Annotated in this window: 58 protein-coding genes (2 of these 58 cut by a window edge); 28 read left to right on the forward strand and 30 right to left on the reverse strand. The window is 65.0% G+C overall.

Annotated elements, in window-relative coordinates:
• The 3 genes in view from pgmG to sphantq_RS10135 are tightly spaced (each overlapping or abutting the next) and all read right to left on the reverse strand, a layout consistent with a single transcriptional unit that may run on beyond the window.
• Positions 1 to 992, reverse strand: partial view of a phosphoglucomutase/phosphomannomutase PgmG gene (pgmG, locus tag sphantq_RS10125; RefSeq protein ID WP_272798431.1) — the 5' portion only. 385 nt of this gene lie to the left of the window's left edge; only the first 992 of its 1,377 coding nucleotides appear in the window; the start codon lies at positions 990 to 992; its stop codon lies off the left edge, out of view.
• The gene (locus sphantq_RS10130; RefSeq protein ID WP_129925496.1) at positions 989 to 1,423 is read right to left on the reverse strand and encodes a J domain-containing protein; all 435 of its coding nucleotides are present in this window, start codon (positions 1,421 to 1,423) and stop codon (positions 989 to 991) included. The genes pgmG and sphantq_RS10130 overlap by 4 nt, the downstream gene beginning before the upstream one ends.
• Positions 1,423 to 2,229 (reverse strand): division plane positioning ATPase MipZ, encoded by an 807-nt coding sequence (locus sphantq_RS10135; RefSeq protein WP_066607202.1) that lies wholly within the window; start codon positions 2,227 to 2,229, stop codon positions 1,423 to 1,425. The genes sphantq_RS10130 and sphantq_RS10135 overlap by 1 nt, the downstream gene beginning before the upstream one ends.
• 106 nt (positions 2,230 to 2,335) lie before the next feature.
• On the opposite strand from sphantq_RS10135, the gene panC reads away from it, so the two are divergent.
• Positions 2,336 to 3,181, forward strand: a complete 846-nt coding sequence (gene panC, locus sphantq_RS10140; RefSeq protein WP_129925495.1) for a pantoate--beta-alanine ligase — start codon at positions 2,336 to 2,338, stop codon at positions 3,179 to 3,181.
• Positions 3,182 to 3,222: 41 nt separating this feature from the next.
• Here the strand turns inward: panC and sphantq_RS10145 are convergent, their stop codons facing one another.
• A complete protein-coding gene (locus sphantq_RS10145; RefSeq protein WP_066607210.1) occupies positions 3,223 to 3,663 on the reverse strand; it encodes a CopD family protein in 441 nt (146 codons plus the stop codon).
• Positions 3,664 to 3,688: 25 nt separating this feature from the next.
• Positions 3,689 to 4,735: a uroporphyrinogen decarboxylase gene (gene hemE, locus sphantq_RS10150; protein ID WP_272798432.1), complete on the reverse strand. Its 1,047-nt coding sequence runs from the start codon at positions 4,733 to 4,735 to the stop codon at positions 3,689 to 3,691.
• Between the two features lie 292 nt (positions 4,736 to 5,027).
• On the opposite strand from hemE, the gene sphantq_RS10155 reads away from it, so the two are divergent.
• The 11 genes from sphantq_RS10155 (at position 5,028) to sphantq_RS10205 (ending at position 12,141) form a co-directional block, all read left to right on the forward strand.
• The gene (locus tag sphantq_RS10155) at positions 5,028 to 5,855 is read left to right on the forward strand and encodes a pyruvate, water dikinase regulatory protein (RefSeq protein ID WP_066607558.1); all 828 of its coding nucleotides are present in this window, start codon (positions 5,028 to 5,030) and stop codon (positions 5,853 to 5,855) included.
• Entirely contained in the window at positions 5,852 to 6,457 is a 606-nt protein-coding gene (locus sphantq_RS10160) for a Maf family protein (protein WP_129925492.1), read from the forward strand. Before sphantq_RS10155 ends, sphantq_RS10160 begins: the two co-directional genes overlap by 4 nt.
• Entirely contained in the window at positions 6,454 to 7,281 is an 828-nt protein-coding gene (aroE, locus tag sphantq_RS10165) for a shikimate dehydrogenase (RefSeq protein ID WP_272798433.1), read from the forward strand. The genes sphantq_RS10160 and aroE overlap by 4 nt, the downstream gene beginning before the upstream one ends.
• Positions 7,282 to 7,293: 12 nt before the next feature.
• Complete coding sequence (coaE, locus tag sphantq_RS10170; RefSeq protein ID WP_066607220.1) at positions 7,294 to 7,887, forward strand: dephospho-CoA kinase; 594 nt, start codon at positions 7,294 to 7,296, stop codon at positions 7,885 to 7,887.
• A 33-nt stretch (positions 7,888 to 7,920) separates the two neighbouring features.
• Positions 7,921 to 8,613, forward strand: coding sequence for a DNA polymerase III subunit epsilon (gene dnaQ, locus sphantq_RS10175; protein ID WP_066607221.1), 693 nt, complete (start codon positions 7,921 to 7,923; stop codon positions 8,611 to 8,613).
• An 88-nt stretch (positions 8,614 to 8,701) separates the two neighbouring features.
• Positions 8,702 to 9,298: a ribosome hibernation-promoting factor, HPF/YfiA family gene (gene hpf / locus sphantq_RS10180; RefSeq protein ID WP_066607224.1), complete on the forward strand. Its 597-nt coding sequence runs from the start codon at positions 8,702 to 8,704 to the stop codon at positions 9,296 to 9,298.
• A 122-nt stretch (positions 9,299 to 9,420) separates the two neighbouring features.
• Entirely contained in the window at positions 9,421 to 9,888 is a 468-nt protein-coding gene (locus sphantq_RS10185) for a PTS sugar transporter subunit IIA (protein WP_066607226.1), read from the forward strand.
• Positions 9,875 to 10,351 carry a PaaI family thioesterase gene (locus tag sphantq_RS10190; RefSeq protein WP_066607228.1) on the forward strand — a complete coding sequence of 159 codons (477 nt, stop codon included), beginning with the start codon at positions 9,875 to 9,877 and terminating at the stop codon, positions 10,349 to 10,351. Before sphantq_RS10185 ends, sphantq_RS10190 begins: the two co-directional genes overlap by 14 nt.
• Positions 10,341 to 10,682 carry a DUF1491 family protein gene (locus tag sphantq_RS10195; protein WP_066607229.1) on the forward strand — a complete coding sequence of 114 codons (342 nt, stop codon included), beginning with the start codon at positions 10,341 to 10,343 and terminating at the stop codon, positions 10,680 to 10,682. Before sphantq_RS10190 ends, sphantq_RS10195 begins: the two co-directional genes overlap by 11 nt.
• Before the next feature lie 175 nt (positions 10,683 to 10,857).
• Complete coding sequence (locus sphantq_RS10200) at positions 10,858 to 11,523, forward strand: cell wall hydrolase (protein ID WP_066607231.1); 666 nt, start codon at positions 10,858 to 10,860, stop codon at positions 11,521 to 11,523.
• A 123-nt stretch (positions 11,524 to 11,646) separates the two neighbouring features.
• The gene (locus sphantq_RS10205) at positions 11,647 to 12,141 is read left to right on the forward strand and encodes an MmcB family DNA repair protein (RefSeq protein WP_066607233.1); all 495 of its coding nucleotides are present in this window, start codon (positions 11,647 to 11,649) and stop codon (positions 12,139 to 12,141) included.
• A 175-nt stretch (positions 12,142 to 12,316) separates the two neighbouring features.
• Here sphantq_RS10205 and sphantq_RS10210 read toward each other — a convergent pair whose 3' ends face one another.
• Positions 12,317 to 12,928, reverse strand: a complete 612-nt coding sequence (locus sphantq_RS10210) for an ankyrin repeat domain-containing protein (protein ID WP_443021474.1) — start codon at positions 12,926 to 12,928, stop codon at positions 12,317 to 12,319.
• A 42-nt stretch (positions 12,929 to 12,970) separates the two neighbouring features.
• Between sphantq_RS10210 and sphantq_RS10215 the strand changes: the two genes are divergently transcribed.
• From sphantq_RS10215 to sphantq_RS10230, 4 genes are read left to right on the forward strand one after another with little or no spacing between them, the layout of a single operon-like run.
• The gene (locus sphantq_RS10215; RefSeq protein WP_272798435.1) at positions 12,971 to 13,639 is read left to right on the forward strand and encodes an SCO family protein; all 669 of its coding nucleotides are present in this window, start codon (positions 12,971 to 12,973) and stop codon (positions 13,637 to 13,639) included.
• Complete coding sequence (locus sphantq_RS10220; protein ID WP_066607236.1) at positions 13,627 to 14,064, forward strand: YcgN family cysteine cluster protein; 438 nt, start codon at positions 13,627 to 13,629, stop codon at positions 14,062 to 14,064. The genes sphantq_RS10215 and sphantq_RS10220 overlap by 13 nt, the downstream gene beginning before the upstream one ends.
• Complete coding sequence (locus tag sphantq_RS10225) at positions 14,021 to 14,761, forward strand: M48 family metallopeptidase (protein WP_443021475.1); 741 nt, start codon at positions 14,021 to 14,023, stop codon at positions 14,759 to 14,761. The genes sphantq_RS10220 and sphantq_RS10225 overlap by 44 nt, the downstream gene beginning before the upstream one ends.
• 3 nt (positions 14,762 to 14,764) lie before the next feature.
• Positions 14,765 to 15,025, forward strand: coding sequence for a hypothetical protein (locus sphantq_RS10230; protein WP_272798437.1), 261 nt, complete (start codon positions 14,765 to 14,767; stop codon positions 15,023 to 15,025).
• Here the strand turns inward: sphantq_RS10230 and trhO are convergent.
• Positions 15,022 to 15,861 (reverse strand): oxygen-dependent tRNA uridine(34) hydroxylase TrhO, encoded by an 840-nt coding sequence (gene trhO / locus sphantq_RS10235; protein WP_272798438.1) that lies wholly within the window; start codon positions 15,859 to 15,861, stop codon positions 15,022 to 15,024. The genes sphantq_RS10230 and trhO overlap by 4 nt on opposite strands.
• A gap of 66 nt (positions 15,862 to 15,927) precedes the next feature.
• On the opposite strand from trhO, the gene pdeM reads away from it, so the two are divergent.
• Positions 15,928 to 16,587 (forward strand): ligase-associated DNA damage response endonuclease PdeM, encoded by a 660-nt coding sequence (pdeM, locus tag sphantq_RS10240; protein WP_272798439.1) that lies wholly within the window; start codon positions 15,928 to 15,930, stop codon positions 16,585 to 16,587.
• A gap of 189 nt (positions 16,588 to 16,776) precedes the next feature.
• Positions 16,777 to 19,599: a TonB-dependent receptor gene (locus sphantq_RS10245; RefSeq protein ID WP_272798440.1), complete on the forward strand. Its 2,823-nt coding sequence runs from the start codon at positions 16,777 to 16,779 to the stop codon at positions 19,597 to 19,599.
• A 12-nt stretch (positions 19,600 to 19,611) separates the two neighbouring features.
• Here the strand turns inward: sphantq_RS10245 and sphantq_RS10250 are convergent, their stop codons facing one another.
• The gene (locus sphantq_RS10250) at positions 19,612 to 20,346 is read right to left on the reverse strand and encodes a YggS family pyridoxal phosphate-dependent enzyme (protein ID WP_272798441.1); all 735 of its coding nucleotides are present in this window, start codon (positions 20,344 to 20,346) and stop codon (positions 19,612 to 19,614) included.
• Between the two features lie 23 nt (positions 20,347 to 20,369).
• On the opposite strand from sphantq_RS10250, the gene sphantq_RS10255 reads away from it, so the two are divergent.
• A complete protein-coding gene (locus sphantq_RS10255; RefSeq protein ID WP_272798442.1) occupies positions 20,370 to 20,927 on the forward strand; it encodes a thiamine phosphate synthase in 558 nt (185 codons plus the stop codon).
• A 9-nt stretch (positions 20,928 to 20,936) separates the two neighbouring features.
• On the opposite strand, the gene sphantq_RS10260 is transcribed toward sphantq_RS10255, so the two are convergent.
• Complete coding sequence (locus sphantq_RS10260) at positions 20,937 to 21,584, reverse strand: HAD family hydrolase (RefSeq protein ID WP_272800216.1); 648 nt, start codon at positions 21,582 to 21,584, stop codon at positions 20,937 to 20,939.
• A 128-nt stretch (positions 21,585 to 21,712) separates the two neighbouring features.
• On the opposite strand from sphantq_RS10260, the gene sphantq_RS10265 reads away from it, so the two are divergent.
• From sphantq_RS10265 to sphantq_RS10280, 4 genes are read left to right on the forward strand one after another with little or no spacing between them, the layout of a single operon-like run.
• Positions 21,713 to 22,822, forward strand: coding sequence for an ABC transporter permease (locus sphantq_RS10265; RefSeq protein WP_066607252.1), 1,110 nt, complete (start codon positions 21,713 to 21,715; stop codon positions 22,820 to 22,822).
• Positions 22,822 to 23,706 (forward strand): ABC transporter ATP-binding protein, encoded by an 885-nt coding sequence (locus sphantq_RS10270; RefSeq protein WP_272798443.1) that lies wholly within the window; start codon positions 22,822 to 22,824, stop codon positions 23,704 to 23,706. Before sphantq_RS10265 ends, sphantq_RS10270 begins: the two co-directional genes overlap by 1 nt.
• Positions 23,707 to 23,708: 2 nt before the next feature.
• The gene (locus tag sphantq_RS10275; RefSeq protein ID WP_066607258.1) at positions 23,709 to 24,671 is read left to right on the forward strand and encodes an MlaD family protein; all 963 of its coding nucleotides are present in this window, start codon (positions 23,709 to 23,711) and stop codon (positions 24,669 to 24,671) included.
• On the forward strand, positions 24,671 to 25,318 hold the full coding sequence (locus sphantq_RS10280) for an ABC-type transport auxiliary lipoprotein family protein (RefSeq protein WP_408021516.1): 648 nt from the start codon (positions 24,671 to 24,673) through the stop codon (positions 25,316 to 25,318). Before sphantq_RS10275 ends, sphantq_RS10280 begins: the two co-directional genes overlap by 1 nt.
• Positions 25,319 to 25,366: 48 nt before the next feature.
• On the opposite strand, the gene pepN is transcribed toward sphantq_RS10280, so the two are convergent.
• The 7 genes from pepN to sphantq_RS10315 form a co-directional block, all read right to left on the reverse strand.
• Complete coding sequence (pepN, locus tag sphantq_RS10285; RefSeq protein ID WP_272798444.1) at positions 25,367 to 27,967, reverse strand: aminopeptidase N; 2,601 nt, start codon at positions 27,965 to 27,967, stop codon at positions 25,367 to 25,369.
• Positions 27,968 to 28,083: 116 nt separating this feature from the next.
• Positions 28,084 to 29,010 (reverse strand): ParB/RepB/Spo0J family partition protein, encoded by a 927-nt coding sequence (locus sphantq_RS10290; protein ID WP_272798445.1) that lies wholly within the window; start codon positions 29,008 to 29,010, stop codon positions 28,084 to 28,086.
• Entirely contained in the window at positions 29,007 to 29,789 is a 783-nt protein-coding gene (locus sphantq_RS10295) for a ParA family protein (protein WP_066607266.1), read from the reverse strand. The genes sphantq_RS10290 and sphantq_RS10295 overlap by 4 nt, the downstream gene beginning before the upstream one ends.
• Complete coding sequence (gene rsmG, locus sphantq_RS10300) at positions 29,786 to 30,427, reverse strand: 16S rRNA (guanine(527)-N(7))-methyltransferase RsmG (RefSeq protein ID WP_272798446.1); 642 nt, start codon at positions 30,425 to 30,427, stop codon at positions 29,786 to 29,788. The genes sphantq_RS10295 and rsmG overlap by 4 nt, the downstream gene beginning before the upstream one ends.
• Positions 30,424 to 32,274, reverse strand: a complete 1,851-nt coding sequence (mnmG, locus tag sphantq_RS10305; protein ID WP_272798447.1) for a tRNA uridine-5-carboxymethylaminomethyl(34) synthesis enzyme MnmG — start codon at positions 32,272 to 32,274, stop codon at positions 30,424 to 30,426. The genes rsmG and mnmG overlap by 4 nt, the downstream gene beginning before the upstream one ends.
• A gap of 59 nt (positions 32,275 to 32,333) precedes the next feature.
• Entirely contained in the window at positions 32,334 to 33,626 is a 1,293-nt protein-coding gene (gene mnmE / locus sphantq_RS10310; RefSeq protein WP_272798448.1) for a tRNA uridine-5-carboxymethylaminomethyl(34) synthesis GTPase MnmE, read from the reverse strand.
• 4 nt (positions 33,627 to 33,630) lie between these two features.
• Positions 33,631 to 33,879 (reverse strand): DUF6489 family protein, encoded by a 249-nt coding sequence (locus sphantq_RS10315; protein ID WP_066607277.1) that lies wholly within the window; start codon positions 33,877 to 33,879, stop codon positions 33,631 to 33,633.
• A gap of 153 nt (positions 33,880 to 34,032) precedes the next feature.
• Between sphantq_RS10315 and sphantq_RS10320 the strand changes: the two genes are divergently transcribed.
• Positions 34,033 to 34,734 carry a dienelactone hydrolase family protein gene (locus sphantq_RS10320; RefSeq protein WP_066607570.1) on the forward strand — a complete coding sequence of 234 codons (702 nt, stop codon included), beginning with the start codon at positions 34,033 to 34,035 and terminating at the stop codon, positions 34,732 to 34,734.
• A 14-nt stretch (positions 34,735 to 34,748) separates the two neighbouring features.
• Positions 34,749 to 35,699, forward strand: a complete 951-nt coding sequence (locus sphantq_RS10325) for a quinone oxidoreductase family protein (protein ID WP_272798449.1) — start codon at positions 34,749 to 34,751, stop codon at positions 35,697 to 35,699.
• Between the two features lie 71 nt (positions 35,700 to 35,770).
• On the opposite strand, the gene sphantq_RS10330 is transcribed toward sphantq_RS10325, so the two are convergent.
• Both sphantq_RS10330 and rho read right to left on the reverse strand, forming a co-directional pair.
• Complete coding sequence (locus sphantq_RS10330) at positions 35,771 to 36,493, reverse strand: YjbE family putative metal transport protein (protein WP_066607279.1); 723 nt, start codon at positions 36,491 to 36,493, stop codon at positions 35,771 to 35,773.
• Between the two features lie 120 nt (positions 36,494 to 36,613).
• Positions 36,614 to 37,870, reverse strand: coding sequence for a transcription termination factor Rho (rho, locus tag sphantq_RS10335; protein WP_066607284.1), 1,257 nt, complete (start codon positions 37,868 to 37,870; stop codon positions 36,614 to 36,616).
• Positions 37,871 to 38,136: 266 nt separating this feature from the next.
• Between rho and sphantq_RS10340 the strand changes: the two genes are divergently transcribed.
• A complete protein-coding gene (locus tag sphantq_RS10340; RefSeq protein ID WP_272798450.1) occupies positions 38,137 to 39,129 on the forward strand; it encodes a retroviral-like aspartic protease family protein in 993 nt (330 codons plus the stop codon).
• A gap of 2 nt (positions 39,130 to 39,131) precedes the next feature.
• Here sphantq_RS10340 and sphantq_RS10345 read toward each other — a convergent pair whose 3' ends face one another.
• From sphantq_RS10345 to sphantq_RS10370, 6 genes are all read right to left on the reverse strand, one after another.
• Complete coding sequence (locus sphantq_RS10345; protein WP_272798451.1) at positions 39,132 to 41,255, reverse strand: transglycosylase domain-containing protein; 2,124 nt, start codon at positions 41,253 to 41,255, stop codon at positions 39,132 to 39,134.
• A 155-nt stretch (positions 41,256 to 41,410) separates the two neighbouring features.
• Positions 41,411 to 41,815 (reverse strand): peptide-methionine (R)-S-oxide reductase MsrB, encoded by a 405-nt coding sequence (gene msrB / locus sphantq_RS10350; protein WP_066607291.1) that lies wholly within the window; start codon positions 41,813 to 41,815, stop codon positions 41,411 to 41,413.
• Between the two features lie 45 nt (positions 41,816 to 41,860).
• Positions 41,861 to 42,901 carry a DNA polymerase III subunit delta gene (holA, locus tag sphantq_RS10355; RefSeq protein WP_066607294.1) on the reverse strand — a complete coding sequence of 347 codons (1,041 nt, stop codon included), beginning with the start codon at positions 42,899 to 42,901 and terminating at the stop codon, positions 41,861 to 41,863.
• A complete protein-coding gene (gene lptE / locus sphantq_RS10360; protein WP_272798452.1) occupies positions 42,898 to 43,398 on the reverse strand; it encodes an LPS assembly lipoprotein LptE in 501 nt (166 codons plus the stop codon). The genes holA and lptE overlap by 4 nt, the downstream gene beginning before the upstream one ends.
• Positions 43,399 to 43,498: 100 nt before the next feature.
• A complete protein-coding gene (leuS, locus tag sphantq_RS10365) occupies positions 43,499 to 46,027 on the reverse strand; it encodes a leucine--tRNA ligase (RefSeq protein WP_272798453.1) in 2,529 nt (842 codons plus the stop codon).
• A gap of 100 nt (positions 46,028 to 46,127) precedes the next feature.
• Positions 46,128 to 46,574: a DUF3576 domain-containing protein gene (locus sphantq_RS10370; RefSeq protein WP_066607301.1), complete on the reverse strand. Its 447-nt coding sequence runs from the start codon at positions 46,572 to 46,574 to the stop codon at positions 46,128 to 46,130.
• 256 nt (positions 46,575 to 46,830) lie between these two features.
• On the opposite strand from sphantq_RS10370, the gene sphantq_RS10375 reads away from it, so the two are divergent.
• A complete protein-coding gene (locus sphantq_RS10375; RefSeq protein WP_272798454.1) occupies positions 46,831 to 47,565 on the forward strand; it encodes a hypothetical protein in 735 nt (244 codons plus the stop codon).
• 95 nt (positions 47,566 to 47,660) lie between these two features.
• Here sphantq_RS10375 and sphantq_RS10380 read toward each other — a convergent pair whose 3' ends face one another.
• The 3 genes from sphantq_RS10380 to sphantq_RS10390 form a co-directional block, all read right to left on the reverse strand.
• On the reverse strand, positions 47,661 to 48,596 hold the full coding sequence (locus sphantq_RS10380) for a 2-hydroxyacid dehydrogenase (RefSeq protein WP_066607303.1): 936 nt from the start codon (positions 48,594 to 48,596) through the stop codon (positions 47,661 to 47,663).
• Positions 48,597 to 48,599: 3 nt separating this feature from the next.
• Entirely contained in the window at positions 48,600 to 49,940 is a 1,341-nt protein-coding gene (locus sphantq_RS10385) for a cystathionine gamma-synthase family protein (RefSeq protein ID WP_272798455.1), read from the reverse strand.
• Between the two features lie 141 nt (positions 49,941 to 50,081).
• Positions 50,082 to 50,279, reverse strand: a complete 198-nt coding sequence (locus sphantq_RS10390; RefSeq protein WP_066607309.1) for a hypothetical protein — start codon at positions 50,277 to 50,279, stop codon at positions 50,082 to 50,084.
• Positions 50,280 to 50,437: 158 nt separating this feature from the next.
• Here sphantq_RS10390 and sphantq_RS10395 point away from each other — a divergent pair, with 158 nt between their 5' ends.
• Positions 50,438 to 52,849: a ligase-associated DNA damage response DEXH box helicase gene (locus tag sphantq_RS10395; protein WP_272798456.1), complete on the forward strand. Its 2,412-nt coding sequence runs from the start codon at positions 50,438 to 50,440 to the stop codon at positions 52,847 to 52,849.
• 12 nt (positions 52,850 to 52,861) lie between these two features.
• Here sphantq_RS10395 and sphantq_RS10400 read toward each other — a convergent pair whose 3' ends face one another.
• The 3 genes in view from sphantq_RS10400 to gyrB are tightly spaced (each overlapping or abutting the next) and all read right to left on the reverse strand, a layout consistent with a single transcriptional unit that may run on beyond the window.
• The gene (locus tag sphantq_RS10400; RefSeq protein ID WP_272798457.1) at positions 52,862 to 53,371 is read right to left on the reverse strand and encodes a membrane-like protein; all 510 of its coding nucleotides are present in this window, start codon (positions 53,369 to 53,371) and stop codon (positions 52,862 to 52,864) included.
• On the reverse strand, positions 53,368 to 53,940 hold the full coding sequence (locus sphantq_RS10405) for a DNA-3-methyladenine glycosylase I (RefSeq protein WP_272798458.1): 573 nt from the start codon (positions 53,938 to 53,940) through the stop codon (positions 53,368 to 53,370). The genes sphantq_RS10400 and sphantq_RS10405 overlap by 4 nt, the downstream gene beginning before the upstream one ends.
• Positions 53,933 to 54,906, reverse strand: the 3' portion of a protein-coding gene (gene gyrB, locus sphantq_RS10410; protein ID WP_272798459.1) for a DNA topoisomerase (ATP-hydrolyzing) subunit B. It continues 1,543 nt past the right edge of the window; the window shows 974 of its 2,517 coding nt (coding positions 1,544–2,517); its start codon lies off the right edge, out of view — the gene reads right to left on this strand; it ends in the stop codon at positions 53,933 to 53,935. Before gyrB ends, sphantq_RS10405 begins: the two co-directional genes overlap by 8 nt.

Raw genomic sequence — 54,906 nt, forward strand, 5'->3', positions numbered from 1 at the left:
TACGCATCGGCGAAGAAGAGATGACCGGTGGTTTCGCCGCCCAGCGGGCTGCCAATCTGCTTCATTCTGGACTTGATATGGCTGTGGCCAGTCTTCCACATATCGGGTCGTCCGCCCAGCATCGCGATGCGGTCGAAAACGGTCTGGCTGGCCTTCACATCCGCCACGATCGGCGCGCCGGGCCGCTTTTCCAATATGATTTGCGCGAAGAGGCCGAGCAGCTGGTCGCCCGCGATCGTCCGACCCAGCCCGTCGATCACGCCGATCCGGTCGCCGTCGCCATCGAAAGCCACACCGAAATCGAGTTGCTTGGCAAGGACGAGCGCGCGCAGGTCGGCCAGATTCCGTTCCTGGGAAGGATCGGGATGATGGTTGGGGAAATGTCCGTCTATATCGGTGAAGAGCAGATGATGCTCACCGGGCAGCAATTGCGTCAGCTTCTCCACCACCGGACCAGCGGCGCCATTGCCCGCGTCCCAGCCGATGCGGCAGGCCGGGCCGTCGAAACCCTGCATCAAGCGCGCGACATAGCTATCCATGACGTCAATCGTTTCGACACGCCCCACGCCGCTGTTCCAGTCACCGGCCGCCGCCAGCGCGCCCAGACGCTGGATATCGTCCCCGAAAAAAGGGGCACGACGGTGGACCAGCTTGAAGCCGTTCTGGTCGCCGGGATTATGGCTGCCGGTTATCTGGATGCCGCCATCCAGATCGCGCGCCGTGTCGGCATGATATAGCATCGGCGTTGGACCAAGGCCGATGCGCAGCACGTCGATGCCGGTTGCGGTCAATCCCTCGACCAGCGCGCTTTCCAGCATCGGCGAACTCAGTCGCCCGTCATAGCCCACCGCAATCCGTCGTCCTTCGGCGCGGGCGACGATCGTGCCGAAACTGCGCCCCAGCGCCCAGGCGTCGGCGGCGCGCAGCGTATCGCCCACCCTGCCGCGCAGATCATAATCGCGCAGCAACGTGGGATCGAAAAGGTGCGTCAACGCTGCGTCTGATCGTCGAGCAGCAGGTCGCGCGCGGCGTTGATCTGGGCGGCGAGCGCCTCGGTCCCGCCCTTATCGGGGTGGACCGAGGCGATGAGGCGGCGATGGGCGGCCCGGATCGTCCCGGCATCCGCATCGGGTGCGACCCCCAGCAGCGCTCGCGCCTTCGCCACGTCATCGGCAGGCGGCGGCGCGACGGGCGCGGCGGGGCGCGTGCGGGCTTTCGCCTTGATATTGCCCTGCTTGGCGAAAAACAGCGCCGCGCCGATCAGCAGCGGCGCGCCGATGACGGGTTTGCCTTTGGCCGCGAGCACCGCGCCGACCAGCGCCGCGCCCAACGCCATGCCATCTTTTGCCGTCATGCGTTGCAACTTTCCCGTCCAGATCAGCCAGATCGCAAGCGCTGCGATGAAGAGCGTCAGCACGCCCATCAGGCCGCGCCGAGCAGGTCCATCGACGTCACGCCATCGCGCGTCGGCAGAGCCAGGCCGGACACCATTTCGCGCAATTCCTGGCGCGCGGCGATATGGCTGACCCCCAATTCGCCCAGATGCCCCTTGTCAAGCAGGGTGAGGCCGGAAGGGAAGAGTTCGCGGAAGATCACGCGCTCCGACAGGCCGGGTATGACGCGGAAGCCGACCCGGCGGGAGAGTTCCATCAGCGCGTCGCCGACCCGTTTTTTGTTGCGCGCGTCATGATGCTGAACGCGGTTGCGCAGCACCACCCAATCGATCGCCACGCCATCGACCTTCGCCCGCGTCTTGCGCGCTTCGAAGATGAGTTCGGAATAAAAGGACAGGCGGCGGACCTTGAAGGTTTCCGGGTCGACTTGGCCGATCAGGTCGAAATCGACGAAACTGTCGTTCATCGGCGTGACCAGCGTGTTGGCGTGCGGCGCCAGATGCCGGGCGAAGACGTCGTCGCGGCCGGGCGTATCGACCACCAGGAAATCCTTGTCAGCCGCCAGGGTCACGACCTGGTCGTCCAGCGCGGCGATGCTGTCGCCGGTGAAGACGGCGAAATCGGGCGTGGGCAATTCGATGCTGCGGCGGCGTGCGGTGTCGAGGCGATTTTCCATATAGCGGGTGACGGTCCGCTGGCGCGGATCGAGGTCGATCATGCCGACGCGATGACCCAACGCGCTCAAGGCGATAGCGGTGTGGACCGCCGTGGTCGACTTGCCGGTGCCGCCCTTTTCATTGGCGAAGACGATGAGATGCGGCTGTGGATTGCCCATTTGCCCCGGTTAACCCCGTTGATTGTCGCAATGTTTGTTGACGGTCGCGCCGGCGCGAGCCTAGCAGGACAGCTATAGTAAAGCCCTTATCGGAGCCGTTCCTTCCGTGCAAACGCTGCGTGACCTGCCCGCCCTTCGTGCCGCCGTCGATGCGCTGAAAAGCGATGGAAAGCCGCTGACATTGGTGCCCACAATGGGCGCGCTGCATGACGGTCATATGGCGTTGGTGGAGGAAGCGCGGCGGCGCGGGCGGCATGTCGTCGTGTCGATCTTCGTCAATCCCCGCCAATTTGGTCCCAACGAGGATCTGGACGCCTATCCCCGGCGCGAGGCGAAGGATGCACAGATGCTGGTCGCGGCAGGCGTGGACATCCTCTGGATTCCGCCCGTCAATGTCATGTATCCGGCCGGTTACGCCACGAACATCAGCGTGTCCGGGATCAGCGACGGGCTGGACGGCGCAGCCCGGCCGGGCCATTTCGACGGGGTGTCGACGGTTGTTACCAAATTATTCAACCAGGTGCGGCCCGATGTTGCGATTTTTGGCGAGAAGGATTATCAGCAGCTCGCCGTGATCCGCCGTTTCGTGGCGGACCTCGACCTATCCGTCGAGATTATCGGGATGCCGACCCAGCGGGCCGAGGACGGCCTCGCCCTCTCCTCCCGCAACGCTTATCTGAGCGAAGAAGAGCGCAAGGCGGCGCTGGCCCTGCCCCGCGCGCTGGGCGAGGCTAAACGGCAGATCGAGAAGGGCGAACCCGTCGAGGGCGCGCTGGCCAAGGCGATCGCTACGCTGGCGGCGCATGGCTTCGACCCGGTCGATTATGTGAGCCTGTGCGATGCGGCGACGCTGGCGCCGATGACGGTGCTGGATCGACCCGCGCGGCTGCTGGGCGCGGCAAGGCTGGGCAAGACCCGGCTGATCGACAATATCGCGGTCGATCCGGCCTGATCGATCGATCACGTCGAGAGGGCGTTACCCCATTATGATACCTAAAAAGGCTTCACGATCACCGCGATGACGATGACCGCGGCGGCGATGCCGGGGATTTCGTTCATCATCCGCAATTGCTTGTCGCTGAGCGGGCGCTGACCCCGCGCAAGCTTCTTCGTATAGCCCGCGATCCAGCCATGATAGCCCGACAGGCCGAGGACGAAGAGCAGTTTGAGGTGAAACCAGCCAAAGCTCCACGCGCCGATCTCCACCATCAGCATCAGCCCGAACAGCCAGACCAGGACCAGCGAGGGATTGAGGATGATCTTGAGCAGTCGTCCTTCCCGCTCGATCCATTTCTGGTCTTCGGGCGATCCGGGTACGGTTTCCTGATGATAGACGAAGAAGCGCGGCATCATGAACAGCCCCGCCATCAGGAAGATGACGAAGATGACATGGGCGGCCTTCACCCAGAGATAGGCGGCGCCAAGATAGGCCATCAGGCGGAAACTCCCTTCAGCGACATCATGATCCGCGCACATAGCTAATGAGCGCTTCGACATGCGCAATGGGCGTGTCGGGCAAAATGCCATGGCCCAGATTCATGATATGCGGCCGGTCGGCGAAGGCGGCGCGGATTATATCCACCGCTTCCTCCACCGCGCGGCCGCCCGCGATCAGCGCCAGCGGATCAAGATTGCCCTGCACCGGCATCCCCTTTGGCAACGCCTGGTTCGCCCAGTGCGGATCGATGGTTTCATCGACGCCGACCGCATCGACGCCGGTCTGCGCGGCATAGTCGGCGAGCTTCGCGCCCGCGCCCTTGGGAAAGCCGATGATCGGGATATCGGGGTGCAGCGCCTTCAATCGCGCGACGATGTGCTTGTTGGGCTCGATCACCCAGCGCTGGAATTGCAGCGGCGACAGGCTGCCGGCCCAGCTATCGAACAATTGCACAGCTTCGACGCCCGCATCGATCTGGCCGCACAGATAGGTGACGGTCGCATCGACGATGGCGTCGATCAGCGCGGCGAAACGATCGGGTTCATTATAGGCCATGCGGCGGGCAAGGCCATGATCCTTGCTGCCCTGCCCCGCCACCATATAGGTTGCGACCGTCCAGGGACTGCCTGCAAAGCCCAGGAAGGTGACCGAAGGGTCCAGCGCCGCCTTCACCTGCCGCACCGTCTCGTAGACCGCCTCGAAGCGGCTGAAATCGGGTGTCAGTGCCGACAGGTCGGTTTCGGCAAGGATCGGGGCGAGACGCGGGCCTTCGCCAGCCTCGAACCACAGATCCTGCCCCATGGCGTAGGGTACGATCAAAATGTCGGAAAAGAGGATCGCGCCATCGAAGCCGAAGCGGCGCAAAGGCTGGAGCGTGACTTCGGCGGCGGCGGGGCTGTCATAGACCAGTTCCAGGAACCCGCCCTTGTCCGCCCGCAGCGCGCGATATTCGGGGAGATAGCGGCCGGCCTGGCGCATCAGCCACATGGGCGGAACAGCGGGACACTCGCCCCTGAGAACGGCCATGAGCGGTTTGGCGGGATGGTCGCTCGGCGCGGCGGGGCTCATCTATAGTCTCTCTTATTATTAAGATTCAAAAAGGATGATGGAGATAGTAGGGCGGTTGGCAGCGGGGTTTATGCGTTGCGCCCGGATTTGCCAACAGCTTGACTCAGGTGCGCCGCGCTTTGCCGTCCGAGTCACCATGGTCATCCACGCTATCCACAGGCTGTGGATGAAATTACGGGTCTGTTGGGGGCATGTGGATAAGATTCCCGGCTCCGGGGATAGCGGAAAGACGGGTTTTTATCCCCTATTTCATCCCTTGCTTTATCCACAGCCTGCCCACAGAGATATGCCCATGGCGCGCATCCATCTCCATCTCCTGTCTGACTCCACCGGCGAAACGCTGGAGAATATCGCCAAGGCGGCGATCGGCCTGTTCGAAAATGTCGAGGCGATCCGCCATTTCTGGCCGATGGTGCGGTCCGATGTCCATCTCGACCGGATCATGGAGGAGATCAGCGCCAATCCCGGCCTCGTCCTCTTCACCCTGACCAACCATCCGCTGCGCAAGCGGCTGGAGACGCGCTGCCGCGCGCTTGGCCTGCCCCATGTCGCGGCGCTCGACAGCGTGGCCGACGCCCTGTCCAACATATTGGGGCAGGAGACCCGCACCAGGCCGGGGCGCAAACATATATTGGATGAAGCCTATTTCGCCCGGATCGAGGCGATCCAGTTCACCATCGCCCATGACGATGGCGTGGGCCATGAAAATTGGGAGGAGGCCGACATCGTGCTGGCCGGGGTGTCGCGCGCGTCGAAGACGCCGACCTCCATCTACCTCGCCAATCGCGGCTACAAGACCGCCAACATCCCGCTGGTCCCGGAATCGCCGCCGCCGCATAATCTCTACAGCCTGAAGCATCCCATGGTGGTGGGGCTGACCGTCAGCCCCGAACGGCTGATCCAGATCCGCCGCAACCGTCTGCTCTCGCTCAACCAGGCGCCCGAAACCGCCTATGTCGATAATGAGAAGGTGCAGGAGGAACTGGCCTTCGCCCGGCGCATGTTCGCGGACAATGGCTGGCCGGTGATCGACATGACCCGGCGGTCGATCGAGGAGGCCGCGGCCGCCATCATCAACCTGTTCAACGACCGCGAACTGGCGGAAGGGGTAGAGGCATGATCGTCCTCGCCTCCCAGAGCGCGAGCCGCAAGGCGATGTTGACCGCGGCGCTGGTGCCGTTCGAAACCCTCTCGCCCGGCGTCGATGAGGAGGCCGCCAAGGACGCGCTGCGCGCCGACGGGCTGGACGCGCGCGCGCTGGCCGATGCGCTGGCGGAACTGAAGGCGCTCAAGGTGTCGCGCCGCGTGCCGGGCGCGCTGGTGCTGGGCTGCGACCAGACGCTGAGTATCGGCGATGGCGATGATCGCGGCGTAATGATCGACAAGGCGGTTGATCGCGCCGACGCGACACGGATATTGCAGCTCTTGTCCGGCCGGGTCCATCACCTCCACAGCGCGGCGGTCATCGTGCTGAACGGCGAGCCGATCTGGCGCCATGTCGAGCGGGTGCGGATGACGGTGCGGCCCTTGTCCGACGCCTTCATCGCTTCCTATCTCGACGCGGACTGGGACGCATTGCGCTGGTGCGTGGGCTGCTACCGGATCGAGGGTCCGGGCGCGCAACTGTTCAGCAAGGTCGAGGGCAGCCAGTTCGCGATTCAAGGACTGCCTTTGCTGCCTTTGCTTGACTTTCTGCGCGTGCGCGGCGTTTTGGCGGCATGACCGACAAGTTGCCCTATGCCGAAGTGATCGGTGATCCGATCGACCACAGCAAATCGCCCCTGATTCACAATTTCTGGCTGAACGCGCTGGATATCGAGGCGGAATATAAGAAAACCCATGTGACGCCGCAGGGGCTGGCCGCCTATTTCCTGATGCGGCGGAGCGATCCCGACTGGCTGGGTTGCAACGTCACCATTCCGCACAAGATCGCGGTGATGGACTATGTCGACGACCCGGGCGGGGTGCGCGAGCGGATCGGCGCGGTCAACACCATCGCCAGCGAAACCGGCGGGCCATTGATCGGCACCAATACCGATGCGGGCGGCTTCCTCCAGCCGCTGCTACGCGACAAGTGGAAGGGGCAGAGCGCGGTGATCGTCGGATCGGGCGGCGCCGCGCGCGCAATCCTGTTCGCGCTGTCCAGCCTGGGCGTGCCCGACATCACCATCATGGCGCGCGATAGGGCCAAGGCGCAGGCGCTGCTGAACCGCAGCGGCGCGCCGGGCCGGGCGATCGGGCTGGGCGACGCGCTGCCCGCGGCCGACCTGCTGGTCAATTCGACCTCGCTCGGCATGATCGGCCAGCCGGTGCTGGACCTGGACCTGGCCTCGTTGGCGGACAATGCGACGGTCTATGACATCGTCTATGCGCCGCTGGAGACGGGCCTGCTCAAGACCGCCAAAGCACGGGGCCTCAAGACGCTTGATGGCCTGGAGATGCTGATCGGCCAGGCGGCGCTCGCTTTCGACATCTTCTTCGACGCGCAGGCGCCGCGCGACCTGGACGCGGAATTGCGGGCGCTGCTGATCGCGGCGGACGATTAAGGGCTGGCGACGATGAAAGTCTATGGCCTGACCGGATCGATCGGCATGGGCAAGTCGGCGGTCGCGGCGATGCTGCGGCGCGAAGGCGTGCCCGTGTTCGACGCCGACGCGCAGGTGCATATTTTGCAGGGACCGGGCGGTGCGCTGCTCCCCGCGATAGAGGCGCGTTTTCCCGGCACGACCGGGCCAAGGGGCGTGGACCGGGCGAAGCTGGGCGCGGCGGTGTTCGGCCATCCGCAGGAACGCCGGGCGCTGGAAGCGATCGTCCATCCGGCGGTGCAGGCGGCGCGACGGCTGTTCCTGCGCCGACACCGGTCGCGGAAATTCGTGGTTCTCGATATTCCCTTATTGTTCGAAACCCATGGGCACCGGCGGTTGGACGGGGTTATCGTCGTCACCGCGCCGGCATGGAAGCAGCGCAAGCGGGTGCTGGCGCGACCTGGCATGACGGCGACGAAATTCCGACAGATCGTCCATCTGCAAACCCCCGACGCGCAAAAGCGGCGACGGGCGGACCATATCATCCGCACCGGCGCAACCTTTACCGACACCCGTGCGCAGGTGCGCCGTCTGGTCGCTTGCCTTGGCGCGCAGACAGGTCGATAAGGGTTGGCCCATAGAGTCGAAACGAAGAGGGCGATGCGCGAGATCATTTTCGACACCGAAACGACAGGATTCGATCCGGCATCCGGCGACAGGATGGTCGAGATCGGCTGCATCGAATTGATCAACCGGGTGCCATCGGGTCGCACCTTTCACGCTTATTATAATCCACAGCGCGACATGCCTGCCGCCGCCGAGGCGGTGCATGGCCTGTCGACCCATTTCCTGTCGGACAAGCCGCTGTTCCACAGTGGCGCGGCCGACCTGCTCGCCTTTCTGGAGGACAGCCCGCTGGTCGCGCATAATGCGCGGTTCGACTTCGGATTCCTGAACCATGAATTGCGCCGGTGCGGCCATGCCGACGTGTCGCTGGACCGGATGATCGACACGGTGGCGATCGCCCGCACGCTGCATCCCGGCGCCAAGCACAGCCTGGACGCGCTCTGCACCCGATACGGCATCGACCGCAGCCATCGCGTCAAGCATGGCGCGCTGCTCGATGCCGAATTGCTGGCGCAGCTGTATATCGAACTGACCGGCGGCCGTCAGATCGGCCTGGGTCTGGCACAGGAGGAGGATAAAGAGATCGTCGGGGTGGAACTGTCGGCTGGCGCCGTGGTTCGCCCTGTTCGTCCTGCGCGCGTCTTCACAGCCAGCGCGCAGGAGCTGGAGCGGCATGCGGCGTTCATCGCGACGCTCACCAAGCCGCTCTGGCTGGAGGAGGCCTGAGGCAAGCCGGTCGTTGACCGGTCCCCCCATGTCTCCAGACCAACCGGGTCGCCTTCCTGGCGGCCTGGCAAGAACAAGGAGAAGGCATATGGACATTCGCATTTCCGGGCATCAGGTCGAAACGGGTGAGGCGCTCAAAAGCCATGTCACCGACCGTTTGGAGGCGATGGCCGAGAAATATTTCTCCCGCACGATTTCGGCTCATGTCACTTTTCGCAAGGCGCCCCATGGCGCGTTCCACTGCGACATCGTGTGCCATGTCATGACCGGCCTGATCCTGAAAGGCGCCGGCGAAGCGCAGGAGGCGCATCCATCCTTCGATCAGGCGTGCGAGCGTATCGAGAAACAGCTGCGCCGCTACATGCGCCGCCTCAAGGACCGCAGCAGCCAGGCCGCCGCCGCAGAAGCGCAGCGGACCAACGGCTATAGCGTCGATGACATCGATGGCGCTGGCTACACCATCTTCGCGAGCACTATGGAGGATGAGGAAGACGCCGCCGATGCGCCGCTGATCGTGGCGGAAACCCGCGTCGACATCCCCGAAGCGAGCGTGTCGGACGCGGTGATGATGCTGGACCTGCGCAACACCAATGCGCTGCTGTTTCTCAACGCCGGCACATCGGCCTATAATATGGTCTATCGTCGGCATGACGGCACCATAGGTTGGGTCGAACCACGCGGTTGATCCTGCGCCCGGCCCCGGCCGCCTGTTGACCTGATGGTGCGGGCGGCTTATGGGGCCGGGCTTTCATTGTCCGAGGAAAGCGCGAAGACTGTGCCGCGCGGCTCGGCCGTTTCGGATTGACCATGGTTCACTTCAACGACATCGTTTCGGCCGACGCGCTCGCCACGGGCCTGTCGGCGAACGGCAAGAAGCAATTATTTCAGAAGATCGCGGGGCTTGCCGCCTGCGCCTATGATCTGGACGCGGACGAGGTGGGTGACGCCCTGTTCGAGCGCGAACGGCTGGGGTCCACGGGCTTTGGCGGCGGCGTCGCCATTCCCCATGCCAAGATCGCAGGCCTGTCCAAAATGTGCGGCGTGGTCGTGCTGCTCGACCCGGCGGTGCCGTTCGACGCGGTGGACGAAGCGCCGGTGGATGTCGTCTTCGCCCTGCTGTCGCCGGTCGATAGCGGCGCAGAACATCTGAAGACGCTGGCGCGCGTGTCGCGCTATCTGCGCGATGAGGGTCAGGTGACCCGGCTGCGCGGCGCACAGTCGACCGGCGCGCTCCACGCGCTGCTGGCGGGCGGCGAGGCGCGTGACGCTGCCTGAGACGACGCCCGGCGCCGGCGCGAGCGGCGAAACCGCGCATTTCCGCGCGTTGGAGAATCTCTACCGTTCCGCGCCGATCAACCGGCTGTTCCGGTCGGACCTGACGATCAGCGAGCCGGGCCGGTCGGTGATCGACTTCGACGTCGATGAAAGCCAGTTTCATGCTGCGGGAGCGGTGCATGGCACCGTCTATTTCAAGATGCTGGACGATGCGGCCTTCTACGCCGCCAACAGCCTGGTCAGCGACCGTTTCCTGCTGACCACCGCCTTCAACCTGCTCTTCACCCGTCCGATCGCGCCGGGCCGGATTCGCGCCGAGGGTCGCTGGATCAGCGGCAAGCGACGGGTCTATGTCGCCGAAGCAAGCCTGATCGATTCCGACGGCGAAGAGGTCGGGCGTGGCACCGGCACCTTCATGCGATCGCAATTTTCGCTCTCTTCGCTGCCGGGCTATGGCCGCTGACGCCCGGCTGACCAGCGCGATGCTGGTGGGCGCGCTGCGGCGGCGGGTCGCGGCCGCCGGCGGTTTCGCCACGATCCTGGTCAAGGGCGACGTGATCAGCGGTGTGATTCTGGTCCAGACGCTTGAAAAAGGGCGGGAAACGGGTCTTTTCGAAAGGGTGTCGAACTTTGCCGGGGGTTATGCGTTAATGCGTTGTGGTCCTTCGATCGAAGAGGGGCCAGAGGCGCTCGCTCAATATGTAGCGCGCCGGCGCAAGTCGGACCCCGACCTGTGGATAATCGAACTCGACATCCCGGAAGCGGAACGGTTTGCCGTGGAAACACTCGGCTGATCGTTGACTCATCGCAATGGTTTGGGCAGAGGCCGCCCACGCCAACGCGCAGGTTGCCGAATTCGCCCATTGGGGGGCGGGGCCGGTAAACACGCAGACGGGGGGCGGCCGAACGTCATAAGAATATCGGTTGAAACGACGTTTCCGGCCAATAACCGCATGTTTTTGAGTGATAATGAGTTTTCGTCTGAAAGCTGCCATCGCCGCAGCCTTCGCCCTGTCCGCCGCTGCTGCGGTCACGGCGTCCGATATGTCGATCGCGGGCGAATCGATCGCCACGACCACCTCTCTCCCCCAGACGTTTCCGCAAACGTCCCCGACTGGCGCGCAATCCGCCGTCATTTTCGCCGCGCCGCGTGAAATTACGCAGCCGCTGGCATCGGCCGACAAGGCCGACCCCGAATTTTCTACCGATTCCGACGCGCAGGCGACCAGCCTCGCTGCTCTGGTCGACGCCCAAGGCGCGCCTGAGGAGCTGGACGGCGACATGCATTGCCTGGCCGGCGCGGTCTATTTCGAATCCAAGGGCGAAAGCCTGGAAGGTCAGCTGGCCGTCGCGCGCGTGATCATCAACCGGGCCAAGTCCGGCCGCTTCGCCGACAGCCTGTGCGGCGTCGTCTATCAGCCCAGCCAGTTCAGCTTCGTGCGGGGCCATTCGATGCCGGCCGTGCGCGCCGACAGCCGTAGCTGGCGCGAAGCCGTCGCCATCGCCCAGATCGCGATGAACGACAGCTGGGACAGCCGCGCGGAAGGCGCGCTCTTCTTCCACGCCCGCCGCGTATCGCCGGGCTGGGGCAAGGCCAAGCTGGCGATGATCGACAATCATATCTTCTATCGTTGAGGATATGGCGGCGACGATCGGGCGTGGGAACGCGCCGGTTCGCGATGGCGAAATTTTCAAGGCCGGTTCGGTTCGTCCGAATCGGCCTTTTCATATGTTCCTGTCCTGTTCTATGGTGGCGCGATGAGTAGCGCCCCGATAGACGCCTGTTCGCCGCTGACCGACGGCACCGCCCTGGCGGTGGCGCGCGGCACGCTGCGACTCTTCTTCCGCCACGACATGAGCGGCATATTGGAAGTGCCGCTGCCCAATGGACGCCGCGCCGACATCATGGCGATCGACGGCGCGGGGCGGCTGACCATCGTAGAGATCAAGTGCAGCCGGGCGGACCTGTTGGGCGACATGAAATGGCCCGACTATTTCGACTATTGCGACCGCTTCTTCTGGGCGGTGCCGGCCGGGTTCGACCTTGCCCCGTTCGAGAGCGAGGCGCTGTGGCCGACGCGCACCGGCCTGATCGTCGCGGACCAATATGACGCCGAACTGGTGCGCCCGGCCCCGGTGGAGCCGCTGGCGGCCGCCCGGCGCAAGGCGGAGACGCTGCGCTTCGCGCGGCGCGCCGCCCGGCGGTTGACGGCGCTCAGCGACCCGGACCATGTTACGGAACTGGGCTGGTAGGGGGATGGCCATAGGCGACCAGAAGCGGACCTTGGTCGACCCTTGCAATCCGTTCGCCCTGAGCGAAGGCGAAGCATTTGGCCTCGCTCCGCTCGGCAGAGGGCTTCGACTTCGCTCAGCCTGAACGGATTTCCTATGTCCGCTTCCCGCCCAAACCCGCCTTATCCCCACTTCCTCAAAACACCGGACCCTGCACCGGCCCCTTGGGCGCCGCGGCGGGCTTGGCGGCGTCGAGCGCTTCGGTAAGGCCGGGGGTACGGCCGTCGCGCTTGGCATAATCGCGCGCGGACATGCCGGCGAGGGTGTCGCGCTTTTCGGGGTTCGCGCCCTGCGCCACCAGCAGGCGGACCAGGCCGACGTCGCGCAGTTGCACCGCCCGGATCAGCGGTGTTTCGCCGCTGTCATTTCCTTTATCGACCTGCGCCTTGTAGGCGAGCAGCGTGCGCACCCCTTCCTCGAACCGGCCCTGCACCGCATCCATCAGCGGGGTGTTGCCGTCATTGTCGGTCAGGTTGGGATTGGCGCCCTTGGCCAGCAGGAAGGTCAGCCAGGTCGCATCGCGCCGGGCGACGATGATGTGCAGCGCATTTTCGCCGGTGGACACGTCGCGGCTGTTGACGACGGTGGAACCGGGCTTCTGGATCAGGTCGGTGACCTTCTGCCCATCCTTGTCCTTCACCGCCTTCAAAAAATTGTAGCTGTCGGAAAATTGCGCCTGCGCGGGGCCGGGCGCCAGCAGCGCCAGCGCCATCGAACCCAATAGTGCGGAAAAAAGCTTCGTCTTCATCTTGGCGCCCCGTCGCATTTGCAAATCGCGTCCTAGCAGGGCATGGCTGGCCATGCCATGAACAAAGACGCCGCGATCCCAATTCTGCCTTCTATCGCCCTTTCCTTCCTCGCCCTGCTGGCTGCCTGCAATATGGGTGCTGGCGGGAACGCATCAAGCGGCGACAGCGAACAGGGCGAATTGATCGGCGCGCGGATCGGCGCGCCCTTCACCCTGACCAATCAGGACGGCAAGCCGACCCGTTGGGACGATTATAAGGGCCAGTATCGACTGGTCTATTTCGGCTACACCTACTGCCCGGACGTCTGTCCGGTCGATCTGCAACGGATCATGCAGGGCTTTTCCAAGTTCGAGAAAGCCAGGCCGGCGCTGGCCGCGAAGGTGCAGCCGATGCTGATCAGCGTCGATCCGCAGCGCGATACGCCCGCGGTGCTCAAACCCTATGTCGCGGCCTTCCACCCGCGCCTGATCGGCCTGACCGGCACGAAGGAGCAGATCGCCAAGGTCGCCAAGGATTTCGTGGTGATCTACAATCCCGAAAAGTCCGATGGCGCGACCGACTATATGGTCAGCCACAGCCGCACGCCCTATCTGTTCGACGGCGACGGCAAGCCGGTGGCGCTGGTGCCGGTGGACGATCCCGCCACGGCGGACGTGGATGAAGGCGCGCCGGACAAGGTGCTGGCCTTCCTGGAAAAATGGGTCAAGTGACGCCCTTCTGGGAAAAACCCCTCGACAAGCTCGACAAGGCCGAGTGGGAAGCGCTGTGCGACGGCTGCGGCAAATGCTGCCTGCACAAGGCGGAGGATGAGGAGACGGGGCGGATCTATCCGACCAACGTCGCCTGCCGCCTGCTCGACCGGCAAAGCGGACAGTGCAGCAATTACAAGGACCGGCGCAAGTTCGTGCCCGATTGCGTGCGGCTGACCCCGGCGAAGGTCAGGCAGATCGGCTGGCTGCCTAGAACATGCGCCTATCGGCTGCGCGAAGAAGGGCAGCCGCTGCCCGCCTGGCATTATCTGATCTGCGGCGACCGGGAAGCGGTGCATCGCGCGCAGGAATCGGTGCGCGGCTGGACCATTGCGGAGGCCGATGCGGGCGATTGGGAAAATCATCTTGTCGACCGCGAACTCTGATCCCGATGCCGCGATCCTGATCGACGGCGTGGCGATGCCCGTGCTGGTGCTCCGGTCGGCCAGGGCGCGGGCCTATCGGCTGACGATCGACAGCACACGCGGCGCGTTGCGCCTGTCGCTGCCGGCGCGCGCGAACCTGAAGAAGGCGCTGGGTTGGGCGCAGGATCATGAAGGCTGGGTGCGCGCGCAAATGGCCAGGCAGCCCGCCATCACGCGGCTGGAGCATGGCGCGGTCTTCCCGCTGGAGGGGCGCGATGTCACGATCCACTGGATCGCGGGTGCGACCCGCACGATCCGACTAGAGGGCGACCGGCTGCTGCTGGGCGGTGCGGCGGAATCGGTGGGGGCGCGGGTGCAACGCTGGCTCGTCAGCCGGGCCAGGGCGGTGCTGGAGACGGAAAGCCAGCTACTGGCGCGCGAACATGGCCTGATCGTCGCATCGGTCGGTGTGGGCGATACCCGCAGCCGCTGGGGCAGTTGCGCGTCGTCCGGGGCCATCCGCTATAGCTGGCGGCTGATCCTGGCCCCGCCGGAGGTGCGCCGGGCGACCGTGGCCCATGAACTGGCGCATTTGCTGCACATGGACCATAGTCCCGCCTTTCATGCCGCCCATGCGCGCATCTATGGAGCGGACCCGCGTCCGGCGCGGGCGTGGCTGCGGGCGCATGGCGCGGGCCTGCATCGCTATCGGGGCTGATGCATGGCCCGCAAGAAGCGTTACCTGACCGCCACCATGGCGGACGGCTATGTCAAGACGATCGGACCTACCGCCGATCCCTTCACCCATTATTGGCGGATCGTCGCGGTGCTGGACAATGGCAGGACCGAGGTCTTCTGGGGCCATGTCCGCTCGCTCGCCGAAGCGAAGAAGAAGCGCGCCGCCGCGGCGGAAGGGGCGAAGATGCGGGGATGGAAACGCTATGATTTCGAGATAGCGGAACTGGTGGAGACGTCCGCTTAACCCCGGTGCGGCCAAACACCGGACTCGTCGCCCGGACAGTCATGCGCCGCATCGCGCAGATGGGGCAGACCGCAATCGCGGCAGGTGACATAGTCGCCGGGTTTCAGCCCATGGCCGACCGCGACCCGCTCGTCGAAGACATAGCAGTCGCCCTGCCAGCGGCTGTCGGCCTCCGGCATCTCCTCCAGATAGCGGAGTATCCCGCCCTTGAGGTGATAGACATCGTCAAAGCCGCGCGCCTTGACCAGGGCGGTGGATTTTTCGCAGCGTATGCCGCCGGTGCAGAACATCGCGATCTTCGGGCTGCGGCCTTGCGCCTTCAGGTCGGCGGCGAAAGCGTCGAACCAGTCGGGAAATTCGCGGAAGGACCGGGTTTCCGGGTCGATCGCGCCTTGGAAGGTGCCCACCGCCACTTCATAGGCATTGCGCGTGTCGATGACGATCGTGTCGGGATCGGCGATCAGCGCGTTCCAGTCGGCCGGGTCGAGATGGGCGCCGGCCTGCGTCGCCGGGTCGAGATCGCCCACGCCCAGCGTCACGATCTCCGCCTTCACCTTCACCTTCATCCGGGCGAAGGGCGCGTTATCGGCCCACGAATATTTGACGTCCGCATCGGCGCAACCCGGCAAGGCGCGGACATGGTCGACCAGCGCGGCGATCGCGTCGGCGTCGCCCGCGACCGTGCCGTTAATCCCCTCCCCCGCCAGAATCAGCGTGCCGCGCGTGCCCAGATCGGCGCAGCGCGCGCGCAGGTCGGCGGCAAGCGCCTGCGGATCGGGAAAGCGGGCGAAGCAATAGAGGGCGGCGAGGGTGTAAGCGGGGGGACTAGCGGACATGGCCAGCGCCTATAGGCGTTTGCGCGCCCCCTTGAAAGCCGGGGCGTAGAGGCGCATAGGCGGGCGATGGTTCCCCTTTCGTTCGCAGGTCACGCTTTCATGGCGCTGCCCGAAGCCGCGCTCTACTGGCCGGCGCAGCGGGCGTTGCTGGTCGCCGACCTGCATTTCGAGAAGGCGAGCTGGTATGCGCGCTTCGGCCAGTTCCTGCCGCCCCATGACAGTGAAGCGACGCTGGACGTGATCGAGGCGCTGGTGGAACGCACGGGCGCGCAGGCGGTCTTGTCGCTGGGCGACAGTTTCCATGATGCCCATGGTGCGGCGCGGCTCGATCCCTCGGCCCAAAAAAGACTATTTTCCCTTACGGAAAGGCTGGACTGGACCTGGATTACCGGCAATCATGACGTTGGTGTCGCGGACATGCCGGGGGGACGTCGGGTAACGGAAGCGCAGGTCGAGGGGATATGGTTGCGGCATGAGGCGGAGGCGGACGATCCGCGCCCCGAAATATCCGGCCATTTCCACCCCAAGCTGCGCCTGTCGCTGCGCGGTCGGCATGTGTCGCGGCGGTGCTTCGTGGGGTCGGCGACCAAGCTGATTCTGCCTGCGCTGGGTGCGCTGACGGGGGGGCTGGATGCGGGGCATGGCGAAATTCGCCGCGCGGTGGGGGCTGGAGCGGCCGCATTGGTGCCGGTCGCGGACCGCTTATTGCGCTTTCCCTTATCGTAAGGCGACGTTACGGAAAGCAGATATTAAGCCGTTGCCGATAGGCAACAGAGCTGGATCATTCGGCCGTCAGCTGCGCCAAAAGGCGCAGAAAAGCTTGGCTCTATTGCCTTCGCCCTGCTGTGTCCGCATAATCACCCACAGTTCCGACGCGGCGAAAAGTCGCGCGGACCAGGAGAGGATTAGCCAATCATGACAGACAAGAGTCTCTGGGCATCTGCCGCCATCGTCGCGCTGGCCATGAGTGCGGTCGCAGGCGCGTCCGCTGCGCAGGCGCAGGATGCAATGCAGGACGGGGCCGCGCCGCAGCCGGTCGCCGACGATTTGGGCGCCAACATCATCGTCACCGCCACCCGCCGCGCCAGCCCCCTGTCCGACGTACCGATCGCCGTATCGGCCGTGGGCGCGGCCGCCATGCAGAATAGCGGCGCGAGCGACATCCGCACGCTGAACCAGTTGGCCCCTTCGCTGCTCGTCTCCTCCACCGGCTCCGAAGCCAATGCCTCCGCCCGCATCCGCGGCATCGGCACGGTCGGCGACAATCCGGGGCTGGAAAGTTCGGTCGCGGTGTTCATCGATGGCGTTTATCGTTCGCGCACCGGGTCGGGCCTCAACGAACTGGGCGAGATCGAACGGGTCGAGGTGCTGCGCGGGCCGCAGGGCACGCTGTTTGGCCGCAATGCGTCGGCGGGCCTGATCAACATCATCAGCAAGGCGCCGGAAAACACTTTCCACGCCAAGGGTGAGATCACCTATGGCAATTATGATTATTGGCGGCTGTCGGGCCGCGTCACCGGGCCGATCGCCGAGGGTATCGCGCTCAGCCTGGACGGCGTCTGGTCCAAGCGCGACGGCTTCTACAAGCTGGTCGACGGCGCGGGCGCGACAGTCGGCGACACCAACGACCGCGACCGTTATTTCGTGCGTGGCCAGGCGCTGATCGAACCCAATGACGCGCTCTCCATCCGGCTGATCGGCGATTATACCAATCGCGACGAAAGCTGCTGCGGCGCGGCCTATATCGAATCGCGCGAGCGGCGACCGGCGGCCGGCGGCGGCTATACCGACGCGCCATTCAACCGCATCGCGGCGATCCTGGCGGGTCAGGGCAGCGTCATTCCGGCCGATCCCTATGATCGCGAACTCGTCACCACGCCGGGCCGCGACTATGTCAGCAAGCTCAAGGATTGGGGCGTGTCGGGCGAGATCAATTATGATTTCGGCGGCGCGAAGCTGACCAGCATCACCGCCTATCGCGATTATAAATCCCGCGACTATGGCGATTACGACTATAACCGCGCTGACCTGCTCTACCGCGATCCCAACACCTATCGCCAGTTCAAGACCTTCACGCAGGAATTGCGGTTGCAGGGTTCGGCCTTCGCCGACAAGCTCGACTGGCTGGTCGGCGGCTATTACGCCAATGAGCGGCTCACCTTGCAGGACAATATCCGCTTCGGCGCGGATTATGGCCGGTTTGCCGCCTGCCGCCTGATGGCGGGGGCGAGCGTGAACAGCAATTTCACCGCCCCGCAACTCGCAGCCTGCGGCAGCGGCCTGGCCACCCAGCCGCTCATCAACGGCACGCAGGCGAACCTGAACGCCGGGCTGACCGCGGCATTGATCGCGCGCGGCGTGCCCGCGCCGATCGCGGCGGCGCAGGCCGGGGCGATTTCGACCGGGCTTGGCAACGGCCTGCGCGCCCTGTCGGCGATTCCGTCCGGCACTGGCGACGTCGCGTCGCTCTATCGCCAGAAGAGCGAGAATTGGGCGCTCTTCACCCATAATATCGTCCACATCACCAACCGGCTCGATCTGACCCTGGGCCTGCGCTACACCCATGAAAGCAAGCGCTTCTCGGCGGATTTCAACAATAATAATGCGACCTGCGCGGCGTTGCAGGCGTCGGGCCTGCCCGGCATCGCCACCAACCCGGCGCTGGGCAGCGCGGCGACGCTGGCGGGCGGCATATTGACGCTGGGGTGCCTGGGCAATGCGTCCACGGGTCTCAACGCGCTCGACCTCAACGACAAGATCAGCGACGGCGAATTTTCCGGGACGGCGGTGCTGTCCTGGAAGCCGATTGACGAACTGCTGCTCTATGGCAGCTATTCGAAGGGCTATAAGGCGGGCGGCTATAATCTGGATCGCTTCCAACTGGGATCGACGGGCCTGAACGCCATTCCGGCCGTCTTTTCGCCGCGCACCAATGCCGACGTCGCCAGCCTGCGCTTCGCCGCGGAAAAGGTGGATTCGTTCGAAGTGGGCCTGAAATTCGCGCAGCCCAAATGGAGCGTGAACATCGCCGCCTTCCGGCAGGAGTTCAAGAATTTCCAGCTCAACACCTTCAACGGCACCAGCTTCGTCGTGCAGAATATCAATGGCTGTGACGGGGCGCTGTCGGCGGCCCGCACCTGCGACAGCGACGATGTCGGGCCGGGCCTGATCAGCCAGGGCGTGGAACTGGAAGCGTCGGTCACCCCCGCGCGCAACTTCCGCGTGTCGGGCGGCGCGACCTATGCCCGCGCCAAATTCGCCAACCGGCTGGTAGGCAGCGGCGACGGCAGCGTCCCGCTCGACACCGCGCTGTTCCTGTTGCCCGGATCGATCAACAGCAACGCGCCGCAACTGGTCACGACCGCCAGCATGGCCTGGACCCCGGACATCGGCGCATCGGGCCTGTCCGCGCTCTTCTATGTCGATGGCCGCATGACCAGCGACTATAATACCGGGTCCGACCTGTTCCCCGAAAAGCGGCAGGACGGCTATGCCATCGTCAACGCCCGCGTCGGTATCCGCGGCGCGGACCAGCGCTGGGCGGTGGAATTCTGGGGCCAGAATATCTTTAACCAGAATTATACCCAGGTCGCCTTCTCCAGCCCGCTCCAGTCGAGCAGCCCCGGCACGTCGACAACCGGCCAGTTCGGCCAAGGCGCGCCGATGGCAAACCAGCTCATCTCCGCCTATCTGGCCGAACCGCGCACCTATGGCATCACATTGCGCGGGAGTTTTTAGGCGCGGAAGTTTCTAGGCACGGGAGTTTCTGAGCATCCCTCTCCCGCTCGCCGGTACGGGGCGAGCGGGGGATGGCCTTTCCCCGAACAGCGCTGTGCCGACGCGGATATCGGTCGCGCCCAGCATGATCGCGGTTTCATAATCGCCCGACATGCCCATGGACAGGCGCTCCAGCCCCTCCTCCCGCGCAATCTTCGCCAGCAGCGCGAAGAAGGGCGCGGCCTCGATATCGGCCGGGGGCACGCACATCAGGCCCAGGACAGGGATATCGGCGGCGCGCGCTGCGACGATCAGCGCGGGCAGTTCGGCAATGGCGCAGCCGCCCTTCTGCTCTTCCCCGCCGATATTGACCTGGATGAAACAGGGGACGCGCCTGTTCGCGCCGTCCATCGCCCTGGCCAGCGCGGTCAGGAGCGAGGGGCGGTCCAGGCTATGGATCACGTCGAAAAGGGCCACGGCGTCGGCGGCCTTGTTCGACTGGAGCTGGCCGACCAGATGCAGTTCGACGCTGGCAAATTCCTCGCGCAGCGCGGGCCATTTCTCCTGCGCTTCCTGCACCCGATTTTCGCCGAAGCGGCGCTGCCCGGCATGGAGCAGCGGGCGGATCGCATCGGCGTCATGCGTCTTGGACACCGCGATCAGATTGATGGCGTCTGCGGTGCGCTGCGTCAGGCGGGCGGCGCGGTCGATGCTGTCGCGCAGGGTGGCGAGGCGCTGCGCCGCTTCGATTAGGCTGTCTGTGGTCATGCGCGCTGCTATAGGCGAAGGCCATGGATCGTCGCCACCGCAAAAAACTGCCCACCCTCTGGCTGATGACCGATGAGCGGGTCGATACGGCGGCGTTGCTGGCGGCGGCGGCGCGCCTGCCCAAAGGGCGTGGCGGCATCATCTTTCGCCACTACCGGACCGATCCTGCGCAGCGGCGCGCGCTGTTTGCGGCGCTGCGGACGATCGCACGGCGGCGGCGGCTGGTGCTGATGCTGGCCGGGTCGGTGCGCGGTGCAGTGGCGTGGCGGGCCGATGGCGCGCATGGGCGGGACGCGCGTCGAGCGGACCGGCCGCTAATACGCAGCCGCGCCGTGCACGATGCGCGCGAGGCCGCGGCGGCGCGGCGGGCGGGCGTCGATCTGTGTTTCGTCTCGCCCCTGTTCCCCACCCGCTCGCATGTCGGCGCCAAGATTTTGGGACGTGTGCGTTTCGCCGCCCTGGCGCGGCAGGTCGATGCGCCGGTCATGGCGCTGGGCGGCGTGCGCCGGGAGCATCATCGGCCTATATTGCGGGGGATCGGCGCGGACGGCTGGGCTGCGATCGACGGGTTGACGGCCTAGGCCGCCAGATCAGCTCCAGTCCACCCGCGTCCATCCGCGATCCGCCGCCAGCCTAGCCAGCGGCTTGTGCGGGTTGGAAGCGAAGGCGATATCCGCAAATTCCAGCATCGGCGCGTCGGAGACATGGTCGGAATAGGCGCGGATATGCGCCTGACCACGGTCGATCGCCTGCGACGCCATCCACGCCTTGATCATGCGCAGCTTGCCGGTGTCGTAACAATTTTCGCCGGCGATCTTCGCGCGGACATAGCGCAGATCCTGGCTCAGATGATCGGTGGCGATCACCGCGTCGAAGCCCAGCCGCCGCGCGATCGGTTCGACATAGAGGCGGTAGGAGGCGGTGGCGAGCACGAGGGTATAGCCATTGGCCCGGTCCTGCGCGATCTGCGCCACCGCGCCGGCGCGCAGGTTGCGTGCCATCACCCGGTCGGCATAGCTTTCGACATGCGGCATCAGTTTCGCGCGCTCGACGTTGAAGCCGATCATCAACGCCTGATTATATTCCTTGAGCCGCTGGCGACTGATCAGCTTCACCACATAGGCCAGCATCAGCAGGATGACGCAGGGAAAAAGCACCAGTCGCCATGGCGCCATATGCCCCGCCACATGGATCAGGAAGCCTGTATAGGTGCCGCTGAAGGTCACCGTGCGGTCCATGTCGTAAATGGCCAGCCTGTGCGTCGTCATGCCGTTTCCGAAACTTTTCTGTCCGCCCTTCGTTCTGGCTTGCGGATGGGCCGTTTCGGCTTGCCGTGCAACCGATAATGGACCAGTAATCCCATCGCATGAACAAAGCCGCCGAATTAGCCGAGGAACAGCAGGACGGCAGTAATGTGGTCCGGCTTTCCGGATCGCTGGCGATCGCCTGTCTGGGCGACCTGCCCGACCGGCTGGACGCCGTGCAGGGGCCGGTCGGCGCCATCGATCTGTCCGCTGTCGACCATATGGATACGATCGGCGCCTGGACCGTGCATCGCGCGACCAAGCGGCTGGGCTGTGATGTCACCGGCGCCAGCGACGATGCGCGACGCCTGATCGACGCCGTCTGCCATTTGGACGAGCCGATGCCGATCCGGCCTGACCATGTCCATCCGCTGCGTCGCGTCGTCGGCCAGATCGGCGAGGCAGTGATCGCGTCCGGCGCGAATCTGATGGGGCTGCTCGGCTTTTTCGGCGCCACGCTGATCGCGAGCTGGAGCGTTATCCGCCATCCGCATCGGTTCCGCATCAATGCGGTGGTGCAGCGGTTCGAAGTGGTCGGCGTATCGGCGCTGGGCATTATCGGCCTGATGAGCTTCCTGATCGGTATCGTCATCGCCCAGCAGGGGTCGGTGCAGTTGCGCCAGTTCGGCATGGAGATGCTGACGATCAACCTGGTCGGCCGCCTGACTTTTCGCGAACTGGGCGTGCTGATGACCGCGATCATGGTCGCCGGCCGTTCCGGTTCGGCCTTCGCCGCGCAATTGGGCACGATGAAGCTGACCGAGGAGGTCGATGCGATGCGCACCATCGGCGTGTCGCCGATGGAGGCGTTGGTGCTGCCGCGCACGCTCGCCGTTGTCATCATGATGCCGTTGCTGGGTTTTTACGCTTCGATCATGGCGGTGATCGGTGGCGGATTCCTGTGTGCGATCGCGCTGGAGATTCCGCCCATCACCTTTGTCCAGCGATTGCGGGAGGTCGTTCCGATCACCGATCTGTGGGTCGGCCTGATCAAGGCGCCCGTTTTCGGCATCATCATAGCGCTGTCGGGCTGTTTCCAGGGGATGCAGGTGAAGGCCAATGCCGAGGAAGTCGGTTTGCGCACCACTGCGGCCGTGGTGCAGGCGATCTTCCTGGTGATCGTGATCGACGCCTTTTTCGCCGTCTTCTTCACCTGGGTGGGCTGGAACTGATGAGCGAAGAAGAGATACAGCGAGCCGAGGAAGAGCGGATCGAACAGGCGGTGGAAACGGCCGAGATCGCCATTTCGGTGCGTGGACTGCGTAACAGCTTTGGCGACCAGGTTGTGCATGACGGGTTGGACCTGGATGTGTGCAAGGGCGAGATATTGGGCGTGGTCGGCGGGTCCGGCACCGGCAAATCGGTGCTGATGCGCGCAATCATTGGCCTGCAAACGCCCGATGAGGGCGATATTCACGTTTTTGGCGAATCGATGATCGGGCGGCTGGATGACGAAGCGTTGGCGATCCGCAAGCGCTGGGGCGTGCTGTTTCAGGGCGGCGCGCTCTTTTCCACCCTGACGGTGGCTGAGAATGTCGAGGTGCCGATCCGCGAATATTATCCCAATATCGGGCCGCAACTGCGCGAAGAGATCGCCGCCTACAAGATCCGCATGACCGGCCTGCCGACCGAGGCCGGTCCCAAATATCCGGCCGAATTGTCGGGGGGCATGAAGAAGCGCGCGGGCCTGGCCCGCGCCCTGGCGCTGGACCCGGACCTGCTGTTCCTGGACGAGCCTACCGCAGGCCTGGACCCGATCGGTGCGGCGGCATTCGATGAGATGACGCGCAAATTGCAGCAGACGTTGGGCCTGACTGTCTTCCTTATCACCCATGATCTCGATACGCTCTATTCGATCTGTGACAGGGTGGCGGTGCTGGCCGATAAAAAGGTGACCGCCGTCGGCACGATCGAAGAGTTGCTGGCGACCGATCACCCCTGGATTCAGGAATATTTCAACGGTCCGCGCGGCCGCGCCGCAACCGCGGCGGTGTCGCGCGAAAAGGACCGGGAACAGACAAAGGCGGCGCTTAGTCCGTCGGACGGAAGGCGATAGATATGGAAACCCGCTCCAATCATGTGCTGGTCGGTGCAGTCACGCTGTTGCTGCTGGCTGCGATCATGGCCGCCGCCTTCTGGTTCTCGCGCGTTTCCGATGGCGAGAATAAGGAATATGACATCTTCTTCAAACAGTCCGTCAGCGGCCTCGCAAAGGGGTCTAGCGTCAATTATTCCGGCGTGCCGTCGGGCAAGGTGGAGAAGATCGAACTTTGGAAGCGTGATCCGAGCTTCGTGAAGGTGCGCATTTCCGTCAAGGACGGAACCCCGGTGCTGCAGGGCACCACCGCGACCATCGCCGGGGTCGGCTTCACCGGCGTCAGCGAAGTGGTGCTGGACGGCGCCGTCAAGGGCGCGCCGCCGATCGCCTGTCCGACCGGCAATGTGCGGGCGGCCTGCCCCGACGGGGTGCCGGTGATCCCGACCAAGCCGGGCGCGCTGGGCGAACTGCTCAACAATGCGCCGCAGCTGTTGGAGCGGCTGTCGACCCTCACCGAGCGCCTGACCGAGTTGCTGAGCGACAAGAATCAGCAGTCGATCGCGGGCATATTGGCCAATGTCGAGCGGGTGTCCGGCGCGCTGGCCGATCGCAGCCCTGAAATCGCCGCCACCCTGGCCGAAGCGCGGATCGCGGTGCAGCGCACCGGTGTCGCCGTCGAACAGATCGGCAAGCTCGCCGCCACCACCGACACGATGCTGAACGAGGAAGGCCGACCGCTGATGAGCGACCTGCGCAAGAGCGTGCAGGCGGCGACCCGCAGCATCGAGACGTTGGACAAGACCATCGGTGAGGCGCAGCCGGGCGTAAAGGCGTTCAGCACCCAGACCATGCCGGAGGTCAACCAGCTGGTCCGTGACCTGCGCGAAATGTCGCGCTCCTTCCGCGGCGTTGCGGAAAAGCTGGACCAGCAGGGCGCGGGATCGCTGGTCGGATCGCCCAAGCTGCCGGACTATAAGCCATGATGATGAGAGAGATGCGGACCATGTTCCATGTGAAACACCCCGGCGCGAACCGGAAAGGCGCGCTTGTCGCGCTGACCGCTGCCGTCCTGCTGTCGGGTTGCGTATCCTTCGGCGCAAAGCCCCCCGAAAAGCTACTGACGCTGGATGCCGCGCAGAAGGTGCCGTCCGGCGCCGCACGGGTGGCGGGTGGCGGGCGTACGCTGATCGTCGCCGATCCCGACGCGCCCAAGACGCTGGATACGGTGCGCGTGCCGGTGAAACTGGGGCCGACCTCCGTCGCTTATGTGACCAAGGTGCAATGGGCCGACACGCCCCGCCATCTGTTCCGGGGCCTGCTCGCCGAAACCATTTCCGCCACGACCGATCGGGTGGTGCTGGATTCGGGGCAGTTTTCCGGTGATGGCGGCCAGCGACTGAGTGGCGAACTGGTGGCCTTCGGCATCGATGCGGCGAGCAACAGCGCGGTCGTCACCTATGACGCGGTGCTCACCACCCCCAACGGCGTCGCGCTGGCGCGGCAGCGGTTCACCGCCAGCCAGCCGGTGGGCGGCAAGATCGAAGCCGGGACGGTCGGAGCGCCGATCAATGTCGCGGCGAACAAGGTGGCGGCCGACGTCGCCGCCTGGGCCGCGGCGGTGAAGGACTGACGCCTTGAAGGTTCGCTTCGCAACGCGAAGCGAACCCCTGCCGGATGCTTATTCCAGGCTCTTTCCCGCCTGTTCGGTCACATCCTTTGACAATCCCGGTTGCGCCAGAATGCGTTGCAATTCCGCCCGCATCAGCGCCGCACGCTTTTCCTCGAACCGCTTCCAACGGCCCAGTGGCGGCACCAGTTTTGCGGCTGTCTGCGGATTGAGCCTGTCGAGCGCGATGATGCAGTCGGCCAGCAGGCGATAACCCTTGCCCGACTTGTGGTGAAACGCCCACTGGTTGCCGGCGAAGGCGCCGAACAGCGACCGCACCCGGTTGGGGTTGGCGAGCGTGAAATCCTTATGCGTGCTTAACTGCGCGACCAGGCCCACGGTGTCGGGATGCAGCGCGAACGCCTGGGTCTGGAACCATTTGTCGAGCGTCAGCGCGTCGGCGGCGTAGCGATTGTAGAAGATGTCGAGCGCCGCCTCCCGCTCCGGGCTGGCGCCATTGGCCAGCGTGCCCAGCGCCGCCTGACGCTCGGTCATATTATCGGCCTCGCTAAACTGGACGAATGCGATGGCAGGGCCATCCTGCGCGCCCGACGCCACCAGATAATGGAGCGCCGCGTTACGCAGCTTGCGAGCGCCCTTGGCGGCGGGAGAAAGGGAGAAGGCGTTCGCCTTGGTCCGTGCATGGATATCGCGCCACAGCGGTTCCAGCCCGGCGCCGATCTGCTGTTGCAACGCATCGCGCGCCGCATGGATCGCGTCGGGATCGACCAGGCGCATCTGGTCGCCCAGATAGGCTTCGCTGGGCAGGCGGATCGTTTCTGCGATAAAGGCGGGGTCCAGCAACGGATCGGTGATTGTGTTGCGCACGGCGTCGATCACCGTCGCGTCGTCGGTGGCGTGGCCCGCGATGCGGCCGACCAGCACATTGACCATTAACTGCTGCATCGCTTCGTAACGGGCGAAGGGATCGTCGTCATGCGCCGACAGAAAGGCGAGATCGTCCTGGCTACGGTTGGTTTCCACGATCACCGGGGCGGAAAAACCGCGGTTGATCGACGGGATGGGCGTGGCCGGAAAGCCGGTGAAGGTGAAGCTCTGCTTGCCCTCCGTCAGCATCAGCAGTTCGTCGCCGCGATGCTGCCCGGTGGCGGGATCGAACAGCGCGATGCGCAGCGGGATCGCCATCGGCTGCTTGTCGGTCTGACCCGGCGTCGGCGGCATCGTCTGCTCCAGCGTCAGTGTGGCGCTCTGGCTGACCGGATCATGGCTGATGAGGGCGCGGACATGGGGCGTGCCGGCCTGCTCATACCAGCGGCGGAATTGGGTAAGGTCGATCCCCCCGCCCTCCTCCATCGCCAGCACGAAATCCTCGCAAGTGGCGGCTTGTCCGTCATGCCGGTCGAAATAGAGATCGGTGCCTGCGCGAAACCGCTCCGCACCCAGCATCAACGCCATCATGCGGATCAGCTCGGCGCCCTTATTATAGATGGTGGCGGTGTAGAAGTTGCTGATTTCCATATAGGATTCCGGCCTGACCGGATGGGCGAGCGGGCCGCTATCCTCTGGAAACTGGCCGGCGCGCAGAATGCGGACATCCTCGATCCGCTTGACCGCATGGCTGCCCATGTCGGCGGAAAAATTCTGGTCGCGGAAGACGGTGAAGCCTTCCTTCAAGGAAAGCTGGAACCAGTCGCGGCAAGTGACGCGATTGCCGGACCAGTTATGGAAATATTCATGCGCCACCACGCCTTCGACCCCGTCATAGTCGATGTCGGTCGCGGTTTCGGGATCGGCCAAAATATAGCGCGAATTGAAGATGTTGAGCCCCTTATTCTCCATCGCGCCGAAATTGAAGTCGGCCACGGCGACGATGTTGAACACGTCCAGATCATATTCGCGGCCATAGACCCGCTCGTCCCAGGCCATGCTGTTCTTGAGCGCGTGCATCGCATGATCGGTCCGGGCGAGATCGGCTTCGCGCACCCAGATGCCTAGCTGCACTTCGCGCCCGCTCATCGTGACGAAACGGTCGGCATTACAGGCGAGGTCGCCCGCGACCAGAGCGAAGAGATAGCAGGGTTTGAGGAAGGGATCGTTCCAGCGCGCCCAGTGGCGGCCATCGGGCAGGTCGCCCTGCTCGATGGGGTCGCCATTGGCGAGCAGGATCGGGAAGCGCGCCTTGTCCGCTTCCATCCGCACGCTGTAGCGCGACAATATGTCGGGCCGGTCGGGGAAGAAGGTGATGCGGCGGAAGCCTTCGGCTTCGCATTGGGTGCAGAGCAGGCCGCCGCTGGCGTAGAGGCCCATTAACTTGTTATTGCCCTCCGGCGACAGCTCCACCAGCGTTTCGACGCTATGTGCGGCATCGGGCAGCGCGATGATGAGCGCGCCGGCCTCCAGATGCCACTCGTCCTGCGCCAGCGGGCGGCCATCGACGCACACGGACAGCGGCACGATGCCCTCGCCATCGAGCCGCAGCGGGAGGTCATGATCGCCGTTGCGCGTGACCGACAGGGTTGCGCGCACCCTGGTCAGTGCGGGATCGAGATCGAAGTCGAGCGTGACGTCGGGGACCAGCCAGTCGGGCGGACGATAGTCCATCCGGCGAATGATGGTGGGCGCAGCGGCGTGGGTGGAGATCATGTCGGCCATGCCTGCAATCTAAGGAGCAGGGGGACAAAAGACCAGCGGGCTTTACGGCCACATAGCCCAGACTCTTTCGAACGTCGCGCTTGTGCGCCGTGACGACCGCGGTTTACGGCGGCGCGCTAGATGCGCTCGCCCGACAGGCGTTGGCACAACATGTCCAACTGGTCGAGGTTTGAATAGCGCAGCGACAAGGCGCCGCCAGTCGATGCGCCTTCATGCGCGATCTCGACCTTCAGACCCAATATATCGGCCAGATGCTGCTCCAGCGCCGCGATGTCCGGGTCTTTGTCGCCGTTTGCGGCATTGCGGCGGGCGGCGGGCGCCTCGGCGCCGGTCTTGACCCGCCTCACCAGCTTTTCAGTGTCGCGGACCGACAGGCCCTTATCTTCGACCTGGCGCGCCAGCGCTTCGCAATCGGGCAGGCCGATCAACGCACGGGCATGGCCCATGCTGATCCGGCTCTCCATCACCTGCTGTTGCACCGATTGGGGCAATTCGAGCAGGCGCATCAGGTTGGCGACATGGCTGCGCGATTTGCCGACAATGCGGCCCAGCGCATCCTGGCTATGATGAAATTCGGCGATCAGCTTGCGATAGGCTTCCGCCTCTTCGATCGGGTTGAGATCCTCGCGCTGGATATTTTCGATCAGCGCGATTTCCAGCGTTTCCTGCTCGTCGAAATCGCGGACGATCGCAGGAATGCGATGCATCTGCGCCCGCTGCGCCGCGCGCCAACGGCGTTCGCCGGCGATGATCTGGAAACCGCCGCCATGGGGACGCACGATGATTGGCTGGATCACGCCGCGCTTGGCGATGCTCTCGGCCAGTTCCTGCAACGCGCCTTCGTCGAAATGGCGACGCGGCTGTTCCGGGTGCGGCTGGATCAGCGACACTTCGATGCTCTGCACCGCCTTGCCATTGGCGGGAATGGCGCTGGGCGATACCGGTTCCTCGCGCGCGACGTCCCCCAACAGGGCGGACAGGCCGCGGCCCAGACCATGGGGGCGCTTGGCGATCTTGGGCTTGTCGGTCGTTTCGTCGCTCAAGCGGCAACCTCCTGTCGCGGCAGTCGGGCGATCAGTTCGCGCGCCAGACGCATATAGGCTTCGGACCCCGAACAGCGGAAGTCGTAGATGAGGGCGGGCACGCCGTGACTGGGCGCTTCGGACAGGCGGACATTGCGCGGGATGACCGTGGAGAAGACGAGATCGCCCAGGCACGCGCGCACATCGTCGGCGACCTGGTCGGTCAGGCGATTGCGGCGGTCATACATGGTCAGCGCCACGCCCATGATCGACAGGCCGGGGTTGAAGCGGCCGCGGATACGCTCGACCGTCTGGAGCAGTTGCGACAGACCTTCGAGCGCGAAAAATTCGCACTGGAGCGGAACCAGCAGATATTGCGCGCCGACCATGGCGTTGATGGTGAGCAGGCCCAGCGAGGGCGGGCAGTCGATCAGGCAGATATCCCAGCGACCCGGCTGGGCTTCGGCCAATACGCGCTCCAGCCTGTGGGTGCGCTGTTCATAGTCGATCAATTCGATCTCGCAGCCCGACAGATCCTGGGTCGCGGGGACCAGATCCAGCTTGGGGACGCGGGTGGCGATGACGGTGTCGTCGAGCGCGCAATTGCCGACCAGCAGGTCGTAGCTGGACTGGGCGCGATCGGCATGGCCGACGCCAAGGCCGGTGGAGGCATTACCTTGTGGATCGAGATCGACCAGCAGCACACGCAGGCCGGTGGCAGCCAGCCCGGTCGCGAGATTGATCGCGGTGGTGGTTTTACCTACGCCGCCCTTCTGATTGGCGATGGCGATGCGGATCATCCTCGGCCTTTCCTTTTGGCGGGCTTCACGGCGTGGGCCACGATGATGGCGCTATCGCCATCCGTTACGCTGGGTTCCACGTGAAACGCACCTTGCCATGCCGGACGCGCCGCCTCCAGTTCATTTTGCGCATTTCGTCCCTTGGGCAGCACCCAGAGGCTTTTTTTATCCGAAAGATGAAGCGCCGATTCGAACAATTTGGGCAGCGGCGCATAGGCGCGCGCGCTGATGACGGCGGCATGCAGGGGCGGCACCATTTCGACGCGGCCGCCGAAGACGCGGGCGTGGGTCAAGCCCAGTTCGGCGATCACGCTGTCCAGAAAATCGATCCGCTTGCGCCGGGATTCCACCATCATCAACGGGCGGTCGGACAAGCAGGCGAGCACGATGCCCGGCAGACCAGCGCCCGATCCGAGATCGATCCAGTCGCCCTCGCCCGCTTCCTTTGTGTGAAGCAGCAATTGGGCGGAATCGACGATATGCCGCGTCCACACATGGGGACGGGTCGATTCCGCGATCAGATTCTGCTCGTCCATCGCGGACAACAGGATAGCGACATAGCGCTCCAGCTTGCTCCATGTTTCACGTGAAACATCGTAGTGCGCCGTCAGCCAGGCGCGGGCGTCGTCTTCGGTCACGCCGCCACCCGGCGGACGTGGACGAGGATGGCCGCCAGCGCCGCCGGCGTGATGCCACGGATGCGACCGGCGGCGGCCAGCGTGTCTGGACGGGCGGCGTCGAGGCGCTCGATCATCTCGGTGGACAGTCCGCCGATGGTACGGAAATCGAAATCGGCAGGGATGATGACCCGCTCGTTGCGACGCAATTCGGCAATCTCGCTATCCTGTCGTTGCAGATAGGGGGCGTAATGGGCGTCCTCCAATATTTCGTCGCGCAGGTCGGCGGGCGCGTCGCGCAGGGTCGGCGCGAGCGCGCACAGCAACGCCCGGTCGACTTCGGGAAAGCGCGCCCAGTCGAACAGGCTGCGTCGCGCGCCATCCTGCCGGACCGCTGCGCCGGCGCGCGCCATTTCGCTGGCGCTCCTCGGTTGGGCCAGTTCGGCTTCGATCGCGGCCCGCTGCGTCTGCCGCTCGGTCAATCGGGCAGCGCGGTCGGGGCCGATCACCCCATGCGCCAGGCCGATCGGGCCTAGCCGTGTTTCCGCATTGTCGGCGCGCAGGCGCAGCCGATATTCGGCGCGAGCGGTGAGCATCCGATAGGGTTCGGTCACACCCTGCAAAACGAGATCGTCTATCATCACGCCGATATAGGAACTGGCCCGGTCGAGGATCATGGGCGCTTCGCCGCGCGCGCGCGCAGCGGCATTGACACCGGCGATCAATCCCTGCGCCGCCGCCTCCTCATAGCCGGTCGTCCCGTTGATCTGGCCGGCGCAGAACAGGCCAGTCAGCTGGCGTACTTCCAGCGTGGAATCGAGCGCGCGCGGATCGACATGGTCATATTCGACCGCATAGCCCGGCACGGCGATCTCTACCTGCTCCAGCCCCGGCATCGATCGCACCATGGCGACCTGCACGTCGGTTGGCAGCGAGGTGCTGATGCCGTTGGGATAGATGAGCGGGTCGTCCAGCCCTTCCGGCTCCAGAAAAATCTGATGCCCGTCGCGATCGCCGAAGCGCAAGACCTTGTCCTCGATCGACGGGCAATAGCGCGGCCCCCGCCCCTCGATCGCCCCGCTGAACAAGGGTGACCGGTCCATGCCATCACGGATGATCGCATGGGTAGCATCATTCGTGCGGGTGATGGCGCAGGCCAGTTGGGGCAGGATGCGGCCGGTGGACAACGGAGACATCGTCCACGCCTCCCCGTCCGAAGGCTGCGTTTCCAGTCGCGCCCAATCGATGGTGCGGCCGTCCAGACGCGGCGGGGTGCCCGTCTTAAGCCGCGCGATCGGCAGGCCCAGCGCGCGCAACTGTACGCCCAGTGCGCTGGCGGCGCGCTCGCCGATCCGGCCGCCAGTCTCGCGTTCGTCGCCGCGAAAGAGCTTGCCGCCCAGGAAAGTGCCGGTCGCCAGCACCACGGTTGGCGCAGCGATGGTGCGACCATCGGCCAGCGCCACACCGACGATCGCGTCGCCCGCGATCAGCAGCGCGTCGGCTTCGCCCTCGACAATCTCCAATCCCGCTTGCGCATCAAGCATCCCGTGGATGGCGGCGCGATAGCGTTTACGGTCGGCCTGCACGCGCGGCCCCTGCACGGCGGCGCCCTTGCTGCTGTTGAGCATCCTATAATGAATGGCGGCGGCGTCGGCGGCACGGGCGATCAGCCCGTCGAGCGCATCGACTTCGCGCACCAGATGGCCCTTGCCCAAACCGCCGATCGCCGGGTTGCAGGACATGGCGCCAACCGTATCGCGGGCAAAGGTCAGGAGCGCGATAGACGCGCCCTTCCGCGCCGCCGCAGCGGCCGCCTCGCAGCCGGCATGGCCGCCGCCGACCACGATCACATCATAATGGCTTTGCATGGGCGGCCCATATCAGAGTCAGGGGGGTGGGGTCAAAAGCGTTCCACGTGGAACATGCATCATTTGCCGATGCAGAACCCCGAAAAGAGACGGTCGAGCATATCTTCGGTCCCCGCCTGCCCGGTCAGCGCATCAATGGTGCCGCGCGCCAGGCGCAAATCTTCAGCAACGACGAGCAGATCCGGTGTCGCGCCAGCCGCGCTGAGATGCGCGTACAACTGTCCAACTTGCTGTCTCTGTCGCGCGTGCAGGGCATAGTCGCCCTCCCCCGGCAGCAGCGCCGCTGCACGTTCCTGAAGCGTAGCGACCAACCTGTCCATGCCCTCGCCGGTGCGGGCGGAAAGGCGCAGGCCGGGCCGACCTGCCTCGGCGCGATCGGATTGGGCCGCAATTAACAAGGCATCGTCGCGGGGCAGGTCGGCCGCATCGCCCAGCCACAGGATGATGTCGGCCGCGTCCAACGCCGCGCGGGCGCGGTCGATGCCGATCGCCTCGATCGCATCGTCCGTCTCGCCGCGCAGGCCGGCGGTGTCGGTGAACAGGAAGGCGGTGCCGCCGATCGCGGCGGGCACCTCGATCCGGTCGCGGGTGGTGCCGGCGACGTCGGACACGATCGCCGCGTCGCGCCCGACCAGCGCATTGAGCAGGGTCGACTTGCCGGCATTGGGCGGCCCGGCCAGGACCACGCGGATGCCGTCGCGCAGCCGCTCTGCGGACGGCGCGGCGAGGATGGCGGCGACATCCTGCGCCAATGCGACGATGCCTGCGCCGATCCGGGTTTCGATCGCGGCGTCGGGCACGTCATCCTCGTCGGAGAAATCGAGCGCGGCTTCGGCCATGGCGGATAGATCCAGTAAGCTCAGTCGCCAGTCGTCGATGCGGCGCGAAAAATGCCCCTCCGCCATGAGCAAGGCGGCGCGCCGCTGGCTCTGGGTTTCGGCGGCGAGCAGGTCGGACAGGCCCTCCACCGCGTTCAAATCCATGCGACCATGGACAAAGGCGCGGCGGGTGAATTCCCCCGCCGCGGCCCGGCGCAATCCCGGCATGGCGGTCAGCGCCTCTTCCACCGCGGCGACCACGGCGCGGCCGCCATGGCAATGGAGTTCGGCCATGTCCTCGCCGGTGACGGTGGCGGGACCGGGCAGCCATAGCAATAGCGCCCGGTCGAGCGGCGCATCGTCGCGCGGGTCTTTCAGCAGCGCCAGGCTGGCGGTGCGAGGGGATGGCAAGCGGCGGGCCAAAGCAGCAAGCGCTGCCCCGGCCCCGACGCCGCTGATCCTTATGACCGCAATCCCCGCCGGCGGCGCACCGCTCGACAGGGCGAAGATCGTGTCGCCGTCGGAACCGGACACAGGCCTATTTCTTGTCGCCGCCGGACATGCCCGCCAGGCCCATATTCATCATCTGCTGGAACAGGCGCATCCCCGCATCACCCATAGGCGAAAAGCTTTTGAACAACGTCTCCATCTGCTCGACATTGGCGACGCCATCGAACCCGTCGAGCATTGTCTTGATATATTTGTCGTGGATGGGGGTGACATCGGGCAGGCCCAGGAAAGAGCGCGCTTCGGCAGGCGTGCAGTCCACGTCTACGGTAACCTTCATGTCGCTGCCCTTTCTTTCGGCCTTTGCATGTTATGCGCGCTGTCATGCCGCAATTGCCCGGACCAACGCAAATTTTTTAACGCGGCGGGCGGTTGCGCCTCGGTCTGGATCGGCCAATATGCGTTCCATTCTCATAGCGGCAAGGATATCGGCATGGGCGACTTCACTTCTATCTCGACATTGGACGGCGACAGGCAATTCGACGCCTATGTGGCGAAACCCGAAGCAGAGGCGAGCGCGGCGATCATCGTCATCCAGGAAATTTTCGGGGTGAATGAGGGGATTCGCGCAAAATGCGATAGCTGGGCCAAGGCCGGCTATGTCGCCTATGCGCCCGACCTGTTCTGGCGGCAGGAGCCGCATGTCGAACTGGATGCCGACGTGCCGGAGGATTTCCAGGCCGCGATCGGCCTGATGCAAAAGCTCAACCAGGACCAGGCCATTCGCGATATCGAAGCGACGATCAAGGCCGCGCGCGCCGCGGCCGGTGGCGGCAAGGTCGGTCTGGTCGGCTATTGCCTGGGCGGGCGGCTGGCCTTCATGAGCGCCTGCCGTACCGATGGCGATGCGTTCGTCGGCTATTATGGCGTTGGCATCGACGGCTTGCTGGGCGAACAACATGCGATCGGCAAGCCGGTGCTGCTGCATGTGCCGACCGCCGACCATTTCGTCCTGCCCGACGCGCAAAAGGCGATGCATGAAGGGCTGGCGGATAATCGTCATGTGACGCTGCATGATTATGCAGGTTTGGATCATGGCTTCGCCGCGGAGATGGGCGAGCGCCGCGACGAAGCCGGCGCGGAACTGGCGGACGGCCGCACCGCCGATTTCTTCGCCGAACATCTCGCCGGATGAGCGGCGCATGGCGCATGGTCGCCCGCAGCCATGGCGGGCCGGGGGTGATCGCGCGCGAGGATTTCGATCCCGGCGCGCCGGGTGAAGGCGAAGTGCTGATCGCGCAGGACGCGGTCGGCCTCAACTTCATCGACACCTATTATCGCACCGGCCTCTATCCCGCGCCCCTGCCCACCGCTTTGGGGTCGGAGGGCGCAGGCCGGGTCGCGGCGGTGGGTCCGGGCGTCACCGGCTTTGCGATCGGCGATGTTGTGGGCTGCGCCAGCGGGCTGGGGTCTTACGCCACTCACCGGATCGTGTCGGCGGACAAGGTGGTGCGGATTCCCGATGGCGTCTCGACTCAGGACGCGGCGGCGATGATGCTCAAGGGCATGACCGCCTGCTATCTGGCCGACGACACGATCGCGCTCCGGGCCGGGCAGGTCGCGCTGGTTCATGCGGCGGCGGGCGGGGTCGGCTCCGTTCTCGTCCCCTGGCTGCGCGACAAGGGCGTCATCGTCATCGCCCATTGCGGATCGGCCGAAAAAGCTGCAAGCGTGGAGGCCGATCACAGCCTGCATGGCGGTTTCGATGATCTGGCAGCGCGCGTGCGCGACCTGACCGGGGGCCAGGGCGTGGACGTGGTCTATGACGGCATCGGCAAGGATAGTTGGACCGCCTCGCTCGCCAGTCTCAAGCGGCGCGGGCTGATGGTCAGCTATGGCAATGCATCGGGCGCGGTGCCGCCGGTCAGCCTGCTGGACCTGAGCCGCGGCGGGTCTCTCTACGTCACCCGCCCGACCCTGTTCGACTATATCGCCACGCCAGAGTCACTGGCGCATAGTGCGGATCGCCTGTTCGACCGGATGCGGCGCGGCGTGGTGAAGGCGGTGATCGGCCAGCGCTTCGCCCTGAAGGACGCGGCCGAGGCGCACCGCGCGCTGGAGGCGCGGCAGACGATGGGCGCGACGATCCTCATCCCCTGATGCTCTGCTGAAGCACAAAAAAAGGGGGCGGAACCTGTCAGGTTCCGCCCCCTTTTTGCGTGGCCGGCCGTTCAGCCGAACAGCGTCAATATTCCGACCTGATGATCGACAAAGCCTTCATAGATCATCTTCACCGCGACATAGACGATGACGGCGAGGCCGATATAGGCGATCCAGCGGAAACGCTCGATATATTTGGCGATGATGTTGGCCGCGATGCCCATCAGGGCGACCGACAGAATCAGCCCGATGATGAGGATGCCAGGATGGTCCTTCGCGGCGCCGGCGACGGCCAGCACATTGTCCAGGCTCATGCTGACGTCGGCGACGGCCACGGCCCAGGCGGCTGCGGCGAAGCTCTTGGCCGGACGCAGGCCTGACACATCGTCGTCGCTGGTGTCGCCTGGCGTGTCCCCGCCCCGCTTGGGGTGCAATTCACGCCACATCTTGAAGCTGACCCACAGCAGCAGCAGGCCACCGGCCAGGATCAGGCCGACAATCTGCATCAACTGGCTGACCACGAGCGCAAAGGCGATGCGCAGCACCAGCGCGGCGATGATGCCGATCAGGATCACCTTCTTGCGCTGCGCGGCCGGAAGCCCCGCCGCCAGCGCGCCGACGACGATCGCATTGTCGCCAGCCAGAAGAATGTCGATCATCAGCACCTGACCAAAGGCGGCCAGCGCGCTCGGTGAGGTTATATTGCTGAAATCATTGACGATGTGCTGCCAGATATCGGCAGGAGAGCCGAGGCCCTGGGCCGCCGAAGCGGCGGTGGCGATGAGGTCGATCATGGCGGCCTGCTAACGTCCCTATATTTAGGAAAGGAGAAAGCCGGACCATATACATGGCCCGGCTGTCGCGGCAAAATTTATGATGGATCGGGCCGCGATCGGAGGGATCGCGGGCGCCCCTTACTGATTCATGGAGTCGAAGAAATCTTCGTTGGTCTTGCTGTCCTTCATCTTGTCCAGCAGGAATTCCATCGCGTCGATCGTGCCCATCTGCATCAGGATGCGGCGCAGCACCCACATCTTGCTCAGCTTGGCCTTGTCGACCAGCAACTCTTCCTTGCGGGTGCCGGACTTGCCGACGTCCAGCGCGGGGAAGATGCGCTTGTCCGCGACCTTGCGGTCGAGCACGATTTCCGAATTGCCGGTGCCCTTGAACTCTTCGAAAATCACTTCGTCCATGCGGCTGCCGGTGTCGATCAGCGCGGTGGCGATGATCGAGAGCGAACCGCCCTCCTCAATGTTACGCGCCGCGCCGAAGAATCGCTTGGGCCGCTGGAGCGCATTGGCGTCCACACCGCCGGTCAGAACCTTGCCCGACGAGGGGACGACGGTGTTGTATGCGCGGCCGAGGCGGGTGATGGAATCGAGCAGGATCACCACATCCTTTTTGTGCTCGACCAGGCGCTTGGCCTTTTCGATCACCATTTCGGCGACCTGGACGTGGCGGGTGGCGGGTTCGTCGAAGGTGGAGGACACGACCTCACCCTTCACGCTGCGCTGCATGTCGGTGACTTCTTCCGGGCGCTCGTCGATCAGCAGGACGATCAGGAAGACTTCGGGATGATTGTCGGTGATCGCCTTGGCGATATTCTGGAGCATCACCGTCTTGCCGACGCGGGGCGGCGCGACGATCAGCGTGCGCTGGCCCTTGCCCTGCGGCGACACGATGTCGATGACGCGGGCCGACTTGTCCTTCTGGGTCGGGTCATAGGGGTCGAGCGTCAGCTTCTGTTCGGGATAGAGCGGCGTCAGATTGTCGAAATTCACGCGATGGCGGACCACATCGGGATCGTCGAAATTGACGGTGTTGAGCTTCACCAACGCGAAATAGCGCTCGCCATCCTTGGGCGCGCGGATTTCGCCATCCACCGTATCGCCGGTGCGCAGGCCGAAGCGGCGCACCTGATTGGGCGAGACATAAATATCGTCTGGACCGGCCAAAAAGTTCGCTTCGGGGCTGCGCAGAAAGCCGAAGCCGTCGGGCAGCACCTCGATCGTGCCCTCGCCCATGATCTGCTCGCCATTTTCAGCCTCGGCCTTCAGGATCGCAAACATCAGATCCTGCTTGCGCAGCGTCGATGCGCTTTCGACGCCCAGCTCTTCGGCCATGGTGACCAAGTCTGCGGGCGCTGTTTTCTTGAGGTCCTTGAGGTGCATTGCGAATCGGTCCGATGGCGAGAGGGTAAAGTAGGGCTGAAAGGGGAAGGATTGCGAACCAGGCAGGACGCCGGTCGAGTCCCGTTCCGAACGGAAGGGCGCTATCATTTGGCGTTTAGCGATCGGCCCATGGTCAAGTCAAGACATGATAGCAGGCCGCAGCGGCGGAAAATCGCCTTTCCACCGCAATTCGCGCCGGGCGGTGCCGCTGGTGCGACCATGGCCTTCCATGGTATAAGCGAGGCATAAAATGGAAGGATGAGGATATGGGACGGCTCCTTCTCTGCATGAGGGTGTTGCTGGGGTTCGCGCTGGCGATCGGCGATCCTGCGCTGGCCACTCAGGATGCGTCCCTGCCCGCCCCTGCGATCCTCGATCCCGACGTGCCGCCGACGGTCGTCCAGACCGGTCCCGCGCTGGACGCACGGGTGACCATCCCGATTTCGATCGACGGCAAGGGGCCGTGGAACTTCATCATCGACACCGGATCGCAGCGCACCGTGATCGCGCGCGATCTGGCGCAGGAGCTGGCGCTGTTGCCGCGCGCCAATGTCACGATCATCAGCATGACCGGCCGGTCGGAAGCCGGGACGGTCGCGGTGCCGCGGCTGGGCTTTGGTGGCGGCACCATCGAGGATATCGAGGCGCCGGTGCTGGAAGGCGAACATCTGGGCGCGCCGGGCCTATTGGGGCTGGACAGTTTGCACGCGAAGCGGCTGACGCTGGATTTCCGCACCGGCCGGATGGAAATCAGCGGCAGCAACCCCCGCCGTCGGCTGTCGGCCGATCCCGATGCCATCGTGGTGGAGGCGCGGCGCAAGCGGGGTCAGCTGATCCTGCTCGATTCCGAAGTCAACGGGATGCGGGTCAACATCATGCTCGACACCGGCACCAATTTCAGCATCGGCAATATCGCGCTGCGCGACAAGCTGATGGCGAAGAAGCGCGCCCCCGCGATGATGACGGCGGCGCTGACCAGCGTCACTGGTGGCACGCTGACGGGGCAGGTCGGGCGGATCAAGTCGGTGCGCATGGGCCGCGTCAATCTGATCGACGTGCCCGTGCTGTTCGCCGACGCCAGCCCCTTTGCCGAACTGGGGATGCGGGACAAGCCGGCGCTGCTGCTGGGCATCAGCGCGCTTAAGATTTTCGACCGGGTGGCGATCGATTTCGGCCGGGGGAAGGTCGACTTCCTGCTGCCCGACGGCAGCGCGCTCGACAAGACGCGCTTCGCCGCCAATGACGAGGTGAAGGGTTAGGCTTAGGGGTTGGGCGACGGGCGCGGTGCAGGCGTCGGCCTCTGCTGGCGATCACGGCCCAGCACATTGTCGATCCATTGCTGGTCGATGCGCGGCGGTTGCGGTCGGTCCTGCCTCGGCCGGTCTTCTGGATCGACCTCCATCTGCGGATCATCGCTCCCGGCTTCATAGGGATCGGCGCGCGGCCGTTCGATCGGCAGGCCATTCTCATCGACCATCATGCCGCCGCCCCTGCCGCCATCGATGCCGTTGTCGGGGCCGCCATAATAGGCTTCCTCGTCCGGCTCCAACTGCCATTCGGGCAGGGTCACCTGGGTTTCGAACTGCTCCACCGGCCGCTTGGAGACGGCGACCTTCATATAATCGGCGAAGGCGTGGGCCGGCGCACGCCCGCCTTGCAGTCCGCCGACCGCCTTGGCGTCGTCGCGTCCCATCCATACGCCGGTCGTGATGCCGCTGGAAAAGCCCAGGAAATAGCCATCCTTGTTGCTGGTCGTGGTGCCGGTCTTGCCCGCCACCGGGCGGCCGATCTGCGCCGCCTTGCCGGTGCCGGTGCTGACCGCCGTCTGCATCAGGTCGGTCATGCCGGCGGCGACCCAGGGCGCGACCAGCACGCGGCTGGTGTCGTCCTGGTGGCTGTAGAGCATCCGGCCGTCGGCGGTCGTAACCTTGGTAATGCCATAGGGCGTCACCGCAATGCCCTTGCGCGCGATCGAGGCGGCGGCGCGGGTCATGTCGATCAGGCGCACGTCGGACGTGCCCAGCACCATGGAAGGGTGGGTGTTGACCGGCGTCGTGATACCGAACCGGCGGGCCATGTCGGCGACGGTCGGGAAGCCGACCTCGACGCCCAGCTTCGCAGCGACCGTGTTGATCGAATAGGCGAAGGCGGTGCGGATATCGATGTCGCCGGAAAAGCGGCCCGAACTGTTGCGCGGCGACCAGCCATTGATCGTCACCGGCTCGTCGGTCACGCCGGTATCGGGCGTATAGCCTGCCTCCAGCGCCGCCATATAAACGAAAATCTTCCAGGCGGACCCCGGCTGGCGCGTCGCGGTGGTGGCGCGATTATAGTTGGATGTCACATAATCGAGGCCGCCGACCATCGCCCGCACAGCGCCGTCGCGGTCCAGGCTGACCAGCGCCCCTTGCGTGCCGGACGGGACATTGGCCTGGATCGCTGCCGTCGCGGCCTTCTGCATATTGAGGTCGATGGTGGTGTAGACTTCCAGCGGCTCGTTCGGCTCGTCGATCAGCAGGTCGAGTTGGGGCAGCGCCCAGTCGGTGAAATAGCGCACGCTGTTCTGCGGCGCTTCGGGCGCCAGCTTGACATTCTGGATGTCGGCGTCAGCCCGCTGCGAAGCGGAAATCACGCCATTTTCCTGCATCAGGTCCAGCACCACCCCGGCGCGGCCGATCGCCGCTTCCGCGTCGGCGGTGGGGGAATAGCTGGACGGCGCCTTGACCAGCCCGGCGACGATCGCGGCTTCGGGCAGGTCCAGGCTGGTGGCGGGGTGGCCGAAAAATTTGCGGCTGGCCGCGTCGATGCCATAGGCGCCGCCGCCGAAATAGACCTTGTTCAGATAGAGTTCGAGGATCTGCCGCTTGGAGAATTTGCGCTCCAGCGCCAGCGCCAACACCATTTCGCGGATCTTGCGGCCGAAACTATAGCTGTTGTTGAGAAAGATGTTGCGCGTCACCTGCTGGGTGATGGTCGATGCGCCCTGCCAGCGACGGCCCGATCCGCGTCGTTCCACCGCGACCCAGGCGGCGCGCGCCATGCCGATCGGATCGACGCCGGGGTGCAGGTAGAAACGCTTGTCCTCGGTCGACACCATCGCGTCGATCATGACCTGCGGAATCTGGTCATAATCCATCCAGCGTCCGAAACTCGGCCCCAACGACACGATGACGCTGCCGTCTGCGGCATGAACGCGAATCATCTGGCCATTGGGGGAGGATTTCAGGCTGTCATAACTGGGCAGCGACTGCATCGCGATCACCACAGCGATCACCACCGCCAGCAGGCCCGCCACCGCCGCCGCGAGGCCGATCTTCAGCCCGCGCAGCATCCATGTCTTCGCGCGGCCACGCGGCGCGCCCTTGCTCTTGCCTGATCCTGCCATTTGTGCCGCCCCGGATACGCGCTAATCCCGGCCCCTGCCAGCGCAAATCATGCGTCCGGCGCGGAAAAAGACCGTCGCGCCTTCCATGGAGAGCGGCGCTTTACCGGGAATGAATAAGACGACCCCGCTGGTTCGAAACGAACGGATGTAGGCCGTTACGCCTCTTCGTCGCGCGGCTTGAAGTCCAGGCTGGCGCTGTTCATGCAATAGCGCAGGCCGTTGACGCCCGGCCCGTCAGGGAAAACATGGCCCAGATGGCCCTCGCAGGTCGCGCAGCGCACTTCGGTGCGGACCATGCCGTGGCTGGCGTCGCGAATTTCCTCGACCGCGTCGATATCCACCGGCGCGGTGAAGCTGGGCCAGCCCGATCCGCTGTCATATTTTTCTTCCGCGTCGAACAGCTCCGCGCCGCATCCGGCGCAATAATAGACGCCGTCGGCCTTGTTGCCATTATAGGGGCCGGTGAAGGCCCGTTCCGTGCCGGCTTCGCGCAGCACATGATATTGTTCGGGGGAAAGGCGCGCGCGCCATTCGGCTTCGCTCAGGTTCAGCTTGTCCATGACCGCAATATGGCCCCGGCGGACCGGGGGTTCAAGCCTTCGGATTCAGACCCGCTCGCGCGCTGCCTGCCGCGCGATCGTCAGCAATTCGTGGCGGACCATCAGGTCGCCCAGCCCCCGGCCCGACCGCGTGGCGCGCTCCGCATCCAGCAGCCGTTGCAGCACGCGGGCGATGCCGGGCGCATCCCATTGCCGCACCTGCCGCGACACCAGCCCCTTTTCCTTCCAGAATACCGCCTTGCCCGCCGCCTCGACCGCGCCGTCCAGCCGGCCGCTCGCGTCGAACTCGGTGCGGATATGGGCGATCAGCATCGCGCGGTTCAGCAGCGGCCGGATGACCGAGGCCATCGCCGTGCCGGTTTCGCTGAGGCTGGTGAGTTCGCGGTGCATGGCTTTCAGGTCGCCGCCCAGCACGGCGTTGACCAGCGGGCCGACCTCCGTATCGGGATTGTCGGCGGACAGCGCGTCGAGCGCCTCCGCCGTGGCTTCGCGCGGGCGGTCGGGCGCGGCGTCGAGGTAGAGGATCAGCTTCTCGATCTCGCCGGTCATCAGCGCGCGGTCGCCATTGGCGAGATCGACGATGCGGCGGGCGAGGTCTGATGGCAGGCGCAGCCCGCCGTCGCGCGCGATGCCGACTGCGATCTGTTCCGATTCGCGCGCGTCGGGCTGGTAGGAGATGCAGGCCATCACCGCCTTGTGATCCAGCGCCAGCTTGACAAGCTTCGACGTGGCTTTCAGCGCGCCGGCGACCGCGATCACCGGGTTGCCCGCGGCTTCCGCCTCCAGCAGGGCGGTCAGCGCCGGGACCGATTCCTCGCCCATGCCGCTGATGCGAATCCAGCGTTTGTCGCCGAACATGGAAAAGGATGCGGCTTCGTCGGACAGCCGGGCGGGATCGTCCTTCAGCGTCGCGCCGTCCAGGTCGACCCGCTCGGCCTGCGGCCCCATGGCGCGCTCCAGCCGTTTCGCCAGCGACTGGCTGCCCGCTTCGTCCGGGCCATAGAGCAGGAAGAAGCGGATATCCGCCGAAGCGCCCTGACCCGGCGCGTCGAGCGCCCGTTCGATCTGGCCGCGATTGGCCTTCAAGGATTGGCCGCCTTGCGCGAATAGAGCGCCAGCCGGGTGACGATCTGGTCCGCCACCGTCTGCGACAGCCGTTCCAGCGCCGTGTCTTCGGCCGCGATCGTGGCATATTCGCTCGATGTGACGTCGATGCCCGCATCGGACCCGGCGGTATCGTCCAGCAACTGCGCGCCGGTGGTTTCATCCACCAGTTGATAACGCGCCCGCAACGTGCGCCGCTCGCGCGTGATCGCGGCATCGGACCGCAGGCCAAAGCCGCTGATATCGTCGTCCAGCTTCACCACCAATTTGTAGCGCGGACCCGATCCGCTGCGCATCGCCGAAAGCCGGTCGTTCAGCGCGTTGCGCACCAGCCAGCCGCCCTTGCCCTCGATCGGTTCGACCGTGACATTGCCCAAAGCCTGCGCCACATCGCCCTGCCCGCCCCCGCCATAAACCGGGCGCAGCCCGCAAGCGGAGAGGGAGGCAAGGGCGATCAAGAGCAGGGGCCAGGGCTTCATGCGAACCTCCATAACCGTTCGGCCTGAGCCTGTCGAAGGGCTTTCCTTCCTCAACGGGAAGAAGCGGGCCTTCGACAGGCTCAGGCCAAACGGCGTTTTGTCAAATCACCAGGTTCACCAGCCGGTCGGGCACGACGATGATCTTCTTGGGCGTCGCGCCGTCGAGGATGCGCACGACGTTCGGAGCGGCCAGCGCCAGCCGTTCCAGTTCGTTCTTCGCCGTCCCCTTGGGCACGGTGATGGTGTCGCGCAGCTTGCCCATCACCTGGCAGGCGATGGTGACTTCATCGTCCACCAGCAGCGCGGGATCGACCGGCGGCCAGGCGGCGTCGGCGATCAGGCCTTCTCCACCCATCTCCGCCCAGCCTTCTTCGGCCAGATGCGGGGTCATCGGTGCGACCAGCAGGGCGAGTCCGCGGATCGCGGCGGTGCGCGACGCGGACGGCTTGGCCTTCTCGATCGCGTTGGTGAGTTCGTAGATTTTGGCGACGGCCTTGTTGAAGCCCAGCGCCTCGATATCCCGCGCGACGCCATCGACGGTCTGGTGCAGCTTGCGGTCCAGCGCTTTGTCCTGGCCCTCGGCGCTTGCATCGCAGTCGCCAAACAGCCGCCAGACGCGGTTGACGAAGCGCCAACTGCCTTCGATCCCGGCCTCGGTCCAGGGCAGGTCGCGTTCGGGCGGGCTGTCCGACAACATGAACCAGCGCACCGCGTCCGCGCCATATTGGGCGATGATGTCGTCGGGATCGACGACATTCTTCTTGGACTTGGACATTTTGATCACGCGGCCGACTTCGACCGGCGCAGCGTCGGCGATCAGCGTCGCCCCCTCGGACGTCCGGTCGATCTCGCCCGGCGCGAAATAGACAGGGGGCAGGCCCTCGCCCTGTTCGCGGCTATACGTCTCATGCGTCACCATCCCCTGCGTGAACAGGCCGGTGAACGGCTCGGCAAAGCCCAACTGCCCCATATGCTGGAGGGCGCGGGTCCAGAATCGGGCATAGAGGAGATGCAGGATCGCATGTTCCACGCCGCCGATATACTGCCCGACCGGCAGCCATTTTTCGACTGTCTTCCGATCGAACGGCTTGTCCGACGGCTGGCTGGCGAAGCGGATGAAATACCAGCTCGAATCGGCGAAGGTATCGAGCGTATCGGTTTCGCGCACCGCCGGCTGGCCGCAGCTTGGACAATCGACATGCTTCCAGGTCGGATGGCGGTCCAGCGGATTGCCCGGCACGTCGAACGTGATGTCTTCGGGCAGGATGACCGGCAACTGTTCCTTGGGCACGCCCACCGGGCCGCACGTCGCGCAATGGATGACCGGGATCGGCGTGCCCCAGTAACGCTGGCGCGACACGCCCCAGTCGCGCAGCCGGAACACGGTCTTGCCCGCGCCCCAGCCTTCCGATTCGGCCCGCGCGATGACGGCGGCCTTCGCCTCGTCCACGCTCATCCCGTCCAGGAAACGCGAGTTCACCAACTTGCCGGGGCCGGTATAGGCCTCGTCATGGATCGGCGTGTCGGCTTCGCCTTCTGGCGCAACAACACGTTCGACCGGCAGCATATATTTGCGCGCAAAGTCCAGATCGCGCTGGTCATGCGCGGGCACGCCCATGACCGCGCCGGTGCCATAGTCCATCAACACGAAATTGGCGATGAACACGGGCAATTGCCAGTCGGGATCGAACGGATGCGCGACGGTGAGGCCGGTGTCGAAGCCAAGCTTCTCCGCCGTTTCCAGTTCGGCCGCGGTGGTGCCGCCTGCCTTGCATTGTTCGATGAACGCGACCGCTTGCGGGTTGGTCGCGGCGACCGCCTGCGCGATCGGATGGTCTGCCGCGATCGCGACGAAGCTCGCCCCGAAAATCGTGTCGGGCCGGGTCGAATAGACGTCGATCCGGCTGTCGAACGGCGCGACCGGCTCGAAGTGAAATTGCAGGCCGACCGACTTGCCGATCCAGTTTTCCTGCATCAGCTTCACCTTGTCCGGCCACTGGTCCAGCGTGGCCAGGCCCGCAACCAGATCGTCGGCGAACTGGGTGATTTTGAGGAACCACTGGGACAGCTTGCGCTTCTCGACCAGCGCGCCCGACCGCCAGCCGCGTCCGTCGATCACCTGCTCGTTGGCCAGCACCGTCATATCGACCGGGTCCCAATTGACCGCCGATTCCTTGCGATAGACCAGGCCCGCTTCCAGCATGTCCAGGAACAGCGCTTGTTCATGGCCATAATAGTCCGGCTCGCAGGTGGCGAGTTCGCGGCTCCAGTCGATCGCAAAGCCCAGCTTTTTGAGCTGCGCGCGCATATTGGCGATGTTGGACCGCGTCCATTCGCCCGGATGGACCTTCTTTTCCATCGCCGCATTTTCGGCCGGCATCCCGAACGCGTCCCAGCCCATCGGATGCAGCACTTCATGCCCCGTCATCCGGCGGAATCGCGCCAGCACGTCGCCCATCGAATAATTGCGGACATGCCCAATATGGATGCGCCCCGACGGATAGGGGAACATCTCCAGCACATAGCTGCGCGGCTTGGACGATGCGTCGTCGGCCTTGAAACTCTGCCGTTCGTCCCAGGTCGCCTGCCAGCGGGCGTCGGCCTCAAGCGGGTTGAAGCGCCTCTGCATGTCATGTCCTTACAAATGCGATCGGGCTGGGCCTTTCCAAGCCCAGCCCCGATAGGTCAGAAAAATGGGGCGTCGCGCCAACGCCGCCCAAAGCGCGGTGTCAGCCGATCGCCGTGCGGCGCAGGTCGCGCGCCTTGGTCAGGATCACTTCCTCCAGCTTCTGGACGGTGGCCGCGGCGACCGGGGCGTCGACCCACTGGCCGCCCTGGTTGACCTGACGGCTGGCCGCGACGCGGAGCGCGTCGGCGCGCAGATCCTGGTCCAGAATCGACACCGTCAGCTTCATCCGTTCATTGGGGCTGCCCGGATTGGCATACCAGTCGGTGACGATCACGCCGCCGTTCGAATCGGTCTGGACCATCGGCATGAAGGACAAAGTGTCGAGCGATGCGCGCCACAGATAGGCGTTGACGCCGATCGTCGTGACCCTAGATGCGGCAAGATCGGTCTTGGGCCGGTCCTTTGCGCCGCCGCCACAGGCAGCCAGCGGAAGGAGCGCGGCCAGCAGCAGGCCGGCGGTTGCAGAGGCGGGAAGGCGGCGGACCATCAGGCTTGTCCTAGCATGAAAAAGACGAGAAACTGACCGCTTCTATAGTGACCGTGCGTTGTGGGGCAAGGGGGCGCGAAGCCGCGCGCGACGGGTCGCGCCGCGACGGGTGCTGGTAACGCTCCCGTTCGACGGCTTCCCGCCTGTGTGTTCCATGCAACAGCTCGGACAAAAAGGCGTTCTGCCCCTAGCCAGTGGAGGCTTTGCCGGTGTAGAGCGTTACGCAAGATATATGAGCGGGGAAAAGAATCGGGTCATGCGTGTGAATAGGGGATATTTGGCAGGAACAGGCGCGGCGCTGGCCGTCGCTGGCTTCATGCTGTCTCCTGCGTTCGGCGCGGCGACCGATTTCATGCGTCAGCGCGGCGAAGCGCCTGTATCGCTCGGTTCGCTGGGCAGCATTTCGTCCTTCACCCCCACGATCAAAGACCCGCGCTTGGCTGCGGCCTATGCGAAGATGGTGGCCTCTGCTGGACGGCAAGGCTTTCGTTTCACGCCGACCAGCGGTTCCCTAAGCGGCCAGCGGTCGGTAACTGTGATGGTGCGCGCGGCGGGTGAAGACCGGGTCGCGGTGAACCGCACCGTCGATGCGATCGATATCAAGCCCGTCGCTTTCAGCCTGAACAGCGCGCATAACTGGCGCAAGTTTGCCCTGCCCGACGCGGTCGGTCGCAAGGCGCTCGACCCGGTGCCGGTCGAAACGATGGTCGATGCGAAGAATTTCTCGCTGGATGACGGCAAGAAGGATCGGTTCAGCACCAAGATGATGTTGGAGAATCGCCGCGAAGCTGGTGTTGCGACGACCGTTCGCAATCCGTCGGCGGACAAGGATTATTCGCTGGATCTGGCCGGCTCCTATTCGCTGACGCGCAATCTGAACGTCACCGCGGGCGTGCGCTATAATAATAGCGTGGCTGGTCGCCTGACCCCGATGACCGATGAGCGTCAGGATAGTCAGGCGGTCTATCTGGGCACCATATTCAAATTCTGATGCGTTGACGGCCTGCGGGTCGTCTTCCTTCGCATTATCCTCATTGTCCGATGGTCGTCATCTGGGCGCTTTCTTACCGCTCTGATCGATTCGCGTCATCCGTCCGCCGGCACCGGGGACGGCAATTCTTCGCCAGCGAAATGCGCGGCGAGATTGGCCATCAGCACCTGCGCCATGCGGCCGACCGCCTCATGCGTCGCGCCGCCCACGTGCGGGGTCAGCACCACATTGGCTATATCGGCCCAGCGTGACGGATCGGTGGGTTCGGGGTCGAACACATCGAGCGCCGCGCCGCCCAGTCGCCCGTCGCGCAGCGCGGCGACCAGCGCAACCTCGTCCACCAATTGTCCGCGCGCGACATTGACCAGCAATCCGTCCGGCCCCAGCGCGTCGAGAATGCGCGCGTCGATCATGCCACGATTATGCGCATCGGCACGGGCCGCGATGACGAGAATGTCGCTGCCCCGCGCCAGCGCCTCCAGACTATCGGCACGCGGGCAGGACAGATTGGGCTTGGCCCGTGGACCCCACCAACCGATGCGCATTTTCATAGCGCGTGCTCGTTCCGCCACGGCTACGCCGATCGCCCCCATGCCGACGATGCCCAACCGCGCGCCGCCCATGGACCGGGTCCGCGTCTTGCTCTCGATCGTCCATTGACCGGCTCGCAATTGGCGGTCGCCCGCCACGATCCAGCGGCGATGGGCCAGTATCAGGCCGATGGCGTGATCGGCGACGTCGTCGGCATTGGCGTTCCCGGCATGGGCCACCGCGATGCCGCGTTCCCGCGCCAGCGCCACGTCGACGCCGTCATAGCCCACGGTGAAGCAGGCGATCAGGCGCAGCCGCGGCATCGCATCGATCAGATTACGGCCTAGTGGGAATTCGCCCGCCCAAACCAGCGCGTCCACTTTGGCCAAGTCGCCCGGCGTGTGCGCTTCCCAAAGGACGATAACGTCATGATCCGCACGCAACAGCGGCAATAGTGGCGCCAGCAACGGCTGGCCCACCAATAGCAACGGACGGGTCATGGCTCATCCGATCTGCCGCAATGCCTGGGCGAAATCGGCGATCAGATCGTCGGCATCTTCGCAGCCGATCGAGATGCGCACCATATTGTCGCCAATGCCCAGCGCCTTCTTGCGCTCGGCTGGCACAGACAGGTGCGTCATCGCGGCGGGATGGCTGGCCAGCGTCTCGGTCCCGCCCAGGCTGACCGCCAGCTTGGCGATCTTGAGCGCGTCAAGGAACGCGAACGCCTCCGCCTCGCCGCCCTTCAGATAGAGCGAAAAGGTCGATCCCGCGCCCGTGCAATGGCGGCGATAGATATCGGCCTGCCGCTCGGTTTCGGGGAAGCCCAGATAGACCACCTTCTCCACTTGCGGCTGGTCCTTCAGCCAGGCGCAGACCTTCTCCGCATTCTCGCCCGCCCGGCTCATCCGCAATTCCAGCGTCTCCAGCGACCGCAGCAGCATCCAGGCGCTATGGGGGTCGAGGATCGTGCCGATCGTGTTGCGCATCAACCGGATGGTCGTGATCAGCGCATTGGACCCCAGCACGCCGCCCGCGACCAGATCGCTATGGCCGCCGGCATATTTGGTCAGGCTGTAGATGACGAGGTCCGCGCCATGGGCGAGCGGCTTGAGCCACAACGGACCCAGGAACGTATTGTCGATGGCGATCGGCGGGACATGCGCTTCCCCTGCGAACAGCGAGTCGCGCTGCGCGACCACCGCCTCCACATCGACCAGCACATTGGTCGGATTGGCCGGGCTTTCCAGATAGAGCAGGGCGACCCGGCCCAGACCCTTGGCCTTTTCGATCACCGCGCCAATCTCTTCCGGCGTCGCGCCGGCCGGGAAATCGAGCCATCGCACCCCGAATTTGCCCAATATGCGCCCAATCAGCGATTCGGTCGCGGCATAGAGCGGGGCTGAATGGACGATGACGTCACCCGGCTGCACCAGCGCCAGCAATGTGGTGGCGATCGCCGACATGCCGCTGGAAAAGAGCAGGGCATCCTCCGCCTCCTCCCATACCGACAGCCGATCCTCGCAAATCTCCTGATTGGGGCCGTTGAAACGGGAATAGACCAGCCCCTCCGATCCGCCGGGGCGGATGCCGGTCACGCCTTCGAAATGGCGCTTGCCCGCGGCCGCGCTTTCGAAGGCGAAGGTGGAGGTGAGGAAGATGGGCGGCTTGAGCGACCCCTCCGACAGCGTCGGGTCATAGCCATGGCCCATCATCAGCGTGGCCGGCTTCAGCTTGCGGCCATCAATCTCCATGATCGGCGCCTTGGGGCGGCGGCGGTTGCCTGGGGCTGCCACCCCGGTCAGCTCGGCTTCGGACAGTTTAGGGGGCGTTTCGCCGGTCATATCGTTTCTCCTGCTGCGGCGGCGTCTGGTGCGTCGCTGTCATGGGCAGGAGTGTAACGCAGGGCAGCGATGGAGGGCCAGAGGGCGCGTAAGATTATTTCTCGCTGCTATATGATTATTCCGAAGGCCCGTTCGCGAAGGTCAGGCGACCAGCCCTTCCTCAACCTCCAGATCGACCGGCGCCTGATCCGGCTTGACCAGGCTATGCGGCGTACCAAAACGGCCGACCTGCAATGTCTCGGCATAAAAGCCCCACCATTGGGTCCAGAAGGCGGCTGGCATGAACCAGATGTCGAAAAAGACGTCCGGCATCGGCTGTGTGCTGATTTTCTCGGTCATGGCCACTCTCTCCATGCGCTGTGCCGCGCGACACCCTAAACGCCTCATTCGGCGGAGCGTTGCGCGGTCCTGAGGGAAGATGCCTAACCTATCATGGCCGCACGCCATGGCAAAGCGCAGACGGTGACAGCGGCGTCATCGCCCCCTACATCTCCAGGATGCCGCCCGCCCTTCCCGCCATCATCGAAGACTGGTTCGCGTCGCGCGACTGGCGACCGCGGCGGCACCAGATGGATATGCTGGCGGCGGCGGCGCGGGGCGATCACGCGCTGCTGGTCGCACCGACCGGGGCGGGCAAGACGCTGGCGGGTTTCCTGCCCAGCCTGGCCGACCTGATCGCCCATCCGACCGACCGGCTGCACACCCTCTATGTTTCGCCCTTGAAGGCGCTGGCGGTGGATGTTCGCCGCAACCTGCTGACGCCGATCGAGGAAATGGGTCTGCCCATCAGCGTCGAAACGCGCACCGGCGACACCCCGTCCGATCGCAAGGCGCGCCAGCGGGTGCGCCCGCCGCAAATACTACTAACTACCCCCGAATCGCTGTCGCTGCTGCTCAGCTATCCCGACGCCGCCTTGCTGTTCTCGGACCTGCGGACCGTGATCGTCGATGAGGTCCACGCCTTCGCCACGCAAAAGCGCGGCGAACTGCTCAACCTGTCGATGGCGCGGTTGCAGGCGATCAATCCGGCGCTGCGCCGTGTCGCCCTGTCCGCCACGGTGGCCGATGTCGACGCCTATCGCGCCTGGCTCGCGCCCGATGGCGATATCGACAGAGTGACGCCGGTGATGGGGGAGGCAGGCGCGGAGCCGAACGTCGCTATCCTCATCCCCGAAGGCCGCGTCCCCTGGTCGGGCCATTCGGGCAAATATGCCGCGAAGCAGGTCATGGCGGAGATCGAGGCGCGGCAAACCACCCTGGTCTTTTGCAACACGCGCGGCCTAGCCGAACTCATCTTCCAGGAACTCTGGTCCGCCAACGACGCCAACCTGCCGATCGCCATCCACCATGGCAGCCTGTCGATCGAGGCGCGGCGCAAGGTCGAATCGGCGATGGCCGCGGGCAAGCTGCGCGCGCTCGTGGCGACGGCGTCGCTCGACCTCGGTGTCGATTGGGGCAATGTCGATTGCGTAATCCAGATGGGCGCGCCCAAGGGCAGCTCGCGCTTGCTCCAGCGCATCGGCCGGGCCAATCACCGGCTCGATCAGTCGAGCGAGGCGATCCTGATCCCCGGCAACCGCTTCGAATATCTGGAGGCGCGCGCCGCGCTGGACGCGGTCGAAGCGGGCGAGCGCGACGCCGACGATTTCCGCGTCGGCAGCCTGGACGTGCTGGCCCAGCATGTCATGGGCCTGGCCTGCGCCGGGCCATTCCGGGCGGAGGAATTGCTGGAGGAAGTGCGATCCGCCACACCCTATAGCGCGCTGACGGCCGAAGCGTTCGACCATGTGCTGCATTTTATCGAGGGTGGCGGCTACGCCCTGCGCGCCTATGACCGGTTCAAGCGACTGACGCAGGACGATGATGGCACTTGGCGCGTCTCCCACCCCCGCTTCGTCCAGCAACATCGCCTGAACGCCGGCATCATCGTCGATCAACCCGCGCTGGCCGTCCGCTTCGCCAACGGTCGCAAGCTCGGCACGGTGGAGGAAGGCTTCGCCGCGCAGCTACGCCCTGGCGACAGCTTCTTCTTCTCCGGCATGGCGCTGGAGGTGGTGCGGATGGATACGTCCGACCTCACCGTCCGGGCGACGTCCAAACAGGCGCGCATCCCTAGCTGGGGCGGATCGCGCATGGCCATGTCCACCCGCCTCGCCGATCGGGTGCGGCATTTCCTGGCCGAGCCCGACGCTTGGCACCGCTTTCCGCCCGATGTGCGCGAATGGCTGGAAATGCAGAAACTGCGCTCCGCCTTGCCCCAGCCCGGCCAGCTGCTGATCGAAACCTTCCCGCATGAAGGGCGCCATTATCTCGTCTGCTATAGTTTCGAGGGCTGGAATGCGCATCAGTCGCTCGGCATGTTGCTCACCCGCCGCATGGAGAGCCAAAGGCTGATGCCTTTGGGCTTCGTCGCCAATGATTATGCGCTGGCGGTCTATGGGCTAAAGCCCATCACCGATCCGCAAAGCCTGTTTTCCGCCGATATTCTCGACCATGAATTTATCGACTGGGTCGAGCAGTCGAGCCTCCTGAAGCGCGCCTTTCGCGATGTAGCGGTCATCTCCGGGCTGATCGAGCGCCAGCATCCCGGCAAGCGCAAGACCGGGCGGCAGGTCACCTTCTCCACCGACCTGATCTACGATGTGCTGCGCAAATATCAGCCCGATCATCTGCTGCTGAAAGCCGCCTGGGCCGATGCGCGCGCGCGGATGACCGATGTCGGGCGGCTGGGCGACCTGATCGACCGGGCGGCGACGACCATGCTGCATGTCACGCTGGAGCGGGTCAGTCCGCTCGCCGTGCCCGTGCTGATCCTGATCGGCCGCGAGCATGTGGCGCAGACGGCAGCCGAAGATGCGCTGTTGATGGAGGCCGAAGCGCTGGTCGCCGAAGCGATGCGCGCCGACTAAAGGCGACGCCCCTTATGGCGTGTCGTCACCCTCATCCCGCGCACCGCCGCACCCCTTCAACGTCCCTTCGCCAAACGCCACCTGGACCCGGTCGGACCAGATCGCATCGCTCATCCCGTCGCTGCATGGCCCCTGCGTCAGCATCATGGCGAAGCCGTGGCCCTGATAGCGCACTGCCTTGTCATCCCCATCGACCTGTACGGAAAAGCGTAGCGGCGCCTGGTCCGGCCGCTCCAATATAGCCGTCGATCCCCGAATGGTGACCGCCCAGAAGGGTTCGGTGCCGATCGCGCGATAATCGGCCGCCGCCGGGCGAGGCGGTGGTGTTTCACGTGAAACCAAAGGCTTGGGCGGCGTCGCGGACGGCGGGGATGTCGCTATCGCTGCGTTGGCGGCGGCGTCCTTGTCGATGGGCGTGGCGATCGCGTTCGTCGGCGCAGGCTGCGTCTGATTCGCGCCCGTTCCCCCCTCCCCGCACCCATAGAGCAGCGCAACGGGCAAAAGCAGGTGCGCCGCCTTCATGGCCGCAGCGGGTCGCGGCGAAAGCAATTGGCGGCATGATCGTTGACCAGGCCGGTCGCCTGCATCCAGGCATAGGCGATGGTCGGGCCGACGAATTTGAAACCGCGCGCCTTCAAATCCTTCGAGAGGGCGACGGACAGCGGCGTTTGCGCCGGAAAGGTCACCCCGTCGCCCTGCAACGGCACGCCGTCGACGAAAGACCAGGCATAGGCGGCGAAATCCTCACCCGAATCGCGCATCGCGCAAAAGATGCGGGCGCCCGCGATGGTCGCGACGATCTTCGCCCGCGCGCGGACAATGCCCGGATCGCCCATCAGCCGCTCTATATCGGTGTCGGTGAAGGCCGCGACCTTGTCGGGATCGAACCCGGCAAAAGCGGCGCGAAACCCCTCGCGCTTGCGCAATATCGTGATCCAGGACAGGCCCGCCTGGAACCCCTCCAGCATCAGCATTTCCCAGAGCATCCGCGAATCGCGCTCCGGCACGCCCCATTCCGCGTCATGATAGGCGCTATAGAACGGGTCCGTGCCGCACCAGCCGCACCGGACCTGTTCATTGCGATCAGACATCCAGATTGGCGACGTTCAGCGCATTGTCCTGAATGAACTCGCGCCGCGGCTCAACCACATCGCCCATCAGGCGGGTGAAGATTTCGTCGGCGACGTCCGCCTGCTCCACCTCGACCCGCAACATCGAGCGATTGTCCGGGTCCAGCGTGGTTTCCCACAATTGTTCCGCGTTCATCTCGCCCAGCCCCTTGTACCGCTGGATCGCCAGCCCCTTGCGCCCGGCGGTCAGGATCGCGTCGAGCAACTCGCTCGGCCGCGTCACCATCGCGCCCTTGGTCGGGGCGGCGGGCAGATCGTCGTCATTGGCTTCGGCGGCCAGCGCCTTGACCGTGATCAGGCGGCTGGGGGTCAGATAGCTGCCGGCATCCTCGGCGGCGATGCTGTGCAGCTTGCGCGCCTCGGCCGACCCGACGAAGCCGCCCTCGATCACATGATGGTCTGTGACGCCGCGCCAGGCGCGCTGGAAATGGAAGCCGCCCTCTTCGGCGACGCTGCCGGTCCAGCGGCCTTCGACATCCTGCGCCCCCATCCAGGTGACGGTCGCAGCCAGCCGCTGCGCCTGCGTTTGCGTGTCCAGTTCAGGATCGAGCGCGCCATTCAGGCTCAGCGCCTCGATGATGGCGGGATTGTAGCGGCGCGGCACATAGCGCATCACCGCGCGCATCCGGCGGGCATGTTCGATCAGGCTGCGCAGATCCTCGCCGGTGCGCGGACCCTTGCCGGTTTCCAGCGCCATCGATTCGACGCCGTTGTCGACCAGATATTGCTCCAGCGCGGCCTCGTTCTTGAGGTAAACCTCCGACCGGCCGCGCGTCGCCTTATACAGCGGCGGCTGGGCGATATAGAGATGCCCGCCATCGATGATCTGGGGCATCTGCCGATAGAAGAAGGTCAGCAGCAGCGTGCGGATATGCGCGCCGTCGACGTCCGCGTCGGTCATGATGACGATCTTGTGGTAGCGCAGCT

It is taken from the genome of Sphingobium sp. AntQ-1 (assembly GCF_028538045.1).
Lineage (GTDB): Bacteria > Pseudomonadota > Alphaproteobacteria > Sphingomonadales > Sphingomonadaceae > Sphingobium > Sphingobium cupriresistens.

Coding starts and splice junctions, on each gene's coding strand:
- sphantq_RS10130 (WP_129925496.1), bottom strand. CDS start 1,423: ATGGGCGTGCTGACGCTCTTCATCGCAGCGCTTGCGATCTGGCTGATC.
- sphantq_RS10135 (WP_066607202.1), bottom strand. CDS start 2,229: ATGGGCAATCCACAGCCGCATCTCATCGTCTTCGCCAATGAAAAGGGC.
- sphantq_RS10145 (WP_066607210.1), bottom strand. CDS start 3,663: ATGGCCTATCTTGGCGCCGCCTATCTCTGGGTGAAGGCCGCCCATGTC.
- hemE (WP_272798432.1), bottom strand. CDS start 4,735: ATGAGCCCCGCCGCGCCGAGCGACCATCCCGCCAAACCGCTCATGGCC.
- sphantq_RS10155 (WP_066607558.1), top strand. CDS start 5,028: ATGGCGCGCATCCATCTCCATCTCCTGTCTGACTCCACCGGCGAAACG.
- sphantq_RS10160 (WP_129925492.1), top strand. CDS start 5,852: ATGATCGTCCTCGCCTCCCAGAGCGCGAGCCGCAAGGCGATGTTGACC.
- aroE (WP_272798433.1), top strand. CDS start 6,454: ATGACCGACAAGTTGCCCTATGCCGAAGTGATCGGTGATCCGATCGAC.
- coaE (WP_066607220.1), top strand. CDS start 7,294: ATGAAAGTCTATGGCCTGACCGGATCGATCGGCATGGGCAAGTCGGCG.
- dnaQ (WP_066607221.1), top strand. CDS start 7,921: ATGCGCGAGATCATTTTCGACACCGAAACGACAGGATTCGATCCGGCA.
- hpf (WP_066607224.1), top strand. CDS start 8,702: ATGGACATTCGCATTTCCGGGCATCAGGTCGAAACGGGTGAGGCGCTC.
- sphantq_RS10185 (WP_066607226.1), top strand. CDS start 9,421: ATGGTTCACTTCAACGACATCGTTTCGGCCGACGCGCTCGCCACGGGC.
- sphantq_RS10195 (WP_066607229.1), top strand. CDS start 10,341: ATGGCCGCTGACGCCCGGCTGACCAGCGCGATGCTGGTGGGCGCGCTG.
- sphantq_RS10200 (WP_066607231.1), top strand. CDS start 10,858: ATGAGTTTTCGTCTGAAAGCTGCCATCGCCGCAGCCTTCGCCCTGTCC.
- sphantq_RS10205 (WP_066607233.1), top strand. CDS start 11,647: ATGAGTAGCGCCCCGATAGACGCCTGTTCGCCGCTGACCGACGGCACC.
- sphantq_RS10210 (WP_443021474.1), bottom strand. CDS start 12,928: ATGAAGACGAAGCTTTTTTCCGCACTATTGGGTTCGATGGCGCTGGCG.
- sphantq_RS10215 (WP_272798435.1), top strand. CDS start 12,971: ATGGCTGGCCATGCCATGAACAAAGACGCCGCGATCCCAATTCTGCCT.
- sphantq_RS10220 (WP_066607236.1), top strand. CDS start 13,627: ATGGGTCAAGTGACGCCCTTCTGGGAAAAACCCCTCGACAAGCTCGAC.
- sphantq_RS10225 (WP_443021475.1), top strand. CDS start 14,021: ATGCGGGCGATTGGGAAAATCATCTTGTCGACCGCGAACTCTGATCCC.
- sphantq_RS10230 (WP_272798437.1), top strand. CDS start 14,765: ATGGCCCGCAAGAAGCGTTACCTGACCGCCACCATGGCGGACGGCTAT.
- trhO (WP_272798438.1), bottom strand. CDS start 15,861: ATGTCCGCTAGTCCCCCCGCTTACACCCTCGCCGCCCTCTATTGCTTC.
- pdeM (WP_272798439.1), top strand. CDS start 15,928: ATGGTTCCCCTTTCGTTCGCAGGTCACGCTTTCATGGCGCTGCCCGAA.
- sphantq_RS10245 (WP_272798440.1), top strand. CDS start 16,777: ATGACAGACAAGAGTCTCTGGGCATCTGCCGCCATCGTCGCGCTGGCC.
- sphantq_RS10250 (WP_272798441.1), bottom strand. CDS start 20,346: ATGACCACAGACAGCCTAATCGAAGCGGCGCAGCGCCTCGCCACCCTG.
- sphantq_RS10255 (WP_272798442.1), top strand. CDS start 20,370: ATGGATCGTCGCCACCGCAAAAAACTGCCCACCCTCTGGCTGATGACC.
- sphantq_RS10260 (WP_272800216.1), bottom strand. CDS start 21,584: ATGGACCGCACGGTGACCTTCAGCGGCACCTATACAGGCTTCCTGATC.
- sphantq_RS10265 (WP_066607252.1), top strand. CDS start 21,713: ATGAACAAAGCCGCCGAATTAGCCGAGGAACAGCAGGACGGCAGTAAT.
- sphantq_RS10270 (WP_272798443.1), top strand. CDS start 22,822: ATGAGCGAAGAAGAGATACAGCGAGCCGAGGAAGAGCGGATCGAACAG.
- sphantq_RS10275 (WP_066607258.1), top strand. CDS start 23,709: ATGGAAACCCGCTCCAATCATGTGCTGGTCGGTGCAGTCACGCTGTTG.
- sphantq_RS10280 (WP_408021516.1), top strand. CDS start 24,671: ATGATGAGAGAGATGCGGACCATGTTCCATGTGAAACACCCCGGCGCG.
- pepN (WP_272798444.1), bottom strand. CDS start 27,967: ATGGCCGACATGATCTCCACCCACGCCGCTGCGCCCACCATCATTCGC.
- sphantq_RS10295 (WP_066607266.1), bottom strand. CDS start 29,789: ATGATCCGCATCGCCATCGCCAATCAGAAGGGCGGCGTAGGTAAAACC.
- mnmG (WP_272798447.1), bottom strand. CDS start 32,274: ATGCAAAGCCATTATGATGTGATCGTGGTCGGCGGCGGCCATGCCGGC.
- sphantq_RS10315 (WP_066607277.1), bottom strand. CDS start 33,879: ATGAAGGTTACCGTAGACGTGGACTGCACGCCTGCCGAAGCGCGCTCT.
- sphantq_RS10320 (WP_066607570.1), top strand. CDS start 34,033: ATGGGCGACTTCACTTCTATCTCGACATTGGACGGCGACAGGCAATTC.
- sphantq_RS10325 (WP_272798449.1), top strand. CDS start 34,749: ATGGTCGCCCGCAGCCATGGCGGGCCGGGGGTGATCGCGCGCGAGGAT.
- sphantq_RS10330 (WP_066607279.1), bottom strand. CDS start 36,493: ATGATCGACCTCATCGCCACCGCCGCTTCGGCGGCCCAGGGCCTCGGC.
- rho (WP_066607284.1), bottom strand. CDS start 37,870: ATGCACCTCAAGGACCTCAAGAAAACAGCGCCCGCAGACTTGGTCACC.
- sphantq_RS10340 (WP_272798450.1), top strand. CDS start 38,137: ATGGGACGGCTCCTTCTCTGCATGAGGGTGTTGCTGGGGTTCGCGCTG.
- sphantq_RS10345 (WP_272798451.1), bottom strand. CDS start 41,255: ATGGCAGGATCAGGCAAGAGCAAGGGCGCGCCGCGTGGCCGCGCGAAG.
- msrB (WP_066607291.1), bottom strand. CDS start 41,815: ATGGACAAGCTGAACCTGAGCGAAGCCGAATGGCGCGCGCGCCTTTCC.
- lptE (WP_272798452.1), bottom strand. CDS start 43,398: ATGAAGCCCTGGCCCCTGCTCTTGATCGCCCTTGCCTCCCTCTCCGCT.
- leuS (WP_272798453.1), bottom strand. CDS start 46,027: ATGCAGAGGCGCTTCAACCCGCTTGAGGCCGACGCCCGCTGGCAGGCG.
- sphantq_RS10370 (WP_066607301.1), bottom strand. CDS start 46,574: ATGGTCCGCCGCCTTCCCGCCTCTGCAACCGCCGGCCTGCTGCTGGCC.
- sphantq_RS10375 (WP_272798454.1), top strand. CDS start 46,831: ATGCGTGTGAATAGGGGATATTTGGCAGGAACAGGCGCGGCGCTGGCC.
- sphantq_RS10380 (WP_066607303.1), bottom strand. CDS start 48,596: ATGACCCGTCCGTTGCTATTGGTGGGCCAGCCGTTGCTGGCGCCACTA.
- sphantq_RS10385 (WP_272798455.1), bottom strand. CDS start 49,940: ATGACCGGCGAAACGCCCCCTAAACTGTCCGAAGCCGAGCTGACCGGG.
- sphantq_RS10390 (WP_066607309.1), bottom strand. CDS start 50,279: ATGACCGAGAAAATCAGCACACAGCCGATGCCGGACGTCTTTTTCGAC.
- sphantq_RS10395 (WP_272798456.1), top strand. CDS start 50,438: ATGCCGCCCGCCCTTCCCGCCATCATCGAAGACTGGTTCGCGTCGCGC.
- sphantq_RS10400 (WP_272798457.1), bottom strand. CDS start 53,371: ATGAAGGCGGCGCACCTGCTTTTGCCCGTTGCGCTGCTCTATGGGTGC.
- sphantq_RS10405 (WP_272798458.1), bottom strand. CDS start 53,940: ATGTCTGATCGCAATGAACAGGTCCGGTGCGGCTGGTGCGGCACGGAC.